The 54,661-nt window shown below is 36.7% G+C and carries 69 protein-coding genes and 7 pseudogenes (2 of these 76 running past the window's edge); 62 read left to right on the forward strand and 14 right to left on the reverse strand.

Features of this window, described 5'->3' with window-relative positions:
* The 4 genes from QK255_RS04400 to QK255_RS04415 all read left to right on the forward strand — a co-directional run.
* Nucleotides 1-160, forward strand: the 3' end of a protein-coding gene (locus QK255_RS04400) for a putative DNA-binding protein (protein WP_002291603.1). The gene continues 179 nt to the left of window position 1, outside the view; 160 of the gene's 339 nt are visible here — the last part of the coding sequence; the start codon falls outside the window, past its left edge; the stop codon is at nt 158-160.
* 20 nt (nt 161-180) lie between these two features.
* A complete protein-coding gene (gene ffh / locus QK255_RS04405) occupies nt 181-1,599 on the forward strand; it encodes a signal recognition particle protein (RefSeq protein WP_002291602.1) in 1,419 nt (472 codons plus the stop codon).
* A gap of 110 nt (nt 1,600-1,709) precedes the next feature.
* Nucleotides 1,710-2,282: a DNA-3-methyladenine glycosylase I gene (locus tag QK255_RS04410; RefSeq protein ID WP_002291600.1), complete on the forward strand. Its 573-nt coding sequence runs from the start codon at nt 1,710-1,712 to the stop codon at nt 2,280-2,282.
* 18 nt (nt 2,283-2,300) lie between these two features.
* Nucleotides 2,301-2,822: a dihydrofolate reductase family protein gene (locus QK255_RS04415; protein WP_283341592.1), complete on the forward strand. Its 522-nt coding sequence runs from the start codon at nt 2,301-2,303 to the stop codon at nt 2,820-2,822.
* 327 nt (nt 2,823-3,149) lie between these two features.
* Here the strand turns inward: QK255_RS04415 and QK255_RS04420 are convergent, their stop codons facing one another.
* Both QK255_RS04420 and QK255_RS04425 read right to left on the reverse strand, forming a co-directional pair.
* Nucleotides 3,150-4,367, reverse strand: coding sequence for an IS110 family RNA-guided transposase (locus QK255_RS04420; RefSeq protein ID WP_002329618.1), 1,218 nt, complete (start codon nt 4,365-4,367; stop codon nt 3,150-3,152).
* A 274-nt stretch (nt 4,368-4,641) separates the two neighbouring features.
* Nucleotides 4,642-5,196 (reverse strand): NADPH-dependent FMN reductase, encoded by a 555-nt coding sequence (locus tag QK255_RS04425; RefSeq protein WP_002290264.1) that lies wholly within the window; start codon nt 5,194-5,196, stop codon nt 4,642-4,644.
* Between the two features lie 179 nt (nt 5,197-5,375).
* On the opposite strand from QK255_RS04425, the gene QK255_RS04430 reads away from it, so the two are divergent.
* The 11 genes and pseudogenes from QK255_RS04430 (at nt 5,376) to QK255_RS04480 (ending at nt 12,392) form a co-directional block, all read left to right on the forward strand.
* Entirely contained in the window at nt 5,376-6,488 is a 1,113-nt protein-coding gene (locus QK255_RS04430) for a helix-turn-helix domain-containing protein (RefSeq protein ID WP_002290265.1), read from the forward strand.
* A 1-nt stretch (nt 6,489) separates the two neighbouring features.
* Nucleotides 6,490-6,690: a PLDc N-terminal domain-containing protein gene (locus tag QK255_RS04435; RefSeq protein ID WP_002290267.1), complete on the forward strand. Its 201-nt coding sequence runs from the start codon at nt 6,490-6,492 to the stop codon at nt 6,688-6,690.
* Nucleotides 6,690-7,591: pseudogene (locus QK255_RS04440) on the forward strand (ABC transporter ATP-binding protein). The gene QK255_RS04435 and the pseudogene QK255_RS04440 overlap by 1 nt, the downstream one beginning before the upstream one ends.
* Nucleotides 7,588-8,358, forward strand: a complete 771-nt coding sequence (locus QK255_RS04445; RefSeq protein ID WP_283341593.1) for a DUF2705 family protein — start codon at nt 7,588-7,590, stop codon at nt 8,356-8,358. Before QK255_RS04440 ends, QK255_RS04445 begins: the two are co-directional and overlap by 4 nt.
* A 121-nt stretch (nt 8,359-8,479) precedes the next feature.
* Nucleotides 8,480-8,755 carry a 30S ribosomal protein S16 gene (rpsP, locus tag QK255_RS04450; RefSeq protein ID WP_002290274.1) on the forward strand — a complete coding sequence of 92 codons (276 nt, stop codon included), beginning with the start codon at nt 8,480-8,482 and terminating at the stop codon, nt 8,753-8,755.
* An 11-nt stretch (nt 8,756-8,766) separates the two neighbouring features.
* The gene (locus QK255_RS04455) at nt 8,767-9,018 is read left to right on the forward strand and encodes a KH domain-containing protein (protein WP_002290277.1); all 252 of its coding nucleotides are present in this window, start codon (nt 8,767-8,769) and stop codon (nt 9,016-9,018) included.
* Nucleotides 9,019-9,141: 123 nt separating this feature from the next.
* Nucleotides 9,142-9,933, forward strand: coding sequence for a hypothetical protein (locus QK255_RS04460; RefSeq protein WP_002290279.1), 792 nt, complete (start codon nt 9,142-9,144; stop codon nt 9,931-9,933).
* Nucleotides 9,934-10,084: 151 nt separating this feature from the next.
* Complete coding sequence (rimM, locus tag QK255_RS04465) at nt 10,085-10,609, forward strand: ribosome maturation factor RimM (RefSeq protein ID WP_002290281.1); 525 nt, start codon at nt 10,085-10,087, stop codon at nt 10,607-10,609.
* Nucleotides 10,599-11,351, forward strand: coding sequence for a tRNA (guanosine(37)-N1)-methyltransferase TrmD (gene trmD, locus QK255_RS04470; RefSeq protein WP_002290282.1), 753 nt, complete (start codon nt 10,599-10,601; stop codon nt 11,349-11,351). Before rimM ends, trmD begins: the two co-directional genes overlap by 11 nt.
* A gap of 143 nt (nt 11,352-11,494) precedes the next feature.
* Complete coding sequence (rplS, locus tag QK255_RS04475) at nt 11,495-11,842, forward strand: 50S ribosomal protein L19 (protein WP_002290284.1); 348 nt, start codon at nt 11,495-11,497, stop codon at nt 11,840-11,842.
* 256 nt (nt 11,843-12,098) lie between these two features.
* Complete coding sequence (locus QK255_RS04480; protein ID WP_002290286.1) at nt 12,099-12,392, forward strand: DUF2087 domain-containing protein; 294 nt, start codon at nt 12,099-12,101, stop codon at nt 12,390-12,392.
* Between the two features lie 87 nt (nt 12,393-12,479).
* Here the strand turns inward: QK255_RS04480 and QK255_RS04485 are convergent, their stop codons facing one another.
* Complete coding sequence (locus QK255_RS04485; RefSeq protein WP_002290288.1) at nt 12,480-13,136, reverse strand: CPBP family intramembrane glutamic endopeptidase; 657 nt, start codon at nt 13,134-13,136, stop codon at nt 12,480-12,482.
* Nucleotides 13,137-13,478: 342 nt separating this feature from the next.
* Between QK255_RS04485 and QK255_RS04490 the strand changes: the two are divergent.
* The 5 genes and pseudogenes from QK255_RS04490 (at nt 13,479) to QK255_RS04515 (ending at nt 20,358) form a co-directional block, all read left to right on the forward strand.
* Nucleotides 13,479-15,806 (forward strand): annotated as a pseudogene (locus QK255_RS04490) (MBG domain-containing protein).
* Nucleotides 15,803-16,003, forward strand: a complete 201-nt coding sequence (locus QK255_RS04500) for a hypothetical protein (RefSeq protein WP_002290292.1) — start codon at nt 15,803-15,805, stop codon at nt 16,001-16,003. The pseudogene QK255_RS04490 and the gene QK255_RS04500 overlap by 4 nt, the downstream one beginning before the upstream one ends.
* 9 nt (nt 16,004-16,012) lie before the next feature.
* Entirely contained in the window at nt 16,013-17,305 is a 1,293-nt protein-coding gene (locus QK255_RS04505; RefSeq protein WP_002290293.1) for a SpaH/EbpB family LPXTG-anchored major pilin, read from the forward strand.
* A complete protein-coding gene (locus QK255_RS04510; protein WP_002290294.1) occupies nt 17,302-18,732 on the forward strand; it encodes a SpaH/EbpB family LPXTG-anchored major pilin in 1,431 nt (476 codons plus the stop codon). The genes QK255_RS04505 and QK255_RS04510 overlap by 4 nt, the downstream gene beginning before the upstream one ends.
* Nucleotides 18,733-19,185: 453 nt before the next feature.
* Nucleotides 19,186-20,358 (forward strand): class C sortase, encoded by a 1,173-nt coding sequence (locus QK255_RS04515; RefSeq protein WP_002342072.1) that lies wholly within the window; start codon nt 19,186-19,188, stop codon nt 20,356-20,358.
* A gap of 161 nt (nt 20,359-20,519) precedes the next feature.
* Here the strand turns inward: QK255_RS04515 and QK255_RS04520 are convergent, their stop codons facing one another.
* Nucleotides 20,520-21,233: a hypothetical protein gene (locus tag QK255_RS04520; RefSeq protein WP_002293155.1), complete on the reverse strand. Its 714-nt coding sequence runs from the start codon at nt 21,231-21,233 to the stop codon at nt 20,520-20,522.
* Between the two features lie 369 nt (nt 21,234-21,602).
* Here QK255_RS04520 and QK255_RS04525 point away from each other — a divergent pair, with 369 nt between their 5' ends.
* Nucleotides 21,603-22,025 carry a helix-turn-helix domain-containing protein gene (locus QK255_RS04525; RefSeq protein ID WP_002293156.1) on the forward strand — a complete coding sequence of 141 codons (423 nt, stop codon included), beginning with the start codon at nt 21,603-21,605 and terminating at the stop codon, nt 22,023-22,025.
* Nucleotides 22,026-22,190: 165 nt separating this feature from the next.
* Here QK255_RS04525 and QK255_RS04530 read toward each other — a convergent pair whose 3' ends face one another.
* A complete protein-coding gene (locus QK255_RS04530) occupies nt 22,191-23,384 on the reverse strand; it encodes an MFS transporter (protein ID WP_002293157.1) in 1,194 nt (397 codons plus the stop codon).
* Between the two features lie 121 nt (nt 23,385-23,505).
* Here QK255_RS04530 and QK255_RS04535 point away from each other — a divergent pair.
* From QK255_RS04535 to QK255_RS04580, 10 genes and pseudogenes are all read left to right on the forward strand, one after another.
* Nucleotides 23,506-23,952: pseudogene (locus QK255_RS04535) on the forward strand (DUF2264 C-terminal domain-containing protein); the annotation flags it as partial.
* Nucleotides 23,942-25,094, forward strand: a pseudogene (locus tag QK255_RS04540) (glycoside hydrolase family 88 protein). The pseudogenes QK255_RS04535 and QK255_RS04540, both read left to right, overlap by 11 nt.
* 28 nt (nt 25,095-25,122) lie before the next feature.
* On the forward strand, nt 25,123-26,382 hold the full coding sequence (locus QK255_RS04545) for an ABC transporter substrate-binding protein (protein ID WP_002329432.1): 1,260 nt from the start codon (nt 25,123-25,125) through the stop codon (nt 26,380-26,382).
* Nucleotides 26,383-26,434: 52 nt separating this feature from the next.
* Entirely contained in the window at nt 26,435-27,331 is an 897-nt protein-coding gene (locus tag QK255_RS04550; RefSeq protein WP_002293162.1) for a carbohydrate ABC transporter permease, read from the forward strand.
* 64 nt (nt 27,332-27,395) lie between these two features.
* Nucleotides 27,396-28,212 (forward strand): annotated as a pseudogene (locus QK255_RS04555) (carbohydrate ABC transporter permease).
* 9 nt (nt 28,213-28,221) lie between these two features.
* Entirely contained in the window at nt 28,222-28,884 is a 663-nt protein-coding gene (locus QK255_RS04560) for a hypothetical protein (RefSeq protein ID WP_002293164.1), read from the forward strand.
* Between the two features lie 205 nt (nt 28,885-29,089).
* Entirely contained in the window at nt 29,090-30,754 is a 1,665-nt protein-coding gene (gene alsS / locus QK255_RS04565; RefSeq protein ID WP_002329431.1) for an acetolactate synthase AlsS, read from the forward strand.
* 12 nt (nt 30,755-30,766) lie between these two features.
* Nucleotides 30,767-31,477, forward strand: a complete 711-nt coding sequence (gene budA, locus QK255_RS04570) for an acetolactate decarboxylase (protein ID WP_002293166.1) — start codon at nt 30,767-30,769, stop codon at nt 31,475-31,477.
* A 128-nt stretch (nt 31,478-31,605) separates the two neighbouring features.
* Nucleotides 31,606-32,103 carry a free L-methionine (R)-S-oxide reductase MsrC gene (msrC, locus tag QK255_RS04575; protein WP_002293167.1) on the forward strand — a complete coding sequence of 166 codons (498 nt, stop codon included), beginning with the start codon at nt 31,606-31,608 and terminating at the stop codon, nt 32,101-32,103.
* Between the two features lie 185 nt (nt 32,104-32,288).
* Complete coding sequence (locus QK255_RS04580; RefSeq protein ID WP_002293168.1) at nt 32,289-32,549, forward strand: hypothetical protein; 261 nt, start codon at nt 32,289-32,291, stop codon at nt 32,547-32,549.
* A gap of 411 nt (nt 32,550-32,960) precedes the next feature.
* Here QK255_RS04580 and QK255_RS04585 read toward each other — a convergent pair whose 3' ends face one another.
* A complete protein-coding gene (locus QK255_RS04585; protein ID WP_002293169.1) occupies nt 32,961-33,497 on the reverse strand; it encodes a VanZ family protein in 537 nt (178 codons plus the stop codon).
* Between the two features lie 264 nt (nt 33,498-33,761).
* On the opposite strand from QK255_RS04585, the gene QK255_RS04590 reads away from it, so the two are divergent.
* Nucleotides 33,762-34,034, forward strand: coding sequence for a T9SS type A sorting domain-containing protein (locus tag QK255_RS04590; RefSeq protein WP_207718870.1), 273 nt, complete (start codon nt 33,762-33,764; stop codon nt 34,032-34,034).
* Between the two features lie 424 nt (nt 34,035-34,458).
* On the opposite strand, the gene QK255_RS04595 is transcribed toward QK255_RS04590, so the two are convergent.
* The 5 genes from QK255_RS04595 to QK255_RS04615 all read right to left on the reverse strand — a co-directional run bounded on the left by QK255_RS04595 (nt 34,459) and on the right by QK255_RS04615 (nt 38,895).
* Nucleotides 34,459-35,601 (reverse strand): tyrosine-type recombinase/integrase, encoded by a 1,143-nt coding sequence (locus QK255_RS04595; RefSeq protein WP_002337286.1) that lies wholly within the window; start codon nt 35,599-35,601, stop codon nt 34,459-34,461.
* Nucleotides 35,602-35,863: 262 nt separating this feature from the next.
* Nucleotides 35,864-37,426, reverse strand: coding sequence for an SIR2 family protein (locus tag QK255_RS04600; protein ID WP_002337285.1), 1,563 nt, complete (start codon nt 37,424-37,426; stop codon nt 35,864-35,866).
* A gap of 267 nt (nt 37,427-37,693) precedes the next feature.
* On the reverse strand, nt 37,694-38,002 hold the full coding sequence (locus QK255_RS04605) for a hypothetical protein (RefSeq protein WP_002337284.1): 309 nt from the start codon (nt 38,000-38,002) through the stop codon (nt 37,694-37,696).
* Between the two features lie 85 nt (nt 38,003-38,087).
* Nucleotides 38,088-38,516, reverse strand: coding sequence for an ImmA/IrrE family metallo-endopeptidase (locus QK255_RS04610; RefSeq protein ID WP_025479347.1), 429 nt, complete (start codon nt 38,514-38,516; stop codon nt 38,088-38,090).
* Nucleotides 38,517-38,520: 4 nt separating this feature from the next.
* Nucleotides 38,521-38,895, reverse strand: coding sequence for a helix-turn-helix domain-containing protein (locus QK255_RS04615; protein ID WP_002315392.1), 375 nt, complete (start codon nt 38,893-38,895; stop codon nt 38,521-38,523).
* Nucleotides 38,896-39,198: 303 nt separating this feature from the next.
* On the opposite strand from QK255_RS04615, the gene QK255_RS04620 reads away from it, so the two are divergent.
* The 4 genes from QK255_RS04620 (at nt 39,199) to QK255_RS04635 (ending at nt 40,152) form a co-directional block, all read left to right on the forward strand.
* Nucleotides 39,199-39,384, forward strand: a complete 186-nt coding sequence (locus QK255_RS04620) for a helix-turn-helix domain-containing protein (protein WP_002337282.1) — start codon at nt 39,199-39,201, stop codon at nt 39,382-39,384.
* Between the two features lie 12 nt (nt 39,385-39,396).
* Entirely contained in the window at nt 39,397-39,624 is a 228-nt protein-coding gene (locus tag QK255_RS04625; RefSeq protein ID WP_002337281.1) for a helix-turn-helix transcriptional regulator, read from the forward strand.
* 11 nt (nt 39,625-39,635) lie between these two features.
* A complete protein-coding gene (locus tag QK255_RS04630; protein WP_002337280.1) occupies nt 39,636-39,809 on the forward strand; it encodes a hypothetical protein in 174 nt (57 codons plus the stop codon).
* A gap of 160 nt (nt 39,810-39,969) precedes the next feature.
* Nucleotides 39,970-40,152, forward strand: a complete 183-nt coding sequence (locus QK255_RS04635) for a hypothetical protein (RefSeq protein WP_002337279.1) — start codon at nt 39,970-39,972, stop codon at nt 40,150-40,152.
* Here the strand turns inward: QK255_RS04635 and QK255_RS04640 are convergent.
* Nucleotides 40,135-40,479: a hypothetical protein gene (locus tag QK255_RS04640; protein ID WP_002337278.1), complete on the reverse strand. Its 345-nt coding sequence runs from the start codon at nt 40,477-40,479 to the stop codon at nt 40,135-40,137. The two genes, QK255_RS04635 and QK255_RS04640, sit on opposite strands and share 18 nt — an antisense overlap.
* 80 nt (nt 40,480-40,559) lie before the next feature.
* Here QK255_RS04640 and QK255_RS04645 point away from each other — a divergent pair, with 80 nt between their 5' ends.
* From QK255_RS04645 to QK255_RS04695, 12 genes and pseudogenes are all read left to right on the forward strand, one after another.
* Complete coding sequence (locus QK255_RS04645; RefSeq protein WP_283341594.1) at nt 40,560-41,258, forward strand: Rha family transcriptional regulator; 699 nt, start codon at nt 40,560-40,562, stop codon at nt 41,256-41,258.
* A 178-nt stretch (nt 41,259-41,436) separates the two neighbouring features.
* A complete protein-coding gene (locus tag QK255_RS04650) occupies nt 41,437-41,778 on the forward strand; it encodes a hypothetical protein (RefSeq protein ID WP_283341595.1) in 342 nt (113 codons plus the stop codon).
* Entirely contained in the window at nt 41,771-42,442 is a 672-nt protein-coding gene (locus tag QK255_RS04655; protein WP_010738857.1) for a Sak single strand annealing protein, read from the forward strand. Before QK255_RS04650 ends, QK255_RS04655 begins: the two co-directional genes overlap by 8 nt.
* Nucleotides 42,443-42,447: 5 nt before the next feature.
* Entirely contained in the window at nt 42,448-43,134 is a 687-nt protein-coding gene (locus tag QK255_RS04660) for a putative HNHc nuclease (protein WP_220188339.1), read from the forward strand.
* Between the two features lie 2 nt (nt 43,135-43,136).
* On the forward strand, nt 43,137-43,967 hold the full coding sequence (locus QK255_RS04665; RefSeq protein ID WP_283341596.1) for a phage replisome organizer N-terminal domain-containing protein: 831 nt from the start codon (nt 43,137-43,139) through the stop codon (nt 43,965-43,967).
* Nucleotides 43,968-43,984: 17 nt separating this feature from the next.
* Complete coding sequence (locus tag QK255_RS04670) at nt 43,985-44,836, forward strand: ATP-binding protein (RefSeq protein WP_283341597.1); 852 nt, start codon at nt 43,985-43,987, stop codon at nt 44,834-44,836.
* Nucleotides 44,833-45,192 carry a DUF1064 domain-containing protein gene (locus tag QK255_RS04675; RefSeq protein ID WP_002321420.1) on the forward strand — a complete coding sequence of 120 codons (360 nt, stop codon included), beginning with the start codon at nt 44,833-44,835 and terminating at the stop codon, nt 45,190-45,192. The genes QK255_RS04670 and QK255_RS04675 overlap by 4 nt, the downstream gene beginning before the upstream one ends.
* A 14-nt stretch (nt 45,193-45,206) precedes the next feature.
* The gene (locus tag QK255_RS04680; protein ID WP_250676235.1) at nt 45,207-45,368 is read left to right on the forward strand and encodes an antitoxin; all 162 of its coding nucleotides are present in this window, start codon (nt 45,207-45,209) and stop codon (nt 45,366-45,368) included.
* Nucleotides 45,369-45,370: 2 nt separating this feature from the next.
* Entirely contained in the window at nt 45,371-45,670 is a 300-nt protein-coding gene (locus tag QK255_RS04685; protein ID WP_283341598.1) for a hypothetical protein, read from the forward strand.
* A pseudogene (locus tag QK255_RS13415) lies at nt 45,670-45,765 on the forward strand (MazG-like family protein); the annotation flags it as partial. The gene QK255_RS04685 and the pseudogene QK255_RS13415, both read left to right, overlap by 1 nt.
* A gap of 123 nt (nt 45,766-45,888) precedes the next feature.
* Nucleotides 45,889-46,041 (forward strand): annotated as a pseudogene (locus QK255_RS04690) (HNH endonuclease); the annotation flags it as partial.
* 276 nt (nt 46,042-46,317) lie between these two features.
* Entirely contained in the window at nt 46,318-46,626 is a 309-nt protein-coding gene (locus QK255_RS04695; RefSeq protein WP_502856625.1) for a MazG-like family protein, read from the forward strand.
* Nucleotides 46,627-46,656: 30 nt separating this feature from the next.
* Here QK255_RS04695 and QK255_RS04700 read toward each other — a convergent pair whose 3' ends face one another.
* On the reverse strand, nt 46,657-46,944 hold the full coding sequence (locus QK255_RS04700) for a hypothetical protein (RefSeq protein ID WP_070544172.1): 288 nt from the start codon (nt 46,942-46,944) through the stop codon (nt 46,657-46,659).
* A gap of 74 nt (nt 46,945-47,018) precedes the next feature.
* On the opposite strand from QK255_RS04700, the gene QK255_RS04705 reads away from it, so the two are divergent.
* The 8 genes from QK255_RS04705 (at nt 47,019) to QK255_RS04740 (ending at nt 51,759) form a co-directional block, all read left to right on the forward strand.
* Entirely contained in the window at nt 47,019-48,140 is a 1,122-nt protein-coding gene (locus QK255_RS04705; protein WP_129238476.1) for a DNA cytosine methyltransferase, read from the forward strand.
* A gap of 13 nt (nt 48,141-48,153) precedes the next feature.
* Nucleotides 48,154-48,885 (forward strand): hypothetical protein, encoded by a 732-nt coding sequence (locus tag QK255_RS04710; protein WP_283341599.1) that lies wholly within the window; start codon nt 48,154-48,156, stop codon nt 48,883-48,885.
* Between the two features lies 1 nt (nt 48,886).
* Nucleotides 48,887-49,045, forward strand: coding sequence for a hypothetical protein (locus QK255_RS04715; RefSeq protein ID WP_283341600.1), 159 nt, complete (start codon nt 48,887-48,889; stop codon nt 49,043-49,045).
* A 35-nt stretch (nt 49,046-49,080) separates the two neighbouring features.
* The gene (locus tag QK255_RS04720) at nt 49,081-49,380 is read left to right on the forward strand and encodes a hypothetical protein (protein ID WP_270216089.1); all 300 of its coding nucleotides are present in this window, start codon (nt 49,081-49,083) and stop codon (nt 49,378-49,380) included.
* Nucleotides 49,370-49,534 carry a hypothetical protein gene (locus QK255_RS04725; protein ID WP_283341601.1) on the forward strand — a complete coding sequence of 55 codons (165 nt, stop codon included), beginning with the start codon at nt 49,370-49,372 and terminating at the stop codon, nt 49,532-49,534. Before QK255_RS04720 ends, QK255_RS04725 begins: the two co-directional genes overlap by 11 nt.
* Nucleotides 49,535-49,623: 89 nt before the next feature.
* On the forward strand, nt 49,624-50,040 hold the full coding sequence (locus QK255_RS04730; RefSeq protein WP_104869236.1) for an ArpU family phage packaging/lysis transcriptional regulator: 417 nt from the start codon (nt 49,624-49,626) through the stop codon (nt 50,038-50,040).
* Between the two features lie 260 nt (nt 50,041-50,300).
* Nucleotides 50,301-50,516: a hypothetical protein gene (locus QK255_RS04735; protein WP_199558287.1), complete on the forward strand. Its 216-nt coding sequence runs from the start codon at nt 50,301-50,303 to the stop codon at nt 50,514-50,516.
* Nucleotides 50,517-50,799: 283 nt separating this feature from the next.
* Nucleotides 50,800-51,759, forward strand: coding sequence for an IS30-like element IS6770 family transposase (locus QK255_RS04740; protein WP_002341232.1), 960 nt, complete (start codon nt 50,800-50,802; stop codon nt 51,757-51,759).
* Here QK255_RS04740 and QK255_RS04745 read toward each other — a convergent pair.
* Nucleotides 51,751-52,035, reverse strand: a complete 285-nt coding sequence (locus tag QK255_RS04745; RefSeq protein ID WP_283341602.1) for a hypothetical protein — start codon at nt 52,033-52,035, stop codon at nt 51,751-51,753. The two genes, QK255_RS04740 and QK255_RS04745, sit on opposite strands and share 9 nt — an antisense overlap.
* Before the next feature lie 113 nt (nt 52,036-52,148).
* Here QK255_RS04745 and QK255_RS04750 point away from each other — a divergent pair, with 113 nt between their 5' ends.
* The 6 genes from QK255_RS04750 to QK255_RS04775 form a co-directional block, all read left to right on the forward strand.
* The gene (locus tag QK255_RS04750) at nt 52,149-52,610 is read left to right on the forward strand and encodes a GNAT family N-acetyltransferase (protein WP_169062622.1); all 462 of its coding nucleotides are present in this window, start codon (nt 52,149-52,151) and stop codon (nt 52,608-52,610) included.
* 277 nt (nt 52,611-52,887) lie between these two features.
* The gene (locus QK255_RS04755; protein ID WP_005876810.1) at nt 52,888-53,055 is read left to right on the forward strand and encodes a hypothetical protein; all 168 of its coding nucleotides are present in this window, start codon (nt 52,888-52,890) and stop codon (nt 53,053-53,055) included.
* Nucleotides 53,056-53,080: 25 nt separating this feature from the next.
* Nucleotides 53,081-53,425 carry an HNH endonuclease gene (locus QK255_RS04760; RefSeq protein WP_169062621.1) on the forward strand — a complete coding sequence of 115 codons (345 nt, stop codon included), beginning with the start codon at nt 53,081-53,083 and terminating at the stop codon, nt 53,423-53,425.
* 4 nt (nt 53,426-53,429) lie between these two features.
* Nucleotides 53,430-53,711 carry a hypothetical protein gene (locus tag QK255_RS04765; protein WP_010727648.1) on the forward strand — a complete coding sequence of 94 codons (282 nt, stop codon included), beginning with the start codon at nt 53,430-53,432 and terminating at the stop codon, nt 53,709-53,711.
* A 102-nt stretch (nt 53,712-53,813) separates the two neighbouring features.
* Nucleotides 53,814-54,128 (forward strand): P27 family phage terminase small subunit, encoded by a 315-nt coding sequence (locus tag QK255_RS04770; protein WP_002286538.1) that lies wholly within the window; start codon nt 53,814-53,816, stop codon nt 54,126-54,128.
* Nucleotides 54,106-54,661, forward strand: partial view of a terminase TerL endonuclease subunit gene (locus QK255_RS04775; protein WP_123838942.1) — the beginning only. Its footprint extends 1,139 nt past the window's final position; 556 of the gene's 1,695 nt are visible here — the first part of the coding sequence; the start codon lies at nt 54,106-54,108; its stop codon lies beyond the right edge, outside the window. The genes QK255_RS04770 and QK255_RS04775 overlap by 23 nt, the downstream gene beginning before the upstream one ends.

Below are 54,661 nucleotides of genomic sequence, written 5' to 3' on the forward strand. Positions count from 1 at the left end.
CAAGATCTTGGAGGATTATGAAAAAAAACTCCATCTCTTCTCTGATTATATTGTCCGAGAACAGATATTGGAAAAGATGACCGCATATATTACAGATAAGTATCCGGAAGATAAAAAACTGCTTGAATATGTACAGCAAATTCAAGCAATCGAAGAATAAATAAAAGGAATGAAGAAAATATGGCATTTGAAAGCTTAACTGAACGTCTCCAGCAGGCGATGGGAAAACTAAGAAAAAAAGGGAAAGTATCAGAAGCTGACGTAAAAGAAATGATGCGGGAAATCCGCCTTGCCTTACTAGAAGCCGATGTTAACTTGCAAGTAGTCAAAGACTTTACTAAACGCGTACGCGAACGTGCGGTAGGGGCAGAAGTGCTGGAAAGTTTATCACCTGCACAACAAATCGTAAAAATCGTTGATGAAGAATTAACGATCACACTTGGTTCTGAAACAGCAGAGCTAAATAAATCACCAAAAATACCAACTGTTATCATGATGGCTGGTCTACAAGGGGCAGGTAAAACAACTTTTACCGGTAAATTAGCGAATTATTTAAAGAAAAATGAAAATGCTCGTCCGCTCCTAATCGCAGGGGACGTATATCGACCAGCAGCGATCGACCAATTGAAAGTATTAGGTCAACAGCTAGATGTTCCTGTATTTGACATGGGAACAGAAGTCAGCCCAGTAGAAATCGTTCGTCAAGGGATGGAGTTAGCAAGAGAAAAGAAAAACGACTATGTATTGATCGATACGGCAGGACGTCTGCACATCGATGAAACATTGATGGATGAGTTGAAACAAATCAAAGAATTGACTCAACCAAATGAGATCTTGCTAGTTGTTGATGCCATGACTGGTCAAGATGCCGTCAATGTAGCTGACAGCTTCAATCAGCAATTAGGGATTACTGGAGTCGTCATCACTAAACTTGATGGGGATACTCGAGGCGGGGCAGCCTTATCGATCCGCTCAGTGACAGGCGCACCAATCAAATTCATCGGTTCTGGTGAAAAACTGACTGACTTAGAAGTATTCCACCCAGATCGTATGGCTAGCCGTATCCTTGGTATGGGGGATATGCTGACACTGATCGAAAAAGCGCAGCAAGACTATGATGAGAAAAAAGCGGAAGAACTTGCACAGAAGATGCGGGAAAACTCATTTGATTTCAATGACTTTATTGAGCAACTCGATCAAGTGATGGGGATGGGCCCACTGGAAGATCTAATCAAAATGATCCCCGGAATGAATCAAGTCCCTGGAATCGAAAACGTCAAGGTAGATCCAAAAGACGTTGAACGCAAAAAAGCGATGGTTTATTCTATGACGCCAGCAGAAAGGGCGAATCCTGATCTGTTGAATCCAAGCCGTCGTCGCCGAATTGCTGCCGGTTCTGGAAACAGTGTGGTTGAAGTAAACCGAATGATCAAGCAATTCAAGGAATCAAGAAAAATGATGCAACAAATGTCCAAAGGGGATATGAACATCCCAGGTATGGACCAAATGTTTGGTTCAGGCGTCAAAGGAAAACTAGGCAAAATGGCGATGAATCGAATGATCAAGAAAAATAAGAAGAAAAAGAAAAAACGGAAATAAGATGAAAAAACAGCTTCGGTACAGACTGAAAATGTCTACTGCCGGAGCTTTTCTATCAGCAATTTTTATTCTTTACTGATACAATTACTCTAAACGAAGAGGTGGTACAAATGAGATGTCCGTGGAGTGAACAAACAGAAAGTATGCGGCAATATCATGATACTGTCTGGGGTGTTCCTGAATATGATGACCAAAAGCTGTTCCGAAAATTGATGCTAGACATCAATCAGGCAGGATTGAGCTGGCAGACGATTTTAAATAAAAGTGACGCATTCGATGAAGCATATGATCAATTCGATATCCAAAAAGTCGCAAATTATGGAGAAACAAAAATGAGCGAACTAATGGAAAACAAAGGAATTATTCGGAATCGCAGAAAAATCGAATCAGCTGTCCAAAACGCTAAAGCAGTCTTGAAGATTCAAGAAGAATTCGGCAGTTTTTCTGAGTATCTTTGGTCGTTTTCTAATGGAAAAATCGTTGATTCTTCTTATCATTCACAAGAAGAAGTCCCGACAATAAGTCCTCTTTCAGATGAATTAGCAAAAGATCTAAAGAAAAGAGGATTTAAATTTATTGGCAGTACGACAATCTATGCTTTTTTAGAAGCAGTCGGGATCATCAATGATCACCTTGACAGTTGTTTCCGCAAAGAAGAGGTCGTACGTATCGGCAGAAAATAAAGAAAGGGCGAATAAAGCATGCGAAAAATCATATTTTATGGCGCTGTAAGTTTAGATGGTTATTTGGCAACGAAAACGGATGACCTTCAATGGCTTTTTGACACTCCGACAGGTGAGCAAACCACTTATGAAGATTTTTATGAAACAATCGATACGACCATCATGGGCAGGAAAACTTATCAAGAAGCAAAAAAATATTTAGAAACCGAAGCAATTTATCCAGAGAAAAAGAATTTCGTTTTTTCAACCAATGCACAATTACAATTACCAGATGCTGAGGTCGTACACGAAGAGCCTGTTGCTTTTCTAAAAAATCTACAAATGACAGAAGGAAAAGATATCTGGGTCGTGGGTGGCGGTCGATTGATCAAACCGTTAGTAGAACATCAAATGATTGATGAATGGTATATCCAGATTGCCTCTGTATTATTAGGGGACGGAATCCCTTTATTCCAAAAAGGAACCTATGAAGCACGTTTTGAATTGCTAGATACGACACGATTCGGTGAATTTATCGAATTACATTATGTACGAAAGTAGAAGCAAATAAAACAAAAGAAGCGTGAGACAAAAGTGTTCTTTACTTTTGTCTCACGCTCTAAACACATATAAACGGCGGAAGCAGAAGCAACTCCTTCGGAAATAAGCTGAAATTCACAAAAATTTGAAAAGCAATTTTCGTGAATTCCTTCTTATTCTTGGAGTTAAACGCTTCTGTCCCAGCCTTTTCCTACGATTAGTCAAGTAAAAGGTGTAAGAAAAATAGCTCATAAACGAAAGCGACAAAATCAAGGCACACCAAATAAAGCCCCGTTCGTAAAAAATTTTCGATCTGGGCAAAGAAGTGGTATACTGTAAGTGGTTTAGTTAATGGTCCACTGAGACCGCGTACGCATAGTCGTACTCTGTATGTGCCCTAACCATAGCGTGCATACATTTCAGAAGCTTGTTCATACAAGCAACTGTGGCAACCTTATCTTTCTTAGGGATAGGTTGCTTTTTTAATTTGTAGTAATAATCGACAATATGATTAGGAGCTGCGCGTTGCTGGCGAATCATATTTCGAATGGTGAAGAAAATAATTTTCCGTGCTTTGGGATTACCACGCTTATTGATGCGGTCTTGGCCAGTATACTTACCTGAATGATACCGTCGGATGTCAATTCCGACAAAGGCATTCAATTGTTTATGGGTTTTAAATCGTGTGATATCTCCTAATTCACCGAGCAATAAAGCGGCTGTGAGTGCGCCAATCCCAGGGAATGTTTGGTACAACAAAAAGCAAGGAGAGCCTTCGGCTTTTTTGATCATTTGTGTCGCCAGTGCTTCTTTTTGTTCGAGTAAATCTTGGAGAAGTTCGGCGTAATAGATCGTTTTTTGACAGTGGATACTGTCTTTTTCAACAGCTGGATAGGCACACTGTGCATAGTGGATGATTTGATCTGCCTTTTGCTCGGCACGATTCGCGGAGATTTTTTTCCGTGTTTCGTTGATCAGTTTATTTTTTATTTTTGTCCGAGTAGATGCCAATACAAAATCTGGATGGGGAAAAAGACGGATCAATGTCAATGCGTAAGGGGTCAGCCTGTTTGAAAAGAACTGTTCAAGCTCTGGAAAAGTCAACTGAAGGCAGTTGTGTAAATCCATGCGCAGACGAGTGATTTTCTTCTCAATTTCTTGATAAAAACGGGCTAAATCGCGCATCTCTAAGTAAAAATTGCTTTGTACTTCTTTTGGCTGACGTTGATTTTTAAGATGAGTCTGTGCGAGCCGATGGGCATCCGATTTATCTGTTTTCCAACTGCGTAAGGTGTTTTCTTCCATCTGCTTTTTCGCTTCTAACGGGTTTAACAAACAGTAAGAAAAGTGATGATCTTGAAAGAACTTTTCGACTGGTCTGGAATAAATCCCCGTTGCTTCAAAAACAATCAATGGACGTTCAGGCAAGTGCTGGATCTCTTCGAGTAATGCATGAAATCCTCTTTGAGTGTGTTCGATCTCGTCTTCAAATAAGCAGGTGTCGTCTTTGTATAGGACACTGTAGCTGTGTCCCATTGAAACATCTAATGCAAGAATGTAAGGCATTTGTTTTCCTCCTTTTTAAGTTTTGAAAGAACTTTACTGCTTCATTTCGATTCCAATTTCCTATACACGGGCTCATGGCCCCAACATACGTAAACCTGATTCTAAAATGACAGTAAAGAAGTTCGGTTTTTGATAGGGACTCGTAGTCCTCAAGGCTTTGTTCGAACTTTCTTTCATTCTTCACTATAATCTAAAAATAGAAAATAGAGGAGAACATCATTCGTCAATGATGTTCCCCTCTAATCTTAGTATGTTTTTTATTATTGTTCTGATTTTATTCTGCTAATTTGTTAGAAAAATCTAGATACGCATCTAAAATCGTTTGGAAGAAACTTAATGTTCCTTCAACGATATTGCCGTTTTCATCAATTAGATTCGCAACGTTTCCGATATATGCTTCCGGTTGTTGCAAGGTTGGCACATTCAAAAAGACAAGTGATTGGCGTAGATGGTGGTTTGCGCCAAAGCCGCCAATCCCACCTGGTGATGCAGTAACGACTAAACCTGGTTTATGATCCCAAACACTGTGTCCATAAGGTCTTGAGCCTACATCTAAAGCATTTTTCAATACTGCTGGCACAGAGCGGTTGTATTCAGGAGTAACGAAAACGACACCGTCTAATCCGCTCACCTCCTCACGAAAACGAGTCCATTCAGCAGGAGCTTTTTCTGGGGTTTCAAGATCCTCATTGTAAAATGGCAGATCATCGAATTTTACAAATACACTTTCGTACCCTTCAGGAAGCAATTTCGCAAAAGCTTCTGCTACTTTTTTGTTGTAAGAATCTTTTCTTAAACTACCAATAAAAAATCCAATTTTTTTTGTCATACGATTTTTCCTCCTTCAAACTATCTATAATAATCTTACAAAAAATAAGTAATTGGAGCAAACAAAAACACTTACTGGCAAAAGTTTCGTTTTAGTTGACAAATGATCGCGAAGTATCGTTAGTCTCCATTGCCAACCCTCTTAGAAAGTCTATATAATGAAGAAAAAGGAGGGATAAGATGGAAGAATTATCATTATCGAAAAATGTAGCAAATTTACGAAAGAAAAAAGGCGTGACTCAAGAAACTCTAGCTGAATTCATAGGTGTGACAAAAGCTTCTGTTTCCAAATGGGAGACAGGCCAAAGTATGCCTGATGTACTCATATTGCCTAAATTAGCCAGTTTTTTTGATGTGTCTGTTGATGAACTGCTCGGCTATCATCCTCAATTGACGAAAGAGAAAATCAGACACTTTTATCAGCAGTGGACCACCGCTTTTTCTGAAGAGCCCTTTGAATATGTGATGGAGGACTGTAGAAAAGCGGTCAAACAATATTACTCATGTTATCCTTTTCTTCTACAAGTAGTCGTTTTGTGGTTGAATCATTTTATGCTAACAAAGGATCTGGAGGAACAACAAGCAATTCTGTCTGAAGCAGAAGCGTTATGTACGAAAATCGTTGAAGAATCAACAGAATTATCTCTATGCAATAATGCTTCTTTGTTAAAAGTAGCGGTCATGCTCCAGTTAGGCAAACCAGAAGAAGCTTTATCTGAAATCGAAGAAAAAGCGGACCCTTATCGTTTTGCCCAGCAAAGCGACACCTTACTTATCCAAGCGTACCGAGCCGCTGGTCAAACAAAAAAAGCGGTAAGCTATACTCAATTCAGCATGTTTTCTCATTTAATCAATCTCGTATCTTCAGCCACTCATTATCTATTGATCCAAATCATTCAATTACCGGTTATAGAAGAAACTGTCAATAGAATAGATGCTGTGATCCAAGCATTCAACCTGACGGCGGTCCATCCCAACAGTTGTGCTCAATTTTCTTACGCTGCAGCCTGTGCTTATGCGAAACATGAAAAAGAAGAACAAGTAATAAAGTGTTTAAAACAGTTTGTGGATTTGACACTTATACTTTTAAGCGAGGAAGGCAGGATCCTTCATGGTGATAGGTATTTTGATGAGATAAATGAGATATTTGAAGGAGCAGATCTTGGGGTACAGCAAATAAGAGACACGAAAATCATTAGGGAAGGGGCATTGAGTGCATTAGAAAATCCGATTTTTCAACAAATTGAGAAATCAAAAATTGTAAAACTAAAAAAACGATTGGCGGGCGAGTAATATGAGCATCAAAGAATTTCTTCCGTTTTTAATTCCTTTAATCATTGTACAGTTTGGATTACTTATTTATGTACTTCATCATATCTTTACACATTCTGCATATAAACATGGAAATCGAATGATATGGGTGATTATTGTTATTGTTGGTATGCAGTTCATCGGTCCTGTCCTTTATTTGATTTTTGGCAAGGAGGATGCGTAGTGGCTATCTTGACACTTGAAAAAGTCTCAAAGTCTTTTGGTACAAACAAATTGCTGGATGATTTATCTTTTTCTGTAGAAGAACAGACGATTTTTGGTTTCATCGGTAAAAACGGTGCTGAAAAACGACAACTATGAAACTGATCTTAGGTCTTATCAAAAAAGACAGCGGAACGATCCGAGTGAACGGAAAAGAAGTAGAGTACGGACAAACAACGACCAATCAAGAAATCGGCTATTTAGCTGATGTACCGGTTTTTTATGATTATATGACCGCTTCCGAGTATTTGATCTTTTGCGGCGAACTCACAGGAATGCCTAAACAGCGGATAAAGGAAAAAACCAATGAACTGTTGTCACTTGTCGGTCTGTCGAATGAAAAGAAGCGGATCAAAAAATTTTCCAGAGGGATGCGACAACGTTTAGGGCTTGCTCAAGCCTTGTTGAACGAGCCCAAATTACTCATTTGCGATGAACCAACTTCTGCTCTTGATCCTGTTGGTCGAAAAGAAATCTTAGGTATCTTATCCTCTGTGAAAGAGCAAACGACGATTTTATTTTCAACTCATATTTTATCTGATGTGGTGCGTATCTGTGACAAAGTTGCTTTTTTGGATAATGGAAAAATCGTGTTGTCTGGATCAGTGGACGAATTGAAAAAGCAAACAAATGCTAGTGGGTTTGAGATCGTATTTTTTTCCAAAAAAGAGCGCGAACAATTTGAAGAGCTTTTACCTGGAGGGATGATCCGAAGTGAATTGCGTATAGCTTATCCACAAAAAAGTAAAGAAGAAATGCTTTTTGCTATGGATTTGCTAGCCAAATATCAATTGCCAGTCCAATCAGTCCAGATGGAAGAACCTACGCTAGAAAAACTCTTTTTGGAGGTCGTTCAATCATGAGACAACTCATTGCCTTCGCCAAAAAGGAGCTAAAGGAAAACTGGCGTACTGGAAAAATCATCACGCTAAGTGCGCTCACAGTGATTTTCGGTATAATGAATCCATTGCTATCTAAATTGACTCCTTATTTAGTGCAAGCTATGTCAACAACTCTGGCAGAGTCAGGGATTTCTGTTCAGAAAATCATAGTTGATGCAACGACTTCATGGACACAATTTTATAAAAATATTCCGATGCTGTTGATTTTCTTTCTTCTTTTATTCAGCGGGATATTGACAAGCGAATACCAAAACGGAACAATCATCAACTTGCTGACAAAAGGGATGAAGCGATGGAAGATATTTCTGTCGAAATGGATCATGGGTATACTATTTTGGAGTGTCAGCTATTGGTGCTGTTATAGTATTACGCTAGCATACACGATTTATTATTGGGACCAGTCGATTATCTCCCATCCTTTATTTATCAGTTTTACTTATTATTTTTTTGGCTGTTGGCTTTATTCATTGATTTTATTTTATTCAGCTTTTCTTTCTTCCAATTATGCGGTTCTGTTGGCTAGTGGGGGAACGGTCATTCTGAGTTATGGTGCTGGGTTGTTCTCTAAAGTAGCAGAATATGTACCGACTTATTTGATTTCTTCCTCAAATTATCTTACGAAAGAAATCCACCTTACAGATTATACTCAGTCATTAGCAGTGTCATGTTGTTCTATCGTCATATCCATCGTAGCTGGGTGGCTTGTTTTTAACAAAAAAGAAGTCTAAAATCTGCTATTTCCTAAAAAAATCGAATTTAATCAAGCTGTAAAGAAAAAAAGCTTTACAGGGTAAAAAAAAACTGTTACACTACATCTTGTGAATAAAACAATGGAGGTGGAAATAAATAATGGCAGTTAAAATCCGTTTAAAACGTATGGGTTCTAAAAAGAGTCCTTTTTACCGTATCGTCGTAGCTGATTCACGTTCTCCTCGTGATGGACGTTTCATCGAAACTGTAGGTACTTACAATCCTTTGAAAGACCCTGCAGAAGTAGTTTTAAAAGAAGACTTAGTTCTTGACTGGTTATCAAAAGGTGCACAACCTTCTGACACTGTACGTAATATCCTTTCAAAAGAAGGCGTCATGCAAAAACACCACGAAGCTAAATTCTCAAAGAAATAAGGTGACCGGATATGAAAGATTTAAGCGACTTAGTCTTAACAATCGTTCGTCCGCTAGTCACTTATCCTGATCAAGTCAAGTTAGATGTCGTAGAGTCGAAAGATTTTTACGAGTACAACCTAACAGTGGCACCTGAAGATATTGGCCGTATCATCGGAAAACAAGGGCGTGTTGCCAAAGCAATCCGCACAATCGTTTACGGTGTTCGGATCAATGCACCAAAAAAAGTGCGTTTGAATATCATCGATGATAAGGAAAAGTAAATAAACGTGCTGTACTCGAATTTCCGAGTACAGCTTTTTTGTTTTTTTATTAATTGAAGAAATGATTATTTGGCAAAAGAAGCAAGAAAGCGTATCCTTATAATAGGAGGGAGTGAGCAGATAATGAGAAATACTATGTTATTTATTCCGTTTGTCTTATTGTTAAGCGCCTGCAGTTTGATTACTGAAAGATCAGACAATACGCAACCATCAAGCAGTACATCTGAAACTGTTGCAAGTACAGAAAAAAGTAGTACTAAAATGGCTTCATCTACTGAACAAACAAGGGCTACCTCAAGTAATGAGGAAAAGACTGCTTTAAACCAATTGAAAGAACAACAACCAAACGTGCCCATGCCTTTAGATGTACCGATTTCTTCTGGCTATCTCAATGTCGCAGCGGCACAAACAAAGCAAGGTTATTCTATTTTATATTACGGATCAGATCGTCCCCTCAGGTTGAATGCTGACGAATTGAATCAAGAAACGCCTATTGCAACTTATCTCTATCAATATGGATTTGCTTCTAGTCAAGAAACGATACAAGTCTTGCAGCCATTTGAGATCGATACAAATGGGCAGAAAATGGATTTAGGTCATCAAATCACGGGGTATCAGCAAGGAGCAGCAGGTTCAAGCTACCTTGAATGGCAAGAAGGAAATTGGCGTATTCGGATCCGTGGGAATAATATTGATGGTCAAGAACCCTTGCCGTTAGCTAAAGAAATCGTAGCCTATTTGGAAGAAAACAGGCTGCCAGCACCTGAACAATTTGGTAAGATAACTATTGATATGGGAGATACGACGAATCGAGCCGTAGAAGTAAGTTGGCAAGAACCGAAAAATGTCTATACGATCACTCGTCAAGACCCTATGGCTGCATTGAAGATGGCAGTTTCTATGAAGAAGCCATGACAGAAGTGCTGAGCTTCAAGAAATAAGAAGTCATCAAAAACAGTACGCCACATTTTTGCAATAAATTTGGCTTAATACCCTAAAAGAAAACTAGAATTGCCTCTCCGCACATGCTAAAATAAAACAGACAAAAAAGAAATGGGGATATAAGTTGACTGAATACTTGAATGTAGGAAAAATCGTAAACACACAAGGTATCAAAGGTGAAGTCCGTGTGATCTCAACAACGGATTTCCCAGAAGAACGTTACAAAAAAGGGACGGTGCTGACATTATTCCAAGATGGAAAAGCACCTATTGAATTAACGGTCAAAAGTCATCGTAAACATAAAAATTTTGACTTATTGAGTTTTGAAGGTCATCCTTCCATCAACGATGTGGAAAAATATCGGGATGGCATATTGAAAGTGTCAAAAGACAACTCTGTAGATCTAGATGAAAATGAATTCTATTACCACGAGATCATCGGTCTGCGTGTGGTGGAAGAAGATGGAACGGAACTAGGTAAAGTAAAAGAAATCTTGTCACCAGGCGCTAATGATGTTTGGGTCGTTCAACGTCCGAAAAAGGCTGATATCTTGCTTCCATATATCGCTTCTGTCGTCAAAGAAGTTGATTTAGAAGCTGGAGTGATCCGTGTAGAAATCCCAGAAGGACTGATTGACGATGAAGATTGATGTATTGACTTTATTTCCACGAATGTTTGAAGGTCCTATGGGTGAATCCATCATCGGCAAGGCTGTAGATAAAGGTTTATTAGACATCAATATCTCTAACTTCCGCGACTATTCAGATAATAAACATCAGACAGTAGACGACTATCCATATGGCGGAGGAGCAGGTATGTTGCTCAAAGTCCAGCCAATCTATGATAATATCCAAGCAATTGAACAAGCTGCACCTGATGTCAAGAAACGAGTCATCCTTCTTGATCCAGCTGGTAAACGATTCGATCAGAAAATGGCAGAAGAATTTTCACAAGAAGAACACCTGGTATTCATTTGTGGTCACTACGAGGGGTATGATGAACGTATCCGCACATTAGTGACAGATGAAGTTTCCTTAGGGGATTATGTCCTTACTGGGGGAGAATTAGGTGCGATGGTCATGATCGATGCAACAGTTCGGCTGTTGCCAGATGTGTTAGGCAATCAGACTTCTGCCCAAACCGATTCTTATTCAACTGGTCTATTAGAACATCCCCAATATACTCGTCCAGCAGAATATAAAGGGATGAAAGTACCAGAAGTATTGACAAATGGAAATCATAAATTGATTGAAGAATGGCAATTAAAAGAGTCGCTAAGAAGAACCTATCAACGCCGACCTGATCTCTTGGAAACACTTGAATGGACGCCTCAAATGACGAAATTTTTAGAAGAAATCAAGAAAGAAGAGCAAAAAAAACAGCAGATGTAGGCAAGTAACTTTTTCTAAAATCTTCTTTACAGTAGATTGATAGTATGTTAGTATTTTATGGTGAGTGCACAAGCACTTAACTATTACGATATTCCGCTGTGAGAGAAGCTCATAAGAATATTTGGAATAAGGAGAAGAAAACCATGAATCCATTAATCGAAGAATTAACAAAAGACCAATTACGTTCTGACATCCCAGCGTTCCGCCCTGGTGACACTGTGCGTGTTCACGCAAAAGTTGTCGAAGGTACTCGTGAACGTATCCAGTTATTTGAAGGTGTTGTTATCAAACGCCGCGGTGCTGGAATCAGCGAAACTTATACAGTACGTAAAGTTTCTAACGGAGTGGGCGTTGAGCGTACATTCCCATTGCACACACCACGTGTTGCAAAAATCGAAGTAGTTCGCTACGGTAAAGTACGTCGTGCAAAATTGTACTACCTACGTGCATTACACGGAAAAGCTGCTCGTATCAAAGAAATCCGTCGTTAATCATTGTTATCAGACAGAGAAAGAACCCTTGGTATTCAAGGGTTCTTTTTTTGTTCTTATCATGTAATGCAATATTCTTGATTCAGTATTTTTTAATTACTCGACTGGGCGAATAACTTATTAGGATGAGTCTTCCGACAAATATTAGTAAAAAAAAGAGCCATGTGATAATATCTTTCTTGAGAGTAACCGCTTTAAAAAATCCAGAATATTCTAACATAAATGGAGTATTCTTAGAATCAAAAGGAGAAAGAAGATGATTTATACTTATACGGAGCAAGAGAAAATGAAAGTTTTGGAGACATTTATGAAGGATGGAAAAGTAAAACAAGTACCAAGCGCAACAAAAAAGAAATACATCTTGCTGAAAGAAGTCTTGAAACGATTCGAACATGGAGTAATCTATACAGAAACAGAAGTCAATTCGATATTGATGGACATATTTTCTAGTGCTGATTATGTCGAACAAAGGCGTTATCTAATCACATTCGGTTTTTTCAAAAGAAGTTCGGATGGTCGAGCGTATCAGTTGATGGGAAATGAAAATTAGAAGTTTTGATTTATACTAATTGAAAAAAATTCAAGTATGCGGCGTAGAACCAATGTCGCATACTTGAATTTTTTTTGTCATCTGTATCTATAATACAAAACCAAGAACGTTATTCAAAATATGGATAGCCATGATAAAAGCTAATGAGCGATTCGCAGTTAAATAAGCAATCGTCAGTAAAATCGTTCCAGGAGCGTACATGAAAAAATCAATTGGATGCGTTACATGAATAAATGTAAATAGAAAAATAGAAATCAAAGAAGACAAAATTAAACCAATAGATTGAGAAAGCCAATTAATTAAAAGATGACGAAAAATAAGTTCTTCTAAAATCGGGCCAAGGAAAGCAAAAACAATCAAAGTCAAAAATAGCGGCGTTTGTTTTCCTAATTGCGATAAATATTCCTGATTGGCTGATTGGTTAGTAGGACCTAAAATGTGTTGCATGAAGACATCTACTAAAAAGATCAAGCCTACCCAAAAAAATATACTAGCAATTCTCAGCCAAGTTTTTTCTTTGAAATAAGAAAAACTTTCTATGATCTCTTTACGAAACAAAATGATTCCAATAATAGAAGGAATACATAAGTTAACCGCGAACACAACAAACTCTGAATGTATTAAATCACTGTTCGTTACCATAGATAATAAGGCTAATGGAAGGATCCCTAATTGAAATCCTATGAATAAAAAATAAAGAATGAATAAAGATAATTCTCTTTTATTTGTACGAATAAACGTCAAAACGTACCTCCTAAAATTAGATTTTGGACAAATGTCCTTTAAAAAGATAACAAGATTTTGTTCTTGAAACAATATATATGCTTTTATTCTTCCCCCCTAGCTTCCAAAATTAAGCAATACTTCAATTCATCAAGTTTTATCTTTTTTTTAATAATCGTAAAAAAAGAGTATTTTTTATTTAAAAATAAATCTTTTCTATTAAGCGTGAGGAATAGAATAATCTTAGAATAAAAAGAGAATAGAAATGATCCAAACTTTCCATGCATCAATAAAATAGTAAAAATTAGATTTTGAATAACGTGCACGTGCTTATTTGATAACGTTTTTTTATTGAGAGGAGGGATGAAAATGATCAAGAAAACTCAAAATAAAATCCAACGTATATGTCAAAAACATTTTGATTCTAGACTAAAAGCTATATCTCGAAGAAAAAACTTGCGTACCATTGCAGTTTCGATAATCGTGATTCTTACTTTCTTAGGAAGTTTATCCAATAGGAATGTAAACGTTTATACAGAAACGTCAAGTTTTGCTAACCAAATGACAGAGGAGACAAATAGTCCACCCGCCTCTGAAATACAGTCAACAGAAAGTACCGATCAGTCTAGCAACAACGAGACAACCTCAACTACAACCTCGACTCAGCTGATTGATCCGACAGAAGAAGAAATCGCAGCAGCAAAAGCAGCAGGGGAAAAAGCTTATTCAGAAACAGGTAAAAGTCAGACATTTAGTGCTGTTGCGGCCACTGCGAATTTCAACGGACATACCATACCAGATGGATATACAGTGATATATGCCAAAGATGGAGTCATTGTTGCGGTTAACGGAACGATGAGTGCGGATAAAACCGCGCTACAAGGTGTTACCAAAGCAATCGCTTTTATTGATAACCGTCCAGATATCCATAATCTGTTTATTGGCTCCACAGTAAATGGTACTACTACCACCTTCCCAAAAAGTATCTATATGGGGGTGGCTACCGCTGGAAATACGATCGATTCCGTTACACCCAATGCGGATAAAAGTTATTCTTTTACACCCTCAACATGGGGAGGGCTTCCTGCCGGAGGGGGTATTAGTACTTTTTCAATCGGTATACAGTTAGCAAACGATATTCCATTCACAGGGTACTCGATCAAAAATGGACAGATCGTTGATAACAAGGGGAATATTTCAGTTGTTCCAACCTATCAAGCAGCGACGGTTCAGGTCAATGCAAACCAACCTGGAACATTCTCTTATACTGTTAATGGCGGGATAGCACAAACTGGAACATACGGGACTACACTATCTGGAATCCATGTGGGGGACAAAGTGGTTATTATTCCAACAGCAGTAACGGGCTATTCTTTTGCACAAACAAACGGTTCTTTCACAGCCCTAGAAAGTAACGTCGATACGGTGACCTATACAGGCAAACAAACACCAATCACTATTAAGTATCAAGACTATTTTGGACAGACGATTGCTCCTTCTAAAATAATGAATCTTACTTACGGAAGTGCTGCACAAGACCTGACGACTAATGTGCCTATTATCAGCGGATATACCTTTACAGCTGTTTCAGCGACAGAAACAAAGAACCAATCAGCAACGAGTGTTTCAGCTAGTTTAGATACAAATGGAAATGTAATCGTAAAGGACGCAAATGGAAAACAGATTTCTGAAGTCATCCTATATTATAAGACAAATGCAACAGTATCAATCAATGCAAATGGCAGTAAGTACTATGATGGTCTTTCTGTTGTACCGATCGTTAAATATACCTTTAATGATAAAACAGAATCAACATCCCTTTTAAACAATGATCTCAATATTGATCAAATCCCATGGAATCCAACTGATTTCAAAGCGATGAATGAAAAGGGAGTTGAAGTAACTGCGCCTACTGAAATTGGAACCTATACGTCTTGGCAATTGACAGAAAGCGGATTAGCTAAACTAGCTGCCAGAACAAACTATCTATTTCCTATCGTGTAGACATCTGATATCTATACGATCAAGCCAATCAGCGGTACGGTAGAGCTCGGTGGCAGTAAGACATATGATGGAAAAGCAGGAATCCCGTCAATCCATGTCAAGCTAGCAGAAGGTGTCACCAGTTCGGTTACTCCAGTGCAAGTGACCCTTAGCAACACGGACTACACAGTAGATGCACAATCAGCAAAAAATATGGTTAACGTTGGCAGCTATGCAATTAAATTAACGAAAAGCGGGATAGATAAAGTCAAAGCAGCAAATCCCAAGATGTCATTTACTGATATAGCTAACACATCAGGAACCTATACCATCAATAAAGCCGATGCAGTGATTACTGTCGATGACGCTGCCTTTAATTATGATGCCCAAAGTCACTCGATACCGGTTGGAAATGTCCACGTTACTGGTGTTGTCTCAGGTGAAGCATTGGATTATACACTAACAGCTAACAGCCGGACAGATATCGGAACACAAATAGTAACGATTAGTTTAGGGGAAGGAACTGTAAACAATAATTATTCGATTACCGCAACAGATACCGCTGAGTTGACGATCAATCCGACTCTCTTGCTTCCTTCGACAGGCGGGATAGGTCTACTGCCCTTTGTCTTTTTAGGAATGATTTTTATTTTTTCTGGCTTCTTTTATTTTATCCATCGTAAGAAAAAAGCAGGTGAACAGCGATGAAAAAAATAAAAAGTGTACGTGTGGATAGGTTTGCCGTTCTCTTTTTTATCCTACTGGGATTTTTTAGTGGTTCTCCGACTGTGTCAGCCAGAGAATCATCTATTACATTTACTTTGCATAATCGAATGTTCGAAAGCGAACAGATGCCAAGTATCAGTCAAAACGACGGAATGGCTAGTCCAGATAACTTTCAGTAGGCAAAAGGGTTGAACGGTGTTACTTTCGCTATATATGATGTCTCGGATGAATTTTACAAGCTGCGGTCAGAAGGAAGTAGTATAGAAGACGCACAAAGAAAACTAGCACAGAAAAGTGATAGTGAAAAAATACTGGCAGAAAGTGTGACAAAAACAGTAGACGGGGGAGAGGGCATTGCTTCTTTTCGTGTATCGGACAAAGACGAGCAAGGTCGTGACGCTGTTTACCGATTTGCGGAAATAAAATCTTCAGATCAAGTAAAAGAAAAATCAGCACCATTTGTCGTCGTGCTTCCTGTGACAGATTCATCTAATCATAAATTGACGACCATCCACTTGTATCCTAAGAGCGAACAAAAAATACCTGCTGCACTCACATTAACAAAAAAAGTAGAGAACAAGCAGACAGATTTTGCAGATGGGGATAAAGTACCTTATCTCATCACTACCACAATTCCTGAGAACATCAACGAGGTAGGAACCTATACGATCACAGATACAGCTGATCCTCAGTTGTGGCTAGAACCAGAAACGATCGATCTTTTGATTGGGGGAGAAAAGATTCATACATTTCATACACAAAAAACAAAACATGGTTTTGTATTATCGGATTCTGGAAAAGATCTCAGTTCGTTTGCTGAGAAAAAATTAACGATCCGTTACCAAATGTCATTGAAAGAAAACAGTGAAAAAACGACATTTGACAACGAGGTACGTTTGACGACTGACAATCAAACAGTAGAAACACATCTTGCCACCCAAACAGGTGGCAAACAATTTGTCAAAGTGGATCGGCAGACGAAACAAAGACTGGCAGATGCTCAATTTCTAGTCAAAAGAGATAACCAATATTTAGCGCAAGAAAATGGGATAAATCACTGGGTAGCCAAAGATGATCCGAGAGCAACGATTTTTACTTCCGGTAAAGATGGAACATTTTCTGTCCATGGTTTGTCTTTTAGAAGCTATGAACTAGTTGAGATCAAGCCGCCTAAAGGATATGTATGGAGTCCAGCACCAATTCTCTTTGAAGTTGAAGCAGGCAGTTATGATCCGCTTCATCCTATACCATTGGAAATCATCAACGAACCAGAAGCAAATCGGACAAATAACGGAAAAACGCCAGTTCAGATACAGACGAATGGCCCATCAAATGAAAAAAGTGGAGGAAGTTTTCCAAAAACAAACGAAGAGATGCTTGGAGGTTTCTCAATCTTAGGGGTGTTGCTAGTCCTTTCAACAGGGGCAGCTTGGTTTTATAAAAAACAACAAAAAGGAAACAATAGGAGGGAAATAAAATGAAAAACATCAAAACAAAAATATGGGCACTTCTAGGAACTACTATTATGTTGCTTCCTTTCGTTCTCAGCCTAGGAACTGCAGATGTCTCTGCAGCCGTATCACCTACACCAGAAAATGTCACGGTTAATTTGCATAAATTGAAATTCACTTCAGCACCAGAAAATCAAATAAACAACGGAACGGAATTGACATTTCCGAATAGCGAACCATTGAATGGTGTAGAATTCAACGTATACGACATCACCGCTACGTACTATCCAAGTAAAGATACAGCAGTTCCAGCAGACGCTACACCCTTTGCAAGTGTAACGACTTCTGGTGAAGGATTAGCTAACTTGACTCTTCCAGGTAAATCTGAAGGGAAAGATGCTGTATATGTCTTTGTAGAAACACCAAAACCTGGTGTCGAAACGTCGCCAAATATCGTGTTGAGCTTACCCTTTTACAACCCTGATTCATCAGACCCTGACAAACCTTTAGACACGATTCATCTATATGCTAAAAATGTCATCAAAGAAAGCAATATCAAAATCCAAAAAGCTGGGAACTTTTCAGGGGTAGATAAGTTAGCAGGGGCGCAATTCCAGATCAAAAATTCAGACAATCAATTTGTGACTGGTTTTGATGAAAATACTGGTGTCGCTCTTTATGGTCCTGCCGAATCAGCATTGACATTCACAACAGATAGTGAAGGATCCATCAGTGTCAATGGGTTACTAGACGGAAATTATACTTTGGTTGAAACAAAAGCACCAGATGATTATCAATTGACCGATCCACAAAAAGAAACCTCATTTGTAGTAGAAAACGGAAAATTGCAACAAACAACCGGAATCATCCATGGCGCGGATGAAGCCGATCTTGGGAATCCAAACGGTGTAGTCAATCGGGAAAATACAACTACGGATAACACGATTACTGTAGAAAATGTCCAAAACTACGGTGATTTCCACTTCATCAAACAAGATGTGAACACGCAAGAAAAATTAGCCGGTGCAGAATTTTCTATTCTAAGAGCAAAAGATCCAACTGTTAAATTAATGAAAAAAATAGCAAACCTTGCCTCAGGAGAATACCCATATGCTTGGTCAGATGAAGTCACAGGTTCTGACTGGGAAGAAGTGAAATTGATTTCTGATTCAGAAGGGGAATTTTCAATCGAAGGGCTGAAACAAGGGGCATACTGCCTTCAAGAAACAAAAGCACCAGAAGGCTACGCATTACCTAAGAATGAAGCTGCGTACACTGAATTTACAGTAGATGATGATCCAACAACTTCTGATGAAACAACGATCGATAACCAACCTAAAGGAATCTTGCCTTCAACTGGGGGTATGGGGATCATCGTATTCATCTTGGTAGGTATTGCTTTAGTTGGAGGAACAGTGATCTACTTCAAAAAACGCCATCAAGAAACAGAAGCTTAAACTATTGGAAACAAAAATCATACGATAAATAAACGACAGTGATTCAAATGGGGAGAAAGGTTGTGACAGAAGTGGTCGGTCTCTTGGTATTAAGTCAAATGTATGCAACAATGTGAGGAACCATTTTCACAAAATTTATCTTAATACTCGAAACTAAACTGCTTTTTCACAACCTCTTCTTTAAACGGTGTTCTCCTGCCAACTCCTCGGTCACAAGTCACAATATTCATCAAACATGAGAAGCTGTTTTTTGAAATTGTTCCTTGTGACTCAGAGCTGAACGGCAGGCTCACGACCTCTTTCTTAAACGGTGTTCAATCAGCTGACCTTCGGTATTAGCTCAACAAACGGCAAAATATGAGGAACTATTTTTCCGTTTGCTTCTCTAATACTCAGGTCAAGGCGCTGATTTCACAACCTCTTCATATACATATTAGAAAATAGGTGGACATGATGAAAAAAAGCAGAATAAGAATACTGGACATCTTCATGGCAATCATTTTAGTCGTTGGGATCGGGATCTTTTCTTATCCTTTTGTAGAAGATTCACTGAATGATTTTCTTGCCCAGCAAATGATCATCCATTATCAAAAGCAGGCATCGAGTAAGAATTCAGAAGAAATAAAAAAACAGCAGGAAAAAATGACAAAGAAAAACCAACAGTTGGCAGAGCAAAACGTATCACCAGGGATAGGCAGTTTCAACCAAGCAGTTGATGCAAAAGCATTAAAAGATTTACCTAGTAATGCCTTTTATATGGAACATATGCTTGGAGTCATCGAAATCCCAAAAATCAATGTCAGCTTACCTATATTCGATCAGACAACGGAAATATTTTTGCAAAAAGGAACGTCATTATTGGAAGGAAGTTCTTATCCGACTGGCGGGAAAAGCACCCATGCCGTTCTTTCTGGGCATCGTGGACTCCCAGAAGCAAAATTATTTACAGATTTGCCTAAGTTGAAAAAAGGAGACCAGTTTTTCATCCAGATCAATGGAAAGACATTGGCGTATCAAGTAGAAAAAATCCAAGTGGTCTTACCTGATGAAGTAGATTCTTTGGGTATCCAAAAAGGCAGAGATCTCGTGACTTTGCTTACCTGCACTCCTTATATGGTCAATACACATCGACTGCTTGTGACGGGAAATCGTATTCCTTATCAAGCAAAAGAGGCAAAAAAAGCGATCCAAGGAATTGATCAATGGAAAAAATGGAAATTTTTTATTTGGTTTATCGGTATACTACTTGGATCAATCGGCTTAGTTTGGCTACTCATCGCTTATTTAGATTCTTTGGCCATCGCTAAGCGAAACTATCCTTTATCATTTTATGTAAAGAACACAAACGGACGACCAATCGAAGGAATGGTCTTTTCTGTAAAAACGCTCAACGGCAAACACTATATTACTAGAGAAAAAGTTCCATTTGTGAAAGCTTCTGATGAATACGGACTTGTGAGATTTTCTGATTTAAAAGGCGGGAACTATCGCTTGCAACATGAGGAGCTTCTGCTTAAAATCCATGTAAAACATAAACATTCGAAACAGTTTTCAATGAAATTGAAAAAAGGAAGATACAAACTGCGAAAAGAAAAAGAGGTGTACTATTTGATTGAGAAAGAATGAATGAAGATGTACAAAAAAGCAGAGGGAACAGACTAAATGAAAAAAGAGAGAAGCTGACGAAATGGACGTGTAAACTGCTATTTTTGGTTTACTATCTGGAACGCCAGCTTCTATTTTTTTATGTTTCAGAAGAATTTTATTATTATAGTATAACTTTTGAATTAGTTTCCATAACATTTGGAGCAAGGGGTTAAACCACGAGCTTGAGCTTCGCTTAAAGTGGCAGGGGTATACGTACCATTTCCACATTTATGTGTATGGTATTTTGAACCGGTCGGTGTGACATAGACAGTTTGTTCATTATTTTGCTCAGGAGCTGCGGCTTGTGCCTGCTGAGAGGCCTGTTCAGCTGCTGCTTGCTGTTGCGCCTGTTCTGCTTGTTGCTGTGCGATTGCTTCTTGCCTCGCCTGTTCTGCTTGTTGCTGTGCGATTGCTTCTTGTTGCGCTTGTTCTGCTTGTTGTCGTGCAATTTCTTCTTGCTTTTTCCGTTCTTCTTCTGCTTCTTTTGCTTTGATTGTGGAATCAATTGCAGCAAGACGGCTTGTCAACTCTTGTTTGTTTTCAGGTAGCGCTTGGATAGCTGCTGAAGCAGTTGCATAGTTTTCTTTTGTAGGATTTGCTTCAGCTTGTGATAAAGCAGATTCCGCTTCTGTCACTTTTTTTTCTAGTGCAGCTTTTTCCGCTTTTTGTTTCTCTTCTTCTTTTTTCTTTTCAATTTGTTCTTGTTCTTTCGATGAATCTGCCGTACTTTCGGAGATCGTGGTACTGCTGCTGGAAGCTTGAGCTGAACTTGTGCTTTGAGTAGTAGACGTAGTAGCACCACACCCACTCAACAAACTTCCTGCGACCAAAAACAACGCAACTAATTTTTTCACTAAATTTCCTCCTTAAGTAAAAAAACAACCGTTTTCAATAAATGTCCTTTTCAATTGTTTACTTACTTGTTATAATAATTGTGTTATGAATAGTGATTGAGGAAACTTAATCTAATCCCGTGTTGATACACGGGATTTTTGCTATAGTTCTGTTATTAAGTATGTAATAATAAAATATGTACGTTATTTTATTATTAGATTATTGACATTTATATAATAAACGATTAAATGATTCATATCAATAGAATGCTTAGGAAAAAAAGAGAAATAATAACAGGTTTATGCACCATTAACTGTTTTGCAGTGGGATATTTGTATCCGTTTTTTTCTTGTATGTAGTATAGTAAAGTAGATACAGGAGGAGAAAATATGCAGATTTTTTTAACAAAAGTTTCTCAAAAGAAAATTAAAATGATTCATTTACTGCTTGAAACAGAACGTTGGTGTTCAATAGAAGAACTACAAAATGAATTGAAGGTATCAAGTAAGTCTATCTTGAATTATCTAACAGATTTAGAAGAATTGTTCCAACAATATCCTGATAAGGTCATTTTGAAGAATGAGAATAATCGGCGCTTTTCTATGGAAAAGCAGGAGAACTTCCCAATCTACACTATTTATCTTCATTTCTACAGAAAATCATATAATTATCATTTGATTGAATTCATGTATCAACATCTTGAGAAAAATTTGGAAGATTATGCAGACGCTCAATATACGAGTGTATCCACAGTTTTTCGTTATGCGAAGTTATTAGTAAAGTACTTTGAAATGACGGACGTCAAAGAATAGTCGCCGCCAGATAGAAGGAAATTAGCAGTTGAAAAAGCTGCCCTGCATCAAGTAATACGACCAGCCAAACGGAAACAGTGTCTCATGTTTTTGATTTGGCTGGTCTTATTACCGCAGATGCAAGCTTTTGCCACACCTCTTTCTTGTCATTTACAGACTCAATTATCAATGCTGCAAGCTTTCCCTTAATGCTGTAACACCAGTAAGAGTTGTCAAGACCAGCAGGCTGACTAGGTAAATACCGCTCAAAAACAAGATTACGGCAGTTAAACTATAATGATCCATCAGGAAACCGATGACGATAGAAGAAAAACCACCAACAGCTCGTCCAAGATTCATAATGAAATTATTCGCCGTCGCGCGGATTTCTGTTGGATACAAACTACTAATCACTGCGCCATATCCACCATACATGCCATTGATAAAGTAGCCGACTATCACAGCAGCTGCTACCAAACTCCACTGGCTATGGGCTAACACAAGTAGATAGACAGATAAGGATGAACAAATTAAAAACAAAGAAAAGGCTAGTTTAGGCCCCAATTTATCCATGATCATGCCAAAAGTCATCATCCCCAAAGACATGCCTAAAATAGTACTGACCATCCATAATGAAGACCCAGAAACCGAAAGCCCTAATCGATTTTGCATAATCGAAGGTAGCCAATTCATTAACCCAAAATAGCCGGCAATTTGGACAGTCACCATGATACTAAGGCCACATGTTTGCCAAGCAAGATGTTTTGATTCAAACAGTCTGCTAAGATTGGTTTTCTTTTCGGCGGATTGTGCAGATTTGAATTCCTTTGGTTCAGTCAAGCCGCGACGAATGAACAAGACCATCAACACCGGCAGTACACCTACGACATACAACATCTTCCAACCAAACGTTGGAATGATCACAGCAGCTAAAATCGCAGCCAAAGCCGCACCGACCTGCGCACCAATACCAGCAACCGAAGAAGCTCGTCCAATTTGTTTTTTTGAAAAACTTTCGGAAATCAAGGACATACACGCCCCATATTCTCCTCCCGCTCCTACACCTGCGATAAAGCGAAAGAGATAAACCAAGTAGATGTTTGAAGCAAAATACATCAATAAAGAAGCAATCGAAAACAGAAGGACCGTTTGAGAAAATACTTTCACACGTCCATATTTATCAGCTATGATGCCAAAAAAAATACCTCCAATGAGCATCCCCAAATTAGTGATCGTTGAAATGAAACCCGCTTGCGTACCACTAATATGAAAAGAAGCAATCATTGAAGATAATGAAAAAGCTAAAAACATAATATCCATATTCTCTAAAGCAATTCCCGCCGATGTCGATAATAATACCTTTCGCTGATACGTTGTCATTTTTATACCCCTTTTCCTAAAATTTCCCTAAATTGTTAAAAGTATATCCAAAAAAGAATAAAAAAACAAGTCTTTTTTATTCGAAATAATACACAAACAACCGATATAGCGTCCTTGGTCAGATGTGACAATAAAAAGTACAATCGTTCCGCTTGAAAACGGGCATTTGCGTATCCACGAAATATGGAGTGAACGGTTGCTGTATGTGTATGAAGGCGGGTTTAGTGTACCAATGGAAAATACAAATAGATGTATAGCGGGACAATGTGCCACAGCACGATCGATCATTGGTACTTCGAGGATTAAGAACATCATTGGATACAAGAAAGCTGGGATTATCCGACCTGAACCTAATACAAGTCTTTATTTTCCGGTAACACTATTACCATATTTGACAGGCGTGGCTGAAAGCGGAAAACAAGTATTTATATCTGTGATCAGCGGTGTTTTACCAGACCAAGTTTTTGAAGAGCTTACAGTAGAAATTATTGGGAGAAATATAGAAATCGGGCAACTAGGGCAAAGGATTAATGTAAAGTTGGAGGAAAAATACAACGATGGACAATAGAACAAATATAGTTGAGTTAGATTGGCTAGTTTCAGAAATTGATTTTATTGAAAAACAGGTGCGTGAAAATCAAAAAAAAATTTAAATTTCTCGTACCTGCTGCAGCTAGTAACAATCATGTATATGAAGCGGAAGAAAACACTGATTGGACGGCTAGTTTCTGGTTGGGGATATTATTTTTAACAAAAGAACTTTCTAACTCAAAAGATTTTGATCGAACGATCGAAAGTCAATTAGCTTCATTCAAAGAACGTTTAGAAAAAGATATAGCCTTGGATACGCATGATATCGGATTTTTATATCAATTATCAGCTGTTGCTGATTATCGATTGAATAAAAACGAGTCATCAAAACAAATAGCGATACAAGCAGCTGATCGATTGATGGAGCGGTATTCTCCCAAATCTCAAATTATCCAAGCTTGGGGAGACTTAGATGATCCAAAGCAGCGTGGACGTATGATCATTGACTGTTTGATGAATCTGCCATTACTTTACTTTGCTACTGAGGCTACCGGAGATGAGAGTTATAAAACAGCTGCCTACAATCATGCGAAACAAACTCAAAAGTATATTGTGAGAGACAATGCTACTACTTACCATACGTATTACTTTGATGATGTTACTGGAGTGCCTAAATATGGTCGTACGCAACAAGGTTATTCAGATGAATCCTGTTGGGCACGCGGGCAAGCGTGGGGAATCTATAGATTCACATTAAGTTACTTGTATACGGGAGACGGTTCTTTTTTAGAGACCGCCACGCAACTTGCTGATTATTTTCTACAAGAGCTTCCTGAAGATTTGATTTGTTATTGGGATCTAATATTCAAAGAAGGTAGTCAAGAGGAAAAAGATAGCTCTGCGGCAGCAATAGCTGCATGCGGATTGTTAGAACTTTCCAAACAACTGCCTGTTTCAGATCATCGTCATTTCGATTACGAAGAGATGGCAGTCAAAATCTTGGGAGAATTACAAAAAAACTATACAACGAAACAAGTAGATGGATCAAACGGGCTGCTTCTCCATGCCGTTTATGATAAAAACAGCTTAAAAGGTGTAGATGAATGTGTGATCTGGGGCGATTACTTTTATGTAGAAGGGATCACTCGTCTAGCTGAAAAATGGTACTGTTACTGGTGATGTATAAGAAAAGAGGAGGATTCATATAATGAAGCGATGGAAAAAAATGATGATTGGATCAATAGTTTTAGGAATGTCACTCGTATTTGGTGCTTGTGGTAATCAAGAAGGCAGTAGTGAAGAATCAGCAAATGAAATTACCGTTTCGACATGGAATTATGAAACAACACCTGAATTCAAAGCGCTCTTTGAAGCATTCGAAAAGAAAACGGGAATCAAAGTGAAAGCAGTAGATATTGCTTCAGATGATTATGACACGAAACTTACTACGATGCTTTCTTCTGGAGATACGACAGATGTATTGACGATGAAAAATCTTTTGTCGTATTCAAATTATGCTTTACGAGATCAGTTAGTCGATCAAACAGAACGAATTAGAGAATTAGATACTGATGCTGCTGAAGGAACATATGAAATGTATGATATCGATGGAAAAACATACGCATTGCCCTATCGAACGGACTTTTGGGTACTATATTACAATAAGAAAATGTTTGATGATGCAGGAATCCAATATCCAGAAAATCTAACTTGGGACGAATACGAAGATTTAGCAAAAAAGCTTAGTAAAAATGACGGACAAGTTTATGGAGCATATCAACATATCTGGCGTTCGACGATCCAAGCTATTGCAGCTGCTCAAAACGAAGCGAATCTTGTGGAACCAGATTATCGATTTATGACTGATTATTATGATCGAGCATTGAGGATGCAAAAAGAAGGCGCGCAAATGGATTTTGGCACGGCTAAGTCAACGAAAGTAACCTATCAATCTCAATTTGAAGAACAAAAAGCAGCAATGATGTACATGGGAACTTGGTATATGGCTGGCATACTTGCGAACAAAGAAGCAAATAAGACAGAAGTAGAATGGGGAATTACAGCTATTCCTCAGAAGAAAAAAGGAGAATCGGTCACGACGTTTGGCTCGCCAACAGCATTTGCTGTCAATAAAAACTCAAAGAAACAAAAAGCAGCGCAAGAATTTATTGAATTTGCAGCTAGTGAAGAAGGAGCAAAAGTATTGGCAGGAGTAGGAGTAGTTCCTTCATATCGTACAGATGAGATTGATCAGCTTTATTTTAACCTCGCTGGAATGCCAACGGATGAGATTTCTAAAAAAGCTTTTTCTCCTGATGAAATCAAACTTGAATTTCCGATTGATACGCATGGGCCTGCAATCGATAAGATTTTACAAGAAGAACATGACTTGATTTTGGTTGGAGATGAAACGCCGGAAAAAGGAACGGCAAATATGGAGAAACGTGTAGCTGCTGAAAAAGAATAATCATGAAAGGAGAGAAGCCAAGAGATCAAACGCTCTTGGTTTCGTCATCGAAATGGAGAATAGTATAAATAAGAAAGCTACAAATCATTTGCGTAGAAAACGAACGTGGATCGCTTATTCGTTTATCGCCCCGAATTTCATTGGTTTTTTCGTTTTTACATTAATACCGATCCTGTTTTCGCTTGTACTAGCATTTATGAAATGGGATTCTTTTTCAACGCCAGAATTTGCTGGACTAGATAACTTTCGTAAAATGGCCAACGATGAGACCTTTTGGATTTCTTTGAAAAATACTTTTTTATATACCGCTGCTGTAGTGCCCGGCACACTTGTTTGTTCGTTAGGGCTAGCTTTACTACTAAATCAGAAAATTAGAGGGATGAAGCTTTTTCGTACGATATTTTTCTTTCCGTATGTTACTTCTTTAGTAGCAATTGCTGTTGTTTGGAATATGTTGTTTCATCCAACGATGGGACCAATTAATATCTTTTTAAAGCGATTTATTGAACATCCTCCAGGTTGGACTTCAAGTTCAAATTGGGCGCTTTGGGCAATTGTAATTGTCAGTATTTGGCGCGGGATGGGTTATTACATGATTCTGTACCTTGCAGGACTACAAAGTATCCAAAAAGAATTGTATGAAGCGTCTTCACTAGATGGAGCAAATCGATGGAAACAATTTTTGAATGTGACATTACCTTCGTTGAGGCCAACTACCTTCTTTGTAACGATCATGCTTGTCATCAATTGTTTCAAGGTGTTTGACCTGGTGCAAGTGATGACGGATGGCGGCCCTGGTCGAGCGACAAATGTGTTGGTTTACCAAATCTACAATGAAGCATTCAAAAAATTTGATTTTGGTTATGCTTCAGCTATTTCACTTGTTTTGTTCGTAATTGTTTTGGGCGTTACGGTTGTTCAGTTTTCTTGGAATAAGCGTCGTACTTAGGAGGTATGAAATGGAAGAGAGTGTTCAAAATGAAAGGAAAAAAGCAAAAATTTTTTCAAACGATATGACCTTTATTCAATGGTTGGGTATGATTCTGCTAATAGGGCTAGCTTTATTGACGATCATTCCTTTTTTATGGATGGTTTCTGCTTCATTCAAAGCAAATAATGAAGTGTTCACGATTCCGATTCAATGGATTCCTAAAACTTGGCATTTAGAGAACTATCTGGTTATTTGGTCTCGTATTCCTTTAGTGACGTTTTTTAAGAATACAGCTTTTTTAAGCGTTGTGATCACATTGATTCAGTTGTTTACTTCTAGTTTTGCTGCTTACGGGTTTTCTAAACTGAATTTTAAAGGGCGCGATATTTTATTTTTAGCATATATCGGCACAATTGCTGTCCCTTGGCAGTCTTATATGATCCCTCAGTTCATCATGATGAGAAAAGTGGGCTTAACAGATACGTTGTGGTCATTGGTGCTATTACAAGCGTTCAATGCTTTTGGTGTGTTCTTGTTGAAGCAATATTACAGTAGTATCCCAGATTCTTTATGTGAGAGCGCGCGGATCGATGGCTTATCAGAATGGGGAATCTATCGAAAGATCATTTTACCCCTTACAAAACCGGCGATTGCCAGTTTGACGATCATCACATTCGTTAATACATGGAACGATTATATGGGGCCATTCATTTATTTGTCTTCTACGGAAAATAAAACAATCCAGTTAGGGTTGAAAATGTTTATTGGGCTATTTGATGCAGAGTACGCATTAATCATGGCTGCCTCAGTTGTTTCTGTTCTTCCTGTTGCTTTTATATTTTTAGCGATGCAAAAAATATTTTGTAGAAGGGATCGCTTCATCAGGAATGAAGGAATAGGAGGCGATTATGAAAGAGCAGCGTTTTGACAAAAATGTTTATATGGAATTCTTTTATTGGTTGTATCAATCATTGGCAAGTAGCCTTTGTTTTTGGTGTGTCAATATCTTGTATATAGCAGCTGCGTTCCTTTTGTCAATAGATGGAAGGAATGTCTTTTCCCTTATTTTTTCATTGCTTTTTATTGGTCCGGGTTGCATCGTGATGATAGGCATGACAGAAGAATTAACAAAAGAAAAAAGTTTTTCATCAGTACGTTTGTTCATAAAGACGTTTCGCCGATTTTGGCTAAAGGGATTTTTTTATTGGCTATTTGCTTGGATAGTTAGTGTGATAGCGATTTTTGATTGTTTCTTTTTTATACGTTTTTCTTATGGAAAATGGTTGATTCCGTTGTTTGTTTTACTTGCTTGTTTATCAGTTTCCTTTAGCATCAACTGCTGGTATTTTCAGGTGAGAAATCCAGCGTCAAAACCAAATCAAGTTCTACGAATAGCGTTCTACTATACGTTAAAAAAATGGTATGTGAGTTTACTAGATTTTTTACTATTGACAAGTTTGTTTCTCTTCTTTTTCGTAAAGCCCCAATGGTGTATTCTACTAGGTCCTTCTATCGTATTTGGTTTGATTTACTTCAACAATCGTAAATTGATGAGAACGATGGATCTGTAGACTTTATAAATTGAAACTTTCAACCAAGAATGACAGTTTTTTATGTAAAATCTGTCATTCTTTTTCATTTTTTGAAACATATGGCTAAACAAATGAAATAAAACGTGCTATACTTCTGAATGAAACAGGTTTAGAAACTGTATCACTTATTTGTGATTATTTCTAACTAATAATTAAAAATAAAGCATAAAAAGGACGATGTTCAATGGCCGAAAAAATGAAACAAGGTTCGAAATCTGTAGTAGAAAGTTTGATTAACCATCACGTTGATTATGTATTTGGTATACCAGGCGCAAAAATCGATGGTGTATTTAATGAATTAGAGGATCAAGGTCCTGAATTAATCGTAACTCGTCACGAACAAAATGCTGCATTTATGGCACAAGCAATCGGACGTATCACAGGAGAACCAGGGGTTGTTATCGCAACAAGTGGTCCAGGTGCTAGTAACTTAGCTACAGGTTTGGTAACAGCGACAGCAGAAGGAGACCCAGTTTTAGCAATCGCCGGGCAAGTAAAACGAAGCGATCTATTGAAGTTGACCCATCAAAGCATGGATAATGCAGCGCTGTTCCAGCCAATCACAAAATACAGTGCAGAAATCCAAGATCCGGAAACAATTTCAGAAGTGATTGCCAATGCTTATCGTATGGCTAAGAGCTCAAAAAAAGGAGCGAGTTTTATCAGTATTCCTCAAGACGTAGTGGATGCGCCAGTTGAAGGTAATATCATCAAGCCATTGAGTGATCCTAAATTAGGTTCTGCTTCTGCAGATGATATCCGTTACTTAGCCGAACGCATCAGGGAAGCAAAACTACCGGTATTATTAGTAGGTATGCGGGGATCAAGTGAAAAAGAAACGTTAGCTATCCGTCAATTAGTTGAAAAGACAGCATTGCCTGTTGTAGAGACATTCCAAGCAGCAGGAGTGATCTCACGTGAATTAGAAGCGCATTTCTTTGGTCGTGTGGGATTGTTTAGAAACCAACCAGGCGATATGCTTTTGAAACGAAGCGACCTAGTCATCGCAATTGGTTATGATCCAATCGAATACGAAGCAAGAAACTGGAACGCAGAAAAAGATGCGCGGATCATTGTGATCGATGAAGCACCAGCTGAAATCGATCCATTTATGCAGCCTGAAAGAGAGTTGATTGGCGATATCTCAGCTACTCTTGATTTATTGACAGGTTCATTAGAGCCTCAACAAGTGTCAGAAGATGCGAAAGAATATTTAGCTTCTCTTCAAGCAAAACTAACGGAGCGGGATATTGTCCAATCAAAAGGAGAAGCAGGTATTTTGCATCCTTTAGAAGTCATCAACACACTTCAGTCAAAAGTAACAGATGATATGACCGTTACTGTAGATGTAGGAAGTCATTATATTTGGATGGCACGCCACTTTAGAAGTTATGAACCCCGACATCTGTTATTCAGTAATGGTATGCAAACGCTTGGTGTAGCATTACCATGGGCAATTTCTGCTGCACTGGTACGTCCAAATACACAAATCGTATCAGTTTCCGGAGATGGCGGATTTTTATTCTCTGCCCAAGATTTAGAAACGGCCGTACGTAAAAAATTGAATATCGTTCATTTGATTTGGAATGATGGACGCTACAATATGGTAGAGTTCCAAGAAAAAATGAAATATCAACGGGCGTCAGGTGTAGATTTTGGTCCAGTTGATTTTGTGAAATATGCAGAAGCTTTTGGTGCTAAAGGAATACGAGCTACAAGTGTAGAGGAATTAGAAAAAGCTTTAGAAGAAGGATTTGCGACAGAAGGACCCGTAATTATTGATATTCCAATCGATTACCGTGATAATGAGAAATTGGGAGAAACAATCTTACCAGATCAATTCTATTAAGGAAGTGTCGACATGACTGAAAAAATCTTATACCAGCACGGGACATTAGGAGCTTTGATGGCCGGCTTGATGGATGGAACAGAAACGATTGCTCATATATTGGAAAAAGGAACTCTGGGATTGGGAACATTGCATGGACTTGATGGTGAAGTTATCTTTTTAGATGGCGTAGCTTATCAAGGAAGATCAGATGGCTCAGTTGTCCAATTAGATGGAAGTGAACTTACCCCCTATGCAGCAATTACAGATTTTACGCCAGATACTAGTTTTTCTGTTTCAGAATCTGCAGATGGAGAACAATTGAAAAAAGACATCTTAGTAAAAGAAGATGGGGAAAATCTATTTTTAGCAGTGAAGATAACTGGATTATTCAAAAACATGCATATCCGTATCATGCCGAAACAAGAAAAACCTTATCGAAGACTAGCAAAAATTTCAGAGTCTCAACCAGAATTCCAACAAAGCAACATTCATGGAACATTAGTCGGGTTCTTTACGCCTGAATTATTCCAAGGAGTTGCTGCAGCGGGATTTCATCTGCATTTTATCGATGATACACATACATTTGGCGGACATGTAATGGATTTTGAAGTAACTGAAGGAAAAGTTGAGATTAGCCGCATCTCGTCCCTTGTACAGCACTTTCCAGTTGATGATCCGACTTTTGTTCACGAAACGATTGATTATGCTGATTTAGCAGCAGAAATCCAACAAGCAGAATAAAAAAGACAGCGAGATGCGTTTAAGGTAAACAACCTAACGTATCTCGCTTTTTTGAGAAGCAAACCTAGCGTTTACCAAAAAACTGAGCTATAATCTTTTCCATAGATTAAAAAGGAGCGGTTTTTATCATGTGGACAGAAAAACAGAAAAAAGATGCATACGAAATTCTATTATTACAGCAACAAGGATTATTAGAAGCAGAAGATAACTGGTTAGCAAATTTAGCAAATTCATCTGCATTGTTGAATGAAACATTACCTGAGACCGTCTTTGCAGGATACTATTTATTTGATGGCAATGAATTGATTTTAGGACCGTTCCAAGGGCGAGTTTCCTGCACACGTATCAAGATGGGAAAAGGAGTTTGTGGAGAGTCAGCTGAAAAACAAGCGACATTGATCGTTGACGATGTCAAAAAACATGAAAATTATATTTCCTGTGATTCAGCCGCACAATCAGAAATCGTTGTACCAATGGTAAAAGAAGGTCATTTAATCGGTGTTTTAGATATCGATTGCGGAGTAACGAAAGGGTATGATGAAATCGATCAAGCATTTCTAGAAAAATATGTAGATCTTTTATTAGCAAATTTTAATATAAATGCTTTTTCATTTATTAATAACTAAAATTGACTATTGAAACAAAAAAGAAGAGAAATCAAAAATAAAAAGAGCCGGAAAGACAGTGGACATATCTGTTTTTCGGTTTTTTTATTTTTTTATAAAATCACAAGTGTTATTGGTTTTCATAATCATATTTTAATGGTATTATCATTTTAAATAATGAAAAACACATTAAGGATGGATGAAATATGAATAACGAAACTATCATTTTAGGAAAAAAATATATTTGCCAACCTATTGGCTTGAAACAAAAAGTGGTTGGAGAAGTAATCAGTAAATTAGAAAATTGTGTTGTGATCTGCGTAGACGAATATCATGACGTCGATCGCAATGAAATATTAGAAAAATGCGGAAAAGTAGTGGCAAAATACACTCACGTTTATGAGTTGGAAACGACAGAATGTCTATATAATTACAGCAATAAATATGAACATACTTTAGTTTCATAAAGATTTTAAATAAAGTGCCTTCAAAAGCGAGGAGTCCAAGCTTTTGAAGGCACTTTATTTAGTTGGCGTTGTTTTTTATATGTCTCTTTTCTTTTTAAGTGGCACAATAATTGTAAATTTTCTTTAATTGATTCTCTATGCAACCTGAATCTAGTTCAGTATATAAAAACTAGTTTCGTTTGCTTCACTGTCAGAAATTCTCCTTCGCTTCTTTTAGATTATATACAAGGTATCTCTAAAGTCCTTTTAGTTGCCAAAATTTAATAACAAATAAAGTATAATGATTATAGCTTCTCTAATTTCACTTTATTTAATTGTAGACATTATTTTTAAATAACAAACATAATCATTAAAAAAGTTTTTGCCATATCCTCAAGTACTTGTTCTAGCTTCCAGTATATGTTTCTATTTTTATCTTATTTTTTTATTTAAACTAAAAGACGTAATTTCAAATGAAAATTTATTGAATAAAGATTCCATTATTATAGTGCCCACAACGAAACCAGCAGCATTTGCAATAATATCCCCTACATCAAATATTCCTAAATGAAAAACATATTGTGCTATTTCAATTAACCAGATACCCAAAACCACTATGCCTAGATGTTTTTTATTTAATGATAGTATCCAGCCTAATGGTATAAACATGATTATATTCAGCATCACGATTATCGCATCCCCATTGATAAAATCAGAAAGAAATGATAAAGGATTGGATTCTAGTCCTCTTATTCCAATGTTTTTTAAAAAGAGCAGATAAATTAATACTAAAAAATAAAGAACATAAAATCCAATGATTACTTCCTTATAAATTTTCTTTGTAAAAAAACTTAGTAAAAAAATATAGAGAAAAAAAGTAATAATTATTATTTGGATAAATGGAATCCAAAAATCAACATCTCCACTAGGAGGAAAAATAGAGAGTGAGTAAAAATAAAGATATTTCATGTAAAACCATCTGGAAAACAAAAACGATAAACATAGTAATGAAACATTTAGAAATAACAATTTTATTTTAATTTTTATGCTATTAATAGTAGAATTCTCCTTTCAAATTTGTTTCTATTATTATAACAAAAAAACATAAAGGAGCTATACTATGAAAAATATATGAAAAAAACTATCGCTCGCATTTTTAATACTAAGTTTTTTTTCTGCAACAGTTGTAAACGCTGCTACCGCTATGACATATAGTGGGACTGGTATTTGGTCATGGAGATCTGTCAACAGTGGTCTACTTCAACTACACGTTCGTATACTGTTAGGCATAATCTAACTAGACGGAGTGCTGGAGCATCTACTGTGTTGAATGTTGCTATTGCACGGCAGAATCTGATAGGCTCAACTATAGTTTCTTCTAGGAATTTTTCTGGAACTAGCAACGGTACTTTCACAAGTTCATTAACTTCTGGCACGTATTTTCTTCGATTTGAAAGTAATGAGCGGACCAAAACATTTGACATAAATGGAAGTGTCACGTATTAATAATATTCTATCTCCTTAAAAAAATTCTATAAATGACCAGTAAAAGTACAATTGGCCGTTCATTTTACTGGTTATTTCTAATGTTTTCTTGATAGATACTCATTATTTATGGTAATTTCTGATTGGTATTTTTTTATAGGAACTAATAAAGTTAAAACGGATAAATCTATAAAGAAAATTATTGAAGGAAAGACTGTTGACAAAGAAAAACTAAGTGTGACAATATACGCGAAATTCTAATTGTTAAATAAAAAGCAAAAAATTCAAATTTTTTTTAAGCCAAAATAAAAAAACGTTGATTTATCAACGTTTTTTACAGTATCTATTAGTCTCAACCATACATATATGGAGACGGCGGGAGTTGCTTAAATGCTATTATATCAATACTTAAATTTAATTGAATGCCATTTTGAATGCCACATAGCTAGAAATCTATAAATTTATTGAACTTATCTGCTAATTGTTCTTTAGCAAGTTTTGATACATGAGCGTACGTGTTCATAGTAGTTTGAATATCCTCATGACCTAAACGAAACTGTACTTCTTTAAGCGATGCTCCCATTTCGATCAACAAGCTTGCTTGAGTATGTCTGAAACCATGTACAGTAATTCTAGGTAGTTTTTTCTTTTGCTTCTTGTCCATTTTGTCTTGTATACTCAAAAGCCACTTTCGAGAGGTATCAAGACTCATTATATCATGTGGTTTTTTTGCGCTTGAATGTCCAAAAATGAGCCATTCATCAGATGGAGGTTGAGCAGCTTCTTTCCATTCATTAAGCTTGTCTAAAGTGCCTTGATCGATTGAAATAATTCGGCTAGATCCAACCGTCTTGGTTGTGTCAATTTCTAGTCCGTTTGCAGTTCTAGTAACAGCTTTATAGATGTTGACTGTTTTAGCCTTGAAATTTATATCTCTCCACTCAAGAGCACCTGCTTCTTGTTTTCTCATGCCAGTCATAGCTAGTAATCGAAAAAAAGCCTGAATCTTTAGATTTGGCTGATTATACAGTTCGTCAAGAAATAATTTTAGCTGTTTTTTATCATAAAATGGTTCTTCAGTAGTTGTTTTTTTTCTTCTTTTCGGTTTACGTATAGCGTCTGTAGGATTGGACTCTATTATACCGAATCGAACAGCGTATTTAAATACTAATCCTACGTAGTTCATCATCTTAGGCGCGGTATCATATTTATTTGCCCATTTATCCATTAGTTCCTGTATTTTGATAGGAGTAATTTCAGATATATATATGTCTCCCAATTCATCTAACACATGATTTTTAAAAATTCGTTCTGTTTTTAACAAAGTTGATCCGCGCACTGTTCTTTTGTACTCGGTCATCCATAGATCGTATACGTCCTTATATGTTTTTGGTTTTTCTTTTTTCATTAAAATATCTTCATATTCACTTTGCAATCTTGCGAGTGCTAATTTTGCTTCACGTTGAGTTTTAAAATTTCGACGAGTAGTTTTAACAGGTTTTCCTGTTTCTGGATTGATTCCTAAATAAGCTTGGAACTTCCACGCTTTTTCACCGTTTTTTTTCTTGTATTGTTCAAATGTAGCCATTTGAATCGACTCACTTCCTTTGATACAATAGGCATCATCATAAAGAGGTCTACTGTATAGGTTTGTTTTTTCTTAGAACACGCTCGCTTTAGTCGGTGTGGCGTGTGTGTGTTTCTGTTTTTTAGATATTGCTTTGAAAAATTGTTGATGTGAGTTATAATAAATATGAGTTAAGCATTAACTTCTTATATCCTGTTTGAGCCGACCTCTTGGTAGGTAACATCTTCCTGTTGATGTTATTGTTCCATGGTTTGCTCTTTTTTTATTTGTATTTTATGAAGTCGTAAATTCGAATTAACCTTCTGAGTTCTCCATTAGTGTTGAAATTATCTTTGTCCAAAGTATTTCTTAAGTAATCCCCGAGTTCTTCGATGTTTTCTTTCCTGTAATGAACTAAGGAGAGGTTTTTCATTCGATCATTTCTAGGTCCTCTCAAAGCATCTTTGACTGTCATATCTTTAGGCGATTTCTTCTTTTCCGAATTGTATTTGAGAGATAAAAATTTACTAATATCATTAAATCTATCTATATTTTTCTTAACAATTGGAGGTATTAATGTCTCTTCAATTTGAGAAGTATATTTTCTGATAGGTAGATAACCTGATGTTTTTAATAGTGCATAGGGTAAAGTCTCTTGAACAAATAATGTTGGTTCGTAGTTACCGTCATTAAAAACAGTATCTCTAAAAATCTCGTTTGGAGTAATCAAACGATAACCATTCTTCGCTCTCTCCATCATCCCGAATCCATAATAAAATTCTATTTCAGATAACTCCTCTGAAGAAAGCTCTCTATCTGGCAATGACAGCATCATCCGATTTTTTGGGTCGTTCGTCAGAACGATGTTATACATATCTTCTTTAACATAACGTAGCATTTTTATAGGATATTTGGCTTTATTTTGACCTAAAGTTTTATATAGAAGAGAATAATCATTAATTGCAATTTTTTTGATAGTTATTGAACGACCATTATCAAACGAAATGGTGTAGGTTGAGTCGACATAAGTTTCTACCTCAGGAGCCCACACTATATAAAATAGTCGATCTTCAATTTCTTTCAATTGTTCTTGAGATAAACAAGCTTGGATATCATTTAGAATTTGACGAATATCTTCGTCACCAATAGAATATCCGATAAAAAAAATTGGGTGTTCGACAAATATTGTTAATAATTTTGCAGCAATATATTTATGTTTTTTTGCAATTAAATTATAATCTTTAGTATTAATTAAAATGGAATTCGGATCAGACAAACTCCCATGAATCTTATAAATTTCTCCTAAATCATATTTTGTATGGAATAATAACTCTTCTTGAGAAGAATAAACTTCATAGTCAAATAGATTTTCTTGCAAAGTATCGTAGTTAGTAGTAATTATACCTGCGATAGAACTGGGTGTTATTTTTTTGAGAGCATCTATCTCATGATCTAATCCAGGAAGGAAGTTTGTGAAAGATTCTAAATAAGTAGCGATTTCGATTTTTATCGGAGGTGTACCTTTTTCTTCAATTAGATTCCAATACTTTTCTCTATTTACTTTGAACCTGTCCTCGTCGTACCATACTTCATCAAGATCATCAGAAATAATATCACACAAGTAAGTCATGTAACTGTTGTATTCAGTTTCAATATTGAATTCTTTTGCAGCCTGCCTTTTTGCTTTTTGAAATCCAGTTTTATTTTGATAAGTTAAATCTGCAATATATTCAAGAAGGGATAACCAAGTAGGAATATTTAGATATCTTCTTGAAAAGCCAGATCCAAGAAAAAGAAAGGGCATTGAATCAGCTTTACTTAAAAAAGGAGATAAAAATTTATCCATATAATAACTTCCTCTCAGTGCACATAGCACGTTTTTTTATATTTTTTTTGTTGTATAAACTCCTCCATTGTATTAAGGAATGAAGTTTTAACTAGTGATTCAATATATGTTCTGCTATTTTGTGGGTGAACACATTTCCACCGATTGTGATTGGAAATTTAGAAAGGGTATTTTTGTCTCAGACTCATCAACTCCATTTGGATGAATCTATTAAATTATTTTTTAAATCGGAAATTAGCTCTTGCTTTAGACGATAGGGTGTGTTTTTTATTTAAACATATTTATTATGAGCCAAATGCAAAGCAAACCCAATGGCAACATAAATACAAAACAACCAATTTGTGAAATGAAACTTCCAGTTTTTTCTATACTTTCGCCAGATTTCTGCATCTTTTCTCCGGCTCTGTATAGTTTAGAATTTGCTAATCTTGATTCATAATTGTAAAAAACTTGATGTACTTCTTCAGGAGAAAATTTTCCTCCACAATTAGGGCATTGGGTTGTGTTGAAAGTTAAAATAAAGTCTTTCTTACAAAAATTACAATTTATTTTTATCCGCTCTTTCTCCAAATCCATTTTTAACTCCTCATTTCTATGATATTATTTTTATGTAGAATCTTAGAAATAAGGTTTTTAGTCCGTGTTGCAGCACGGGCTTTTTTTATACAAGAAACCGATAAGCGCTTTCGGGCAATCCATATAAATTCTTTAATTTTTCGATTTGCCTCGGATATTGATCATTATCTTCTTTATAAAGAGAAACGATAAGATTAGCTGCAAAACAGTTAGCTTCGCTTTCAGATTTACTACGAGATGTCCTTGTAGATACGTAATAACTAGACAAGCCACGATGAAAAATAGCGTGACCTAATTCGTGAGCGCAAATGTAGAATCTTTCCTCAGAGTCTCGCAGTTCATCATTTAAAAAGATTATTGCACGATCTCTAATTTCTTGAAACTGCCCTTTGGGATTCTCGATAAAAGGAACGTATTGAATTTTAATGCCCATCTTTTCACAAATATAAAAAGGATTAGCGGACTGGTATTTCCGCTTCAACTCCTCGACTAAAATAATCGTATCCATCTCCATAAGCTCACATCTTTTTGCCTTTTTCTTTGTCTTCTTTCACAATATCCCAGAAAGTCGCTATAAGGATATCTTTTACGCGCTGTATTTGTTCAGGTGTCAATGTTTCCCCACCATAAGACATATTAACATTTGAGTCTAGTAGTTTATCAAGTTCAACCACTTCCTCTTTTGTAGCCCATTTGGGAACATTATTATTTCCCAATAAATAATCAGTTGTGACACCAAAATAATCAGCAACTTTCTTTAAGTTCTCAGATTTCGGCGAAGCTTTATCCCATCTTCTTATTTGTCCATTAGAGATGCCCACCTGTCTTTCTACTTCTGCTATAGTCACATGCTTTTCGTCTGCTAATTCTTTAATCTTAGTAACTAAACTCATTATTATCAACCTTTCAAAGCTGAAAAGAAAATAAATAGCTTAAAAGTTATATTTTTAGTTGACAATTAGCTTTTAAGCTAGTATATTTAATTCGTAAGCTAAATTGTTAGCTAAATAAGAGCAACAAAAATCTCTACTAATTTAAAACATTCTCTCGGTCGCCAAACTTAGAAATGTTATTTTAGAGGCTTTTTATAAGTCTTATTTAACTATGTATTCATAATAGATTAAAAGCTAATAAGTGTCAACGATTTAGCTAATTTTTTAGCTTAAAAATTATTTGTTTAGAAAGGAGCTATTTTTATGTCTGAGAATTTAGACTTAAAAATTCGAGCGGAGATGAGAAAAAGAAGAATGACTTTCAAAGAACTAGCTGCGCTTGTTGGTATTTCAGGAGCTTATTTATCAGATATTCTAAACGGCAATCGTGATGGAAAGAAAGCACAACAGCATATCGAAACTGTAAAAGATATTCTAGGAATTCGATAGGGAGGAAGCAACATGAACCAGGAACTAATCAACAAAAGCGAGCTAGATTCATTACTTGTAGGATATGTGCCTAAACGCTATCTGACTCAAAAAGAAGCAGTTCATTATACAGGAACGTCAGCAGGAACTATTAACGAATGGGTAAAAAAAGGGTTGAAAGTAATCATCTTTGGTGAAAACAGCCGTCCGAAATACGACATCAAAGATATCGATGAATTCATGTCGAAATATAAAGTCTAAGGAGGAAAAACATGGGTAAATTCAACAGAGCATTCGTATTCAGCGCACCGCTAATCATCTACGCTTTAGGACTTTGGGGAAGCAGACAAGCATTAATCGGCACGATCGTTTATATGCTTTGGATTTTCATTGGGCTTGATGAAGCTGAGTACAAAACAAAAAAGCCAACCGAGGGGGCTGACTAATGAGTAAGGACGATATTGTATTTCTGTTACCTATGTTTTGTGGGATTGGATCAATAGTAATTAATTTGTATTTGATTATTAAAGAAAAATTTTTCAATTAAAATGAGTCTTTTAGCTTTAACTTAAATTTTTTTTGATAATTAGCGGAGGAGCAGAAAATATGACTACAGATGAACGAATTGCAACAGCATTAGAAAGCATAGCAAATAGCCTTAGCACTTTTGCAGAAGATACTAAGGCAAATAAAGAGCTAAAAGAAACACTTATTACAAACGTCAATAGTATGCAAAAAGCAATTGAAAGACTGCAAAGTGATCCTTTTGGATTAAATGAAAGGGATTAACGATTTCACTTTAACAGCAAAATCAAGAACTTTGCTGGCATCGTCTTTAAACTTTGATTCCATTTTTGAAATTGCGAGCGGGGTCAAAGAAACATTGTAATAAACGTCGCTTACCATTGTTGCATTCAAAAAATTATTATCTTTCAATTCTTTAATTGTAAAGTGGACATCTTCTGGTAACCACGCAGGCATAATCTTTTCGTGGACAGAATCAGATTTACCAAAGTGTATAGCAACTGATTTTGAATCGCCATTTTTACGACGTTGAATGTATTCAGCATACATTCTTGAAAGTAAGTATTTTGCATCATTAGTCAAATCATCCATATATTTTTTTCACCACCTTTTTATATTTCGACAGACCACTTGCCGATAAAAAAAATTATATCAAAAGGAGAGAAATAAGAATGCAAGAATTAGTAATTTTGAAAAATAAAGAAGCTGTGACTACGAGTTTGCAAGTTGCAGAAAGTTTTGAGAAAAAGCATCAACATGTTTTAAGAGATATTGATGCACTGAAAAAAGATGTGTCCAATTTTGGACAGATGTTTTCTGAAGGTAATGAGCCAGATTCCTACGGAAGAAATCGACGAGTTTTCTTCATTAGCAGAGATGGATTTTTCTTGTTAGCTATGGGATTTACAGGAAAGAAAGCTATTTACTTCAAACAAAAATACATTGAAGCATTCAACGAAATGGAAGATGTTATTCGCAAGAATACTGTTCCTCAAACAATTGAAGACATGATGATCTACCAACTAGAAGAAATGAAAGATGTTAAAAAAGATGTTTCCATGCTTAAAGATACTACGCGAATTAGCGGACAACAAGAGTTTGAAATTAAGCAAAAAGGAAATATGAAAGTTATGGAAGTTCTAGGAGGCAAAGAAAGCCGAGCTTATGAAGAAATCAGTAAAAAAGTATTCTCAAAATTTTGGTCTGAATTTAAACGTACCTTTTCAATCCCAAGATATGGCGAGTTACCTCGTAAGAGATTCGATGATGCTGTTTCATTTATTGAAATGTGGTTGCCAGAAACTGCAATCCGTATGGAAATTGATCAACTGAACAGACAACAGAGACTTTTTGGTAATGACAATGAATAGAGCTGAAGCGCTAAGAATAGGGACGGTAATTGCTAATCGCTGGTGGAGACATAACAAACCAATCATCCTAAGCCAACAACAAATCGACAAGAAAAAGGCATGGCAACAAATAAAAAAGTGACTCAGCCGACCAAAGCAATGAGTCACAAAGATAATACATCTAAGGAGATGTTACCACATGGAAAAAGAACTTTCCACTCTAGATCAATATTTGACTGATCCTAGTTGGGGCAAATCGAATGCCAAGGAAACAAATAATCGAAAAATCAGACGAAATCTTTTGACGGATGAAGAACTAGCATGTGATCAAGATGATTTAGGCAACTTCGTAACTATTTGGGATCATGTTTATCTTATCCATTTATCGAAGCATTCGAATAAACCTGAATATATTTACGTCATCGAAGATGGCTTGATTGGCGCATTAGAAGAGTACGACAGAGATAACTTGATTGATATCTCTTATTACGGACCAGGTAAGAAATACATTGCTGAAATGGAGGCAGAATTTGATGAGTGAAAGCAAAGGGACATCGACTTTTGAAAAACTTTTTAGTCGCAAGTTAAATAAAATTCTCAAGAAAAAAGGAAATTTTGATTATTTATCTTGGGCTCACGCATGGGAGATTATGAAAAAGAATGATCCACAGGCAACGGTAACTATTAATGAGTATAAACACTACAGAGTTGTTTCTGGAACTCATCAAGACTTTCTTGTTGAGGAATATAAACCTTTTCTTATGGATGAAACAGGGACTTATGTATCTGTCTCAGTAACGGTTAAAGGACACACGGAAACCGAGTTATTTCCTGTTTTAGATTATCGAAACCAACCAGTTGTTAAACCAAATGCAATGCAAATCAATAACTCATTGAAGCGATGCTTTGTGAAAGCATTGGCTCTACACGGACTGGGATTATATGTATTTCAAGGGGAAGATATTCCAACACCACCTAGAATCGATACAAAGAAATTAAACATGCTAGAGACGATTCTAGAAGCTTTCAATGAGCAGATGGGTAAAGATATGACCAAAACCTTAATTGAATATGTTAATGAGCAGACAGATAAATTAGGGCTCTTAGCTGATAACGTTGAAACTATTGAACAGTTAAGCTATGAGCAATGCGCCTTGATGGAGCGAGCAATAGCAGCTAAGAGAAAAGAATTAGATAAGAAGTGATATGAGTGTTTAAACCATTGATTGATTCATATTCAGCGGTTCTGAAAAAGTTCAAAGGGAAAGACATAGGCGCAACCATCAATGAGGAAGTGAACATTGAACGTTTGAAGACGATGTACGACGGATATGATGGCGATCGAGTCATTGAAATTCGTTTTATTGATCCACGTCGGTTCACCGTACAGCAACGAAACTTCATCTATGCACTGATAGGTGATATTTTCATCGATACAGGCATGCCAACAGACTTCTGGAAGGAATTCTTCTACTTCCGTTTTGAAGGTGTCACAGGGCGCGAAATAAGCCTGAAAGACGAATCGAATACAACTGTGAGTGATGCCAATGTCTTAGCAAATATCATCTTAGATTTCATCTTTGAACATCATATTCCTTTCAAAGAAGGCTATGAGATTTTACCAGCGAATCAAGATTATTACTTCTACAAATGCATTACAAAAAGAGTTTGTTGCATCTGTGGCAAAACAGGAGCTGATATTGATCACTTTGACAAAGCGCTGGGAAGACGAAAGCGCAAAGAAGTTGATCATTCAGAGTACACATTTGCAGCACTCTGCAGGATTCATCACACGGAGAAACACAAGATAGGTGTGATCAATTTCAAAAATAAATATCAAATCAAAGGGATCAAGTTAAACCAGGAAACAATTAAAAAGTTAAGGATAGGAGGATAAATTTGGCTGAGATAAGTTGGATCAAACTTAAAACTACTATGTTTGACGATGAAAAAATACGATTAATCCAAGCTGTTCCTGAGTCGGATGCCATCATCGTTATATGGATTCGATTACTAGTTTTAGCAGGAAAGACTAACGACGATGGTCTGATATATATCCAGAGGAACATGCCTTATACCGAAGAAATGCTTGCTACATTGTTTGGCAAAAACGTAAATACGGTTCGCTTAGCGCTAACTACATTGGCAAATTTCAACATGATTGATCTAAGCAGTGATGGACTAATTGCCATCAGTAATTGGGAAAAACATCAAAATATCGAGGGTATGGATAAAGTAAGGCTAAAAAATGCTGAAAGAAACCGTAAATACAGAGAAAGAAAGAGACAGGAACGTCTCAAATTGGAAAATGACGTTAGCGTGACGTCACGTGACGGTACAGATAAAGATATAGAAGAAGATATAGATATAGATAAAGAAGAAAAGAAAGGTAAGTATTCTGACGAACACTTACGCCTTGCTAAAAAATTGCAAAGTAATTTAACTGAAGATTTTCCAAAAGAAATGAATAAAGTAGATATCGAAAAATGGGCAGACACAATCAGGTTGATGGAAGAAAGAGATAAAGCATCTATAGAAGCGATTGAGTATGTGATCAATTGGCTACCTACAAATGAATTTTGGTTTGGAAATATTAGAAGTGCTAAGAAACTGCGAGAAAAATTTGAGAAGCTTAAATTCGAAATCAAGGCAGATAAAAATAATCATAAAAAGCAAAGTCAAAAACTACAGTACAGCAATCCTAGTGAATATGACGACTTGCCAATTTAACAAAGGAGATACAACTGATGGAAAGCCTAGCAAGTACTATGGAAAAGCTAATAAGAAGAGTTTTAGTACAAAGTGGAAAATGCCCAGAGTGCAGCGAACCTTTGTATAGTTGGCGAGGGAAAAATAAGGACGGGTCAGAACGTTGTAAACCAACATGCATGAGTTGTGGTTATAAAGCGTTACGTGTGAAAGAGGATATACAGACCGAACGGATATATAACGACAGCTTAAAAGCACGAGCGTTGAGTTTTTTTCAAAATGGTTCGGTATTAACAGATAAAACTTTGTTTAAATGCAAAATGGAAAATTATCACGTAGTGGATCAAGAAACAAAAATCGCTTTAGAAAAAGCAAAAAGCTATACGAATGAGGTTCTGCTGAACCATCCTGCACATTTTATTCTATCAGGGAAATCAGGAAGCGGGAAAAGCCACTTATCAATGGCTACAGTTTGGGAAATACTTGAGCGCTCAAATTATGACAAGAAAATACTTTTTATAAGCTATCAAGAATTATTAGAGCAAATAAAGTTTTCTTATAACAATGCTGAACTGAGAAAAGAAATTGAAGGATCGCTTATAGCCGATATTAAAACAACTGATTTGGTGGTTTTTGACGATATTGGAGCTGAATTAGGTAGTGGGGTATCAAATAGTAGGCAGTTTACAAACAACACGTTAAACACGCTCTTAGAAGCCAGACAGAACAAGGCAACGATCATCACAACAAACTTATCTGGTCCTGAACTAAGAGAAGCCTACGGCGAAAGAATTGTTTCTAGGATATTTAAGAATTCAGAAGGTTATGCGCTGAAATTCCAACAAACAGCAGACAAGCGTATAAAACCAGTGAAAGGTAGTATCGCATGAATAAATACCGTAATAAAAAGACTGTTCATCGAGGTATCAAGTTTGATTCTATCGCAGAAGCAGAGTATTACGATCTAGCCTTGTGGCAAGCGGAAGCGAACGGCTGGAAAGTAAAACTTCAGGAACGATTTGAGCTAATGCCAAAATTTGAACTAGACGGAAAGAAGTATCGCAAGATCGAGTATATTCCTGACTTCACATTTTATAAAAACGGCAAGCTTGTCAAAGTCGTAGATGTCAAAGGAATGCAGACAAAAGACTTTAAGATCAAGGCAAAGTTGTTCTGTCATCAATATCAAGTGCCGTTGATATTAGCTAAAAAATATCGGAATACGTTCAAGGAAGAGCGTTTTTAACGAGGTGGTCCATCATGACAACAGAAGAAGTGATTCAAATGCGTATTCGAAGCCTTCAGCGTGAGATTGACGATCTGGAACGGACAAAGGCAGTGATGGTCAATGAAACGGCGAAAAAGGCAATCGATTTGCACATTGAGAATTTAAGAAGGGAAATTCGTAGATTGGAGGAATGAGCGTGGATAAGAAAGCAGCAATGAAACGAATCATTGAACTGACATATTCTGAGAATTGGCAAGAAGACAAAGAAATAGTTGCAGAAGTCCAAAAGCTCGGCAAATCAATGTGGACTGAAAAGCCTAAACGGAAAACGCCGAGAAAAATTGCAATCTGGCATGGTGATCGAATTCTAGTAACAGGTACTGCTGAACAGTTATCTGAAATTACTGGATTAAGCAAAAACATTATTTGGGATAGAGCTAGGAGCTTATGGATTGATTCAAAAGGACGACAGTTTAGGTATGTGGAGGAGAAATAATGGACGAACTAATCACAAAAGTAGAGCAGTGGGCAAAAGATAAGGGATTGGATCAAGCAGATCTGTCAGAAAAGCAGTTTGAGTATGTCAAGGATTTCCCTCACCACGTAGTTACACGTAATGGTGAAGTAGTTGTTTTGAGTTATATAGATGCTAGAGGTCAGTTAAGAAAAGCGAGGATTTTACAGCAGCGGTTAAATACTGATGGTTATCCAACAGTGAAGCTGACATATTTTGGGAAGAAAAAAACGGCAAAAGTACACAGATTAGTTGCGGAAGCATTTATCCCAAACCTAGAAAATAAAGAAACTGTCAATCACATTGACGGTAACAAGATCAATAGCCACATTTCTAACCTTGAGTGGGCTGACAGGTCAGAACAACTTTATCATGCGTACGCTATGGGATTAAAGAAGTATCCAGTTGTAGCAAAAACAGCAGCGAAAGCCAAAAGTGGCAAACCAGTAAAATGTTATGAAAAAGAGACAGGAGTAACTAGATATTTTCTTTCTGCAAGAGATTGTTCAAAACACTATGGGTATTCAGAAAGATGGTGTGATAAAAATATTTCTGAAATGAATGGAAATACACGTAAATTTATTTTTGAGTATGTATCTATTGAAGAGGTCAAAGAAAATGTTGACAAAATTACGGTTTCAACGTTAGTAGATTTAGTGAATTTGTGGGCGGTGGAGAGAGGATTGCATAACACTCCTCCGGAAAAACAGTTTTTAAAAGTAGCTGAAGAAACGGCTGAAATTGCTGCTGGTATGCTCCGTGGCAACATGGAAGCTGTGAAAGACGGCATAGGCGACACAATCGTCACGTTGATTATCCTTTCCATGCAAAAAGGGACAAACATACAAGAGTGTTTAGAAATGGCGTACAACGAAATCAAAGGACGAACAGGGAAAATGGTAGATGGTGTATTCGTGAAGTTGAGTGACTTGGAGTGAAGTGAATGATGAGGCACAAAAAAAGACAAGTTACACTTGTCTTCGGTTTCCGATACATTTATCGATTTCAGCTTTGATATATTCAAAGTTTTCAGCGATGAAATATTGATCTTCAATCACACAACGCTGAGAGCTAGGAATATTGATTATAGCGTATGTCTTTAAAAGAGACTCAGGGGCGACAACGCAGTCAAAGACTCCACCAGTATAGTAATCATCAACAAGATAATAATTTGACAGCATTTCTTTTAAACGCTGCTCAATGGTTCCTGATGGGTCTACTGACGGCCCCATTAATAAAGCAATTCGTTTTTTCATTGTTATTACCTCCTTTAACTATATTGTACCACAAATGGATATATCAACTGATTTGGTTAGGAAGGAGATGCTAAGTGAAATTCTTAGACTTATTCGCAGGCATCGGCGGATTCCGATTAGGTATGGAATCCGCTGGACATGAATGTGTTGGATTTTGCGAAATCGATAAATTTGCTAGAACTAGTTATAAAGCAATTCACAACACAGAAGGAGAGGTGGAAATGCATGACATCACAACAGTATCAGATGAGTTTATTCGAGGAATCGGAAGTGTCGATGTTATCTGTGGAGGATTTCCGTGCCAAGCTTTCAGCATTGCAGGAAAGCGAAAAGGTTTCGAAGATACTAGAGGAACTCTCTTCTTTGAAATTGCAAGGTTCGCATCTATTCTCAGACCACGCTATCTATTCCTTGAGAACGTCAAAGGACTCCTCAATCACGAAGGAGGGGCTACGTTCGAGACGATTCTCCGAGCCTTGGATGACCTCGGGTATGATGTGGAATGGCAAGTGCTTAACTCTAAAGACTACGTTCCACAAAACAGGGAGCGAGTATTCATTATCGGACATCTTAGAGGAGAACGTACCAGAAAAATATTTCCTTTCTCAGGAAATGACGAACAGATTAATCCAAAATATCGAATCAAAAAAATAGGCAATATACGCAGAAAAGGTCTGTCGCAAAGCGGAGACGTTGTATCTATTGAGGGAATAGCGCCAACGATGTGCAGTACAACTACACAAAAAGATCCTACAAAAATTGTAGTGCCTGTTCTGACACCAGATAGATTAGAAAAGCGACAAAATGGCAGACGCTTTAAAGAAGACGGAGATGAAATGTTTACTCTAACAGCACAAGATAGGCATGGAATTCTAGTGAGAGAAGCTACTTCAAAAGGCTATGCTGAAGCTTTACCAGGAGATTCGGTCAATATCAGTCACCCTAACTCAGATACACGAAGAGGGCGTGTGGGAAAGGGAATTGCAAATACTTTGTTAACTGGCGAAGAGCAAGCAGTAGTTACAGATAATTACAAAATCCGCAAACTGACACCTCGAGAGTGTTGGCGTCTACAAGGTTTCCCAGATTGGTCATTTGATCGAGCAAAAGAAGTAAACAGCGATAGTCAGCTTTATAAGCAGGCTGGAAACAGTGTGACTGTGCCAGTGATAGCAGATATAGCGAAGAGATTATGAAGGATGAACAGCGATGAATAAACAAGAATTGATTGATGAATTAGCTAAATATGTAAAGAGTTATGAGAACGCTATGGATGAGCATGGTCAAGGAAGGTACGGCGCTTATGAAGTATCTTTAAAGTTGGTGAAAAGACTAAATGAATCAAAAATTACAGACGAACAAGCTTGGAATAAGGTAGCTGAGGCTTATCCTGAATCGGCACAAAGCTTGAGAAACACTTTAGATAATGCTGTATTTGGTAAGACTGGTGAACCGCAGAAACACGTTATGCCGAAGTTTTTTGACAAATGGGTAAAACAAGTCCTTGAAAAACGTGACAAGTTTTATGCTATCTCTCTTATTACACGTGCAGGTTGGGGTTATGGCGTGGACTATGAACTTGGTGAAAGCGAAAATCCTTCCACAACAAGAGAGTTACTAGATTGGCTTGTTGAAGATAGCCTTTATCTTAATAAAGAAAAAGCAACAGAAGCTTTGTTATACGGCTACGAGGTCGAGGAATCTAAGTGGGTGGTAAACGAAGGCGATTTAGTCATTCGTAAAGGTGAGCATGAGGCGAAGGTATATTTTGTTGAGAGCGTTGATGATGATGGAATACTTTTGGTGAACGGTATTAAAGATGAATTTTTTACTGATTTGGACGATCGTTCGGTTGACGAAGAATCAATCAACTACTTTTATGAAAATTTTAGATTGTTAGCAAAGAAAGAGAATTTGGAAGCCGAGAAAGTGGAGGTGTGAAATGAATATCACAGAAGAAGCTGAATATTTTATAGAATTACCAGCAAAACAGAATAAACTTTATGTGAATTATGATATCGAAGAGAATATCAGCATTGATGCGATCAGAGTAACTCGTTTTACGGAAGCAGAAATAAAAGCAATTGATGAAAGATATTGACCATTTGCTGTGCCAGTGGAAGAGGTGGTAGAAAGATGAAACTAAAAGACGGATTTTACGCTAGCAGTCACGGTATCGGCGGTTTAATGCTAGACATGCCGACAAAGAACCCTAAAACACGTAAGAAACCAAAATTCAAAGTCGGTGACATGGTTCGCTGCGAAGCAGAAGGATTCATCTATCCATTTCGTGGATATGTAGAACATCTCTATAATCACTCAGCAATCATTCGTATCGAAAACACGATGGAATGTGACAAGTGGTTAGCGAAAAGCAAAGAGAATTTAGCTGTAGCGAGATTGGTGGATATGGAGGTTATAAACAATGAAATTTAAAATCTTTGAAGAGGACTCCCGCTATGATTTAGAAAAAGAATTAAATGATTTTGCGAAAAACAATGAAATTAAGCATATATCTTTAACAGCTTTTATGGCCGGTTATTCAACTTACTATGCAGCTGTTGTGAGCTATGTAAGTCGAGAAGTGTAACTCGGCAAATAAAAAAAGCCGGATCGCTCCGGCTGATGTAATAAATCCAACAAGTTTATTATATCACATAAAAGGAGCGGTTTGACTTGATGAAATTGTTACGAGAGGTAGATTTCAAACAGACAAGATGTAATGCGAGAGATGTATTGAAGAACTTTCGACGTTTGGAGCGGATGGCAGGTCGTTCTTTGATAGATATTAAGTCGCCGATTATTACGGATATGCCGAAGGCACCGAAACACGGCAATAAGGCAGAAGACGCGATTATTCAGATGATGGATATAGAAGCGGAGAGAGATGCGATTCTAGCGGCTTTGATGGCTCTTAGTCTGATTAGCCGTCAGATACTCTACTACAGCTTCTGTGACGTAAACAAGCACTCTAATTATGAAATAGGGCAATTGATACGAGGATACGGTGAAAAGAATGTAGAGAAGCTGAAATCTATCGCGCTGATCGAATTTGCAGAAGCATATAAAAAAGGCGTATTAGTTCAGTATCGTTGATTTTGTAGGGTTTTTGTAGGGATAGTGTAGGGTTTTTAAGTGTTTTAACGTGATATTATGGTAGTCTCGAAAGATTAGTGATAGGTCTGAGACAAAATAATAATAAAAGGAACATCGTTTTATTATTGTTTCACAATTAAGCTTCGATAGACAGCAACGGAAATATTAAGAATAAGGATGTGAATTTCAACTCCTTCTAACTGTTCTTATTATCTATCATCCGTTGCTGTCTATTAATTTATACATCGGAGGAAAAACGAATGGATAAAGAAAGTGCACGAGAACATTATTTGAGTAAATTCAAACGCAACAATAAACCAGAAGAAGTTTTTGGATCAAGCGTTGTTAAAGAGGTTGGAGAAAAACTAACTAAATTATTAAAAGAAGAAGACTTAACATATGACGAAGCATACGCAAGCCTTCAGTACTGTTACAATCTATTAAAGTATGAGTCTAATTTTCTGAAACTTCAATAGTAAATAATTCGTAATTGGATTCTGGCAACAAACAAAAATTGAATTTTTTTCCATCGATATATTCCGTATTATAAGCCAATGTAGAAAATTCTTTATAGTCTTCTATCTGAAGATTGCCTATAAAAGCTTTAACTTTTTCTAATAATAGTTGTGGATGATCCAAAAGTTTTACTGATTGTCTAGGATACGCGAATTGTAAAATTAAGTTAGAAAAATAAAAAGGCATTTATGGTACACTCAAATTGTATTTCCGACGAAAGAAAACAAAGGAGTGTAACCATAAATGACCTACAAACATCTTACCATAGACGAACTGACAATGATAGAATCATATTATCTTCAACATAATAAGCCGGTTGAAATCGCTAACCGAATGGGACGTGCTATACAAACTATTTATAGTGTAGTCAATAAGTTCAAGCAAGGCAAGACTGCTCTTGATTATTGGCACCAGTATAAAGAAAATAAGAAAAAATGTGGTAGAAAAGTCATTCAATTACCTGCTCATGAAGTAGATTACATTAAAGAGAAAGTCACTCTTGGTTGGACGCCTGACGTCATTATCGGGCGAAAAGAAAGGCCTGTTTCATGCGGTATGAGAACACTTTATCGTTTATTTTCTAAAGGAATATTTGATATTGACACACTACCGATGAAAGGTAAAAGAAAACCCAATGGCCATCAGGAAAAACGGGGAAAACAACAGTATCAGCGCTCAATCCATGATCGACCTGATAATTATCCTGATTTCAATTCTGAGTTTGGTCACCTTGAAGGTGATACGATCGTTGGCATTCATCATAAAAGTGCCGTCATTACTTTAGTTGAAAGATTATCTAAAGTCATTATCACGATTAAACCCAACGGCCGTAAGGCATTAGATATTGAAACTGCCCTTAATCAATGGTTTTCTCGCTTCCCTAAAAACTTCTTTAAATCTATTACGTTTGACTGTGGAAAAGAATTTTCTAACTGGAAAGCCATTAGTAACCAACATGATATTGATATATATTTTGCGGACCCTGGAACACCTTCTCAACGCCCATTAAACGAGAATTCTAACGGGATTCTGCGTCGTAATGGACTGCCGAAATCAATGGATTTTAGAGAAGTGAATCAGACATTTATTTCCAGTGTCAGCAATCAACGTAATCATATTCCAAGAAAATCATTGAATTACAGAACACCAATCGAAATATTTTTGAGCTATGTACAAGAAGCATTTTATTCTAGCTTAATTTGACAAATCATAATATGAAAAACTATCATTCCATGTCTTAGCAGCTTTTGCCCAAAGGAATCCTTTTTCTGCACCACTTGCTATGGATATCTTTGGGCTTGAAAAGTCAAAATCTTCATCAAAACTTTCTTGAATCACAGACCAACCTGTTTCAGAGAGTTTTAAAAAGTCTGCACTGAAAATTTTGCAACCATTCTTAACATACAGTTTAACAGTATAATTATCAGGGTCTAAACAATTTAAAATAAAATACGCAGCTTGAACCTCGCTTAAGTTCATATTTTTCACCACCTTTTGATTTATTTCAGCGGACCACTCGCTGATAACTAAAATTATACGCTTAGTATTTATTTTCACAATATCTGTGGTAAGATTTTACTGAGGTGATATTGATGGATATGGAAGAACAAGTAAAGTTATGGGGATTGCCGGAAGCTTTAAAAGAAGAAGAGATTACTTATCATTTTCATGAAGGAATGGAGACGGAATATGGAATTAAATTTACATTGAAAAATAAAAACGGAGATGATATTTTTGTAATGGATTTTTTATCTCCTAGTAAAGGAATAGAAAAACTGAAAAAAGAAAATAGTCCGTCCTATTTAAGATTAAATTTCATATATGTCCCAGATCCCGAAGATAGACGCAAAGGTATAGCTTCATATTTTTTAGAGAGATTAGCAGAGTTTGCTGCAAAAATAAAATACGTTGGAATTCGAATGGATGTATGCCCTAATCAAAAAAATATTTCAGGTTACAATCGAAAAAATAGTATGAATAAAGAAGAACTAAAGACTTTCTATAAAAAACATTTAGGTATCGAACGCTCACTAGAAGTAATATTTGATAGCTGATGATGTTTTATGATTTACAGATCACTCGTTGAGTGGTCTTTTTATTTTGCGTAAAGGAGATATAATATGGATCAATTAGACAAGGATCAGAAACGATTTGCAGAAACAAAAAGGTTGTCGTTTTGGAAAAGAAGAAAATGCAATCATGACTTTGTGTTCTTATATATACGCAATTGTGATAAATTCTTTGGATGTGTGAAATGTGGGAAAGTTGAATGGTGATAGATCATCTCAATTCGAGGTGGTCTTTTTATTTTACATAAAGGAGGTAACAACGATGTATAGACCACAATACTTAGAACAGAAGTATGAAGTAATCACTGTGCAAAACGGTAACGGTGAGATAGTACGAAAGTATAGAAGACCAATAAAGAGTGATACATATAAACGAAAGGAAAACAACGAAGTTATTCCATTGTATGGCAAAAGAATAGCTAAGCATTAAATAAGATTGCGAAAGGAGACGGAACATGACCGAGGAATTCTATAGATGGTTATTACAGTTGATAAGAGAAGATCGTTTGGTTAAGTTCTATCAGTCTCCTAAATGGCGCAGGCTTAGAGAGAAAGCGATGAAACGAGATCACTATGAATGCCAAGAGTGTAGAAGAATAGGTAAGTATCATAGAGTAGAGAACGTTCATCATATAAAGAAAGTCAAGGATAGACCTGACTTAGCTTTAGATTTAGATAATCTTATTTGTTTATGTGTTGAACATCATAATGAAGTTCATGGCAGATATCTTACAGCGTTAGATAAACAAGAGAAGAAGATAGAAAGTTTTGCTAACTTCGATGCAAGTGAAAGGTGGTAAGTGCATGATCATCAATGACAATGGCAGAGAGTATGATACAGAAAAGATTGAAGAGTATTCATCTTATACTCAGGGATTAATTAAACGTTTGATATACGTTCGCTATGTAGGTATTAGGGATCTGTTATCAGATAACTGTTGCAGTAAATACAAAGTGAATCAAGTGAGAGAATCATTGAATAAAGATAATAACGTTGAAAGAATAAAAAATGTTTTTGGATATAGCATTGAAGAGATTAATTATTACATTGACTTCGCTGAAGCTTTCATTCCGATGGTGAGATAACCCCCCCTTAAAATAAATCGCAAATTTTTTGGGGGTGATGAAACGGAGGGGGCTGTCAGGAAAAGAGATTTTTTCGAACTTTATCATGAAAGGAGGGCTAAAATGTTTAAAAACGAATTGTCTCAAAATCGCTACAGAGAAAAATTACGCCGCTCTTTAATAAGCCAATTGGAAAGTCAGAAAACAAATATTGAGCCATTCTTAGATAATGTTGATCGTTATATCAGTTTATGGGAAACGGCGATATCACTGGAAGAAGATATATCCGAGAACGGCATTAGACTGGAGAATGGTAAAAAGAATGAATCAGTAGCGTTGCTTGTTTCTGTCAACAAACAAATGGGATTGATGTTGGATAAACTTGCCATTACTCCTGAATTGGTAGGTGAAGCAAATGAATCAATTCCTGAGTTATAAGCATATTGAAAATTGGTTCAAAGCTATAGAAGAAGGCACTATCAAGGTATGCAAAGAGCAATTATTGCTAAAAAAGTATCTAGAAGAAAGAGTCTTTACTAGAGAAGATATTTACTTCGATAAGCAAATGGTAGAGGATTCAATCAATATACCAGCACAATACTTTCCATTTGAATTAATACCGTGGGAAAAATTTCTACAATGTTTTATTTATGGAGTCCGATGGAAAAAAGATAAAACGCTTGTGTTCAATAGATATTTAACTCTGATGGGTCGAGGAAATGGCAAAACGGGTTATGCATCATGGAACAACTTCTTTCTACTAACCGCTAAACATGGTATTAAAAATTATAATATTGACATTTTTGCGAATAATGAAGATCAAGCCAAGACTAGCTTTGAAGACGTCTATCAAGTGATTAAAGCTCATCCTGATTTAGATAAAAAAGTATTTAAAGCAACCAAGGAAGTCATTAAAAATATTGCTACAAATAGCAAACTTCGTTATAACACGGCGAACGCTAGAACAAAAG

This window comes from Enterococcus sp. ZQ21 (assembly GCF_030053755.1).
Classification (GTDB): domain Bacteria; phylum Bacillota; class Bacilli; order Lactobacillales; family Enterococcaceae; genus Enterococcus_B; species Enterococcus_B lactis.

What these genes read in the sequence shown, in the direction of transcription:
- ffh (WP_002291602.1), top strand. Translation starts at nt 181, where the DNA reads ATGGCATTTGAAAGCTTAACTGAACGTCTCCAGCAGGCGATGGGAAAA.
- QK255_RS04410 (WP_002291600.1), top strand. Translation starts at nt 1,710, where the DNA reads ATGAGATGTCCGTGGAGTGAACAAACAGAAAGTATGCGGCAATATCAT.
- QK255_RS04415 (WP_283341592.1), top strand. Translation starts at nt 2,301, where the DNA reads ATGCGAAAAATCATATTTTATGGCGCTGTAAGTTTAGATGGTTATTTG.
- QK255_RS04420 (WP_002329618.1), bottom strand. Translation starts at nt 4,367, where the DNA reads ATGCCTTACATTCTTGCATTAGATGTTTCAATGGGACACAGCTACAGT.
- QK255_RS04425 (WP_002290264.1), bottom strand. Translation starts at nt 5,196, where the DNA reads ATGACAAAAAAAATTGGATTTTTTATTGGTAGTTTAAGAAAAGATTCT.
- QK255_RS04430 (WP_002290265.1), top strand. Translation starts at nt 5,376, where the DNA reads ATGGAAGAATTATCATTATCGAAAAATGTAGCAAATTTACGAAAGAAA.
- QK255_RS04435 (WP_002290267.1), top strand. Translation starts at nt 6,490, where the DNA reads ATGAGCATCAAAGAATTTCTTCCGTTTTTAATTCCTTTAATCATTGTA.
- QK255_RS04445 (WP_283341593.1), top strand. Translation starts at nt 7,588, where the DNA reads ATGAGACAACTCATTGCCTTCGCCAAAAAGGAGCTAAAGGAAAACTGG.
- rpsP (WP_002290274.1), top strand. Translation starts at nt 8,480, where the DNA reads ATGGCAGTTAAAATCCGTTTAAAACGTATGGGTTCTAAAAAGAGTCCT.
- QK255_RS04455 (WP_002290277.1), top strand. Translation starts at nt 8,767, where the DNA reads ATGAAAGATTTAAGCGACTTAGTCTTAACAATCGTTCGTCCGCTAGTC.
- QK255_RS04460 (WP_002290279.1), top strand. Translation starts at nt 9,142, where the DNA reads ATGAGAAATACTATGTTATTTATTCCGTTTGTCTTATTGTTAAGCGCC.
- trmD (WP_002290282.1), top strand. Translation starts at nt 10,599, where the DNA reads ATGAAGATTGATGTATTGACTTTATTTCCACGAATGTTTGAAGGTCCT.
- rplS (WP_002290284.1), top strand. Translation starts at nt 11,495, where the DNA reads ATGAATCCATTAATCGAAGAATTAACAAAAGACCAATTACGTTCTGAC.
- QK255_RS04480 (WP_002290286.1), top strand. Translation starts at nt 12,099, where the DNA reads ATGATTTATACTTATACGGAGCAAGAGAAAATGAAAGTTTTGGAGACA.
- QK255_RS04500 (WP_002290292.1), top strand. Translation starts at nt 15,803, where the DNA reads ATGAAAAAAATAAAAAGTGTACGTGTGGATAGGTTTGCCGTTCTCTTT.
- QK255_RS04510 (WP_002290294.1), top strand. Translation starts at nt 17,302, where the DNA reads ATGAAAAACATCAAAACAAAAATATGGGCACTTCTAGGAACTACTATT.
- QK255_RS04515 (WP_002342072.1), top strand. Translation starts at nt 19,186, where the DNA reads ATGAAAAAAAGCAGAATAAGAATACTGGACATCTTCATGGCAATCATT.
- QK255_RS04525 (WP_002293156.1), top strand. Translation starts at nt 21,603, where the DNA reads ATGCAGATTTTTTTAACAAAAGTTTCTCAAAAGAAAATTAAAATGATT.
- QK255_RS04530 (WP_002293157.1), bottom strand. Translation starts at nt 23,384, where the DNA reads ATGACAACGTATCAGCGAAAGGTATTATTATCGACATCGGCGGGAATT.
- QK255_RS04545 (WP_002329432.1), top strand. Translation starts at nt 25,123, where the DNA reads ATGAAGCGATGGAAAAAAATGATGATTGGATCAATAGTTTTAGGAATG.
- QK255_RS04550 (WP_002293162.1), top strand. Translation starts at nt 26,435, where the DNA reads ATGGAGAATAGTATAAATAAGAAAGCTACAAATCATTTGCGTAGAAAA.
- QK255_RS04560 (WP_002293164.1), top strand. Translation starts at nt 28,222, where the DNA reads ATGAAAGAGCAGCGTTTTGACAAAAATGTTTATATGGAATTCTTTTAT.
- alsS (WP_002329431.1), top strand. Translation starts at nt 29,090, where the DNA reads ATGGCCGAAAAAATGAAACAAGGTTCGAAATCTGTAGTAGAAAGTTTG.
- budA (WP_002293166.1), top strand. Translation starts at nt 30,767, where the DNA reads ATGACTGAAAAAATCTTATACCAGCACGGGACATTAGGAGCTTTGATG.
- msrC (WP_002293167.1), top strand. Translation starts at nt 31,606, where the DNA reads ATGTGGACAGAAAAACAGAAAAAAGATGCATACGAAATTCTATTATTA.
- QK255_RS04580 (WP_002293168.1), top strand. Translation starts at nt 32,289, where the DNA reads ATGAATAACGAAACTATCATTTTAGGAAAAAAATATATTTGCCAACCT.
- QK255_RS04585 (WP_002293169.1), bottom strand. Translation starts at nt 33,497, where the DNA reads ATGAAATATCTTTATTTTTACTCACTCTCTATTTTTCCTCCTAGTGGA.
- QK255_RS04590 (WP_207718870.1), top strand. Translation starts at nt 33,762, where the DNA reads ATGGAGATCTGTCAACAGTGGTCTACTTCAACTACACGTTCGTATACT.
- QK255_RS04595 (WP_002337286.1), bottom strand. Translation starts at nt 35,601, where the DNA reads ATGGCTACATTTGAACAATACAAGAAAAAAAACGGTGAAAAAGCGTGG.
- QK255_RS04600 (WP_002337285.1), bottom strand. Translation starts at nt 37,426, where the DNA reads ATGGATAAATTTTTATCTCCTTTTTTAAGTAAAGCTGATTCAATGCCC.
- QK255_RS04605 (WP_002337284.1), bottom strand. Translation starts at nt 38,002, where the DNA reads ATGGATTTGGAGAAAGAGCGGATAAAAATAAATTGTAATTTTTGTAAG.
- QK255_RS04610 (WP_025479347.1), bottom strand. Translation starts at nt 38,516, where the DNA reads ATGGAGATGGATACGATTATTTTAGTCGAGGAGTTGAAGCGGAAATAC.
- QK255_RS04615 (WP_002315392.1), bottom strand. Translation starts at nt 38,895, where the DNA reads ATGAGTTTAGTTACTAAGATTAAAGAATTAGCAGACGAAAAGCATGTG.
- QK255_RS04620 (WP_002337282.1), top strand. Translation starts at nt 39,199, where the DNA reads ATGTCTGAGAATTTAGACTTAAAAATTCGAGCGGAGATGAGAAAAAGA.
- QK255_RS04625 (WP_002337281.1), top strand. Translation starts at nt 39,397, where the DNA reads ATGAACCAGGAACTAATCAACAAAAGCGAGCTAGATTCATTACTTGTA.
- QK255_RS04630 (WP_002337280.1), top strand. Translation starts at nt 39,636, where the DNA reads ATGGGTAAATTCAACAGAGCATTCGTATTCAGCGCACCGCTAATCATC.
- QK255_RS04635 (WP_002337279.1), top strand. Translation starts at nt 39,970, where the DNA reads ATGACTACAGATGAACGAATTGCAACAGCATTAGAAAGCATAGCAAAT.
- QK255_RS04640 (WP_002337278.1), bottom strand. Translation starts at nt 40,479, where the DNA reads ATGGATGATTTGACTAATGATGCAAAATACTTACTTTCAAGAATGTAT.
- QK255_RS04645 (WP_283341594.1), top strand. Translation starts at nt 40,560, where the DNA reads ATGCAAGAATTAGTAATTTTGAAAAATAAAGAAGCTGTGACTACGAGT.
- QK255_RS04650 (WP_283341595.1), top strand. Translation starts at nt 41,437, where the DNA reads ATGGAAAAAGAACTTTCCACTCTAGATCAATATTTGACTGATCCTAGT.
- QK255_RS04655 (WP_010738857.1), top strand. Translation starts at nt 41,771, where the DNA reads ATGAGTGAAAGCAAAGGGACATCGACTTTTGAAAAACTTTTTAGTCGC.
- QK255_RS04670 (WP_283341597.1), top strand. Translation starts at nt 43,985, where the DNA reads ATGGAAAGCCTAGCAAGTACTATGGAAAAGCTAATAAGAAGAGTTTTA.
- QK255_RS04675 (WP_002321420.1), top strand. Translation starts at nt 44,833, where the DNA reads ATGAATAAATACCGTAATAAAAAGACTGTTCATCGAGGTATCAAGTTT.
- QK255_RS04680 (WP_250676235.1), top strand. Translation starts at nt 45,207, where the DNA reads ATGACAACAGAAGAAGTGATTCAAATGCGTATTCGAAGCCTTCAGCGT.
- QK255_RS04700 (WP_070544172.1), bottom strand. Translation starts at nt 46,944, where the DNA reads ATGAAAAAACGAATTGCTTTATTAATGGGGCCGTCAGTAGACCCATCA.
- QK255_RS04710 (WP_283341599.1), top strand. Translation starts at nt 48,154, where the DNA reads ATGAATAAACAAGAATTGATTGATGAATTAGCTAAATATGTAAAGAGT.
- QK255_RS04715 (WP_283341600.1), top strand. Translation starts at nt 48,887, where the DNA reads ATGAATATCACAGAAGAAGCTGAATATTTTATAGAATTACCAGCAAAA.
- QK255_RS04720 (WP_270216089.1), top strand. Translation starts at nt 49,081, where the DNA reads ATGAAACTAAAAGACGGATTTTACGCTAGCAGTCACGGTATCGGCGGT.
- QK255_RS04725 (WP_283341601.1), top strand. Translation starts at nt 49,370, where the DNA reads ATGAAATTTAAAATCTTTGAAGAGGACTCCCGCTATGATTTAGAAAAA.
- QK255_RS04730 (WP_104869236.1), top strand. Translation starts at nt 49,624, where the DNA reads ATGAAATTGTTACGAGAGGTAGATTTCAAACAGACAAGATGTAATGCG.
- QK255_RS04735 (WP_199558287.1), top strand. Translation starts at nt 50,301, where the DNA reads ATGGATAAAGAAAGTGCACGAGAACATTATTTGAGTAAATTCAAACGC.
- QK255_RS04740 (WP_002341232.1), top strand. Translation starts at nt 50,800, where the DNA reads ATGACCTACAAACATCTTACCATAGACGAACTGACAATGATAGAATCA.
- QK255_RS04745 (WP_283341602.1), bottom strand. Translation starts at nt 52,035, where the DNA reads ATGAACTTAAGCGAGGTTCAAGCTGCGTATTTTATTTTAAATTGTTTA.
- QK255_RS04750 (WP_169062622.1), top strand. Translation starts at nt 52,149, where the DNA reads ATGGATATGGAAGAACAAGTAAAGTTATGGGGATTGCCGGAAGCTTTA.
- QK255_RS04755 (WP_005876810.1), top strand. Translation starts at nt 52,888, where the DNA reads ATGTATAGACCACAATACTTAGAACAGAAGTATGAAGTAATCACTGTG.
- QK255_RS04760 (WP_169062621.1), top strand. Translation starts at nt 53,081, where the DNA reads ATGACCGAGGAATTCTATAGATGGTTATTACAGTTGATAAGAGAAGAT.
- QK255_RS04765 (WP_010727648.1), top strand. Translation starts at nt 53,430, where the DNA reads ATGATCATCAATGACAATGGCAGAGAGTATGATACAGAAAAGATTGAA.
- QK255_RS04770 (WP_002286538.1), top strand. Translation starts at nt 53,814, where the DNA reads ATGTTTAAAAACGAATTGTCTCAAAATCGCTACAGAGAAAAATTACGC.